This is a genomic window from Pontimicrobium sp. MEBiC01747 (assembly GCF_053601635.1).
This window is the reverse complement of record NZ_JBSHNS010000215.1, coordinates 1-56,959: the sequence shown is the minus strand read 5'-3', so window position 1 is coordinate 56,959 and position 56,959 is coordinate 1. Positions and strand designations below refer to the sequence as shown.

Here is a 56,959-nt window from a genome sequence, read left to right as displayed (position 1 = left end):
CTATAAAAGCGGAATTTTCCCTTGGTTCGATGAAGATGAGGTAATATTATGGTGGGCTCCAGACCCACGATTTGTATTATTTCCTTCAGAATTAAAAGTATCAAAAAGTATGAAACAGTTTATGCGAAACTGCGATTACGAGGTAACAGTAAATAAAGATTTCTCTTCTGTTATTAAAGAATGTGCTTTGGCTAAACGAGAAGGACAATCTGGAACTTGGATTACTAAAAATATGATTTTGGCTTATACTAAGCTACACGAATTAGGTTATGCAAAATCTGTTGAGGTTTGGAAAGAAGAACAACTAGTTGGAGGACTCTATGGAATCGATTTAGGAAACGGTATATTCTGCGGCGAAAGTATGTTTGCTAAAGAAAGTAATGCCAGTAAAACCGCATTTATAACCTTTATACAGCACACTAATTATAAGCTAATAGATTGTCAGGTCTATACAAATCATTTAGAAAGCTTGGGCGCAAAGGATATTTCTAGAGCGGATTTTATGGGGTTTTTATAGTGGTAATTTAAACGATTTATTTTAACGGTTTGTGTAAAATGCGTTTTAATACATTTTTACATATAGTTGTAGTGTCGTTTTAGTATTTTAAGCTATCAAGCTCATGTTTAAAAAATGTTTCAAATTCCCCTTTAATAGTTAATCTATTTTGCTTGATTAAATCAAAAATTAAGTCTTTAATTGTTAATACCCTAGTATCGATTTTTGGTTCTTCATTTAAATGAAACAAAGAATGTAAACTCAATTTCTTTCTCTTACTAACTGGCATAGGAAGCTGATTTTTTATCGCTTTATAAATTTTAAGTCTGTCCGTTTGGTTAAATTTTTTGTCCAAAAACGACTCACTGGATAATTCGTTTTCAAATAGATTTTGCCTTTTCAGTGAATTTAAGATTCTGTATTTGAAAAATACGTATGCAATATCATTACGTAAAATAACATTATTATGAATAAGCTCTAATTTTTTGTTATCTAAAGGGAAACTAAAACTGTGTTTTTTTCTAGTTCTTCAGTATTTTCTGGATAAGTTCTCATCTATTATAATCTTCTTAGCATCTTATTTTAAATGCAATACAACTAACCACTAACTAGACCTCATTATATCTAAAACACCCCACTTCATGATCATTAACCATACCAGTAGCTTGCATGTGTGCATAAACTACTGTACTACCAACAAACTTAAAACCGCGTTTTTTTAAGTCTTTACTTAAGGCATCGCTTAAAGGTGTATTAGCAGGAGTGTCTTTATAGTTTTTTAATTTGTTTTTAATAGGTTTACCATCTACAAAATCCCAAATGTATTTACTAAAACTACCAAACTCTTCTTGTACTTTAATAAAAGCCTGTGCATTGGTTATGGTCGCTTTTACTTTTAGTTTATTTCTTATAATACCTGCATTTTGTAGTAACTCATCAATTTTATCTTGATTGTATTGTGCTATTTTTTTGTACTCGAAATTATCGAAAGCATCCCTGAAGTTTTCACGTTTTCGCAATACAGTTATCCAACTCAAGCCAGCCTGAAACGTTTCAAGAATTAAAAATTCGAATAATTGGTGGTCGTCGTAAACAGGAACACCCCATTCTAAGTCGTGGTAGGCTTCGTATAAATCGTCACCAACACACCAGCCACATCTATGTTTTGCCATATAACTGTTGTTTTAAAGATTCTATTTCTTTGTCTTTTGCTTTAATAATGAGTTTGTTTTCTATAATTGAAGTCACGATAAAAACAATTAGAAACCCAATTTTAAAGTACTTAAATATAGTACTTTCTTCTGTAGGAAGCCCTTCGGAATAATGAAACCTTTCTGTAATAAACATAATAATAAAACTAATTTTAGAAATCCATCGTATTCTATTAAAATGTTTGATACTATTCATAGCTGTAAGGAATTTTATAATGTAACTACTAATGTAAGAACTGTACTTTAAAATAAGAAAAGTTATAGTATTTTTATAATATGGAAACAATACAACAAGCAGATTTAAGTAAAATAATAAACGATAGTTTAACAAAAAGTACAAGCTATCAGGAGTATAGAGAATTAGTAAAAGAATTAGTTGCTAAAAATGGGACTACAGGAGAAACACAAAGCGAAGCTTTAGCAAACTATACCATGCTAAACGATCGCAGAATGAAACGTTGGGATAAAACGATAAAAGTGTCTGATGAGGTTAAGACAGAAGTGGTGACTATAGATAGAGATATGACTTGGATTGTACTAACTGAAAGTTGGTGCGGAGACGCAGCACATTTAATGCCAGTAATGAATAAAGTTGCGGACTTAAATGATGGTATTGATTTTAGAGTCGTGCTTAGAGACGAAAATGAAGCTTTAATGAATCAGTTTTTAACTAACGGAGGGAAATCTATTCCTAAATTAATAATGTTAGACAATACTACTGGAGATATTGTAAATACTTTTGGACCAAGACCAAGCGAAGCTACCAAGTTAGTAAACGATTATAAAGCCGAGCATGGTAAATTAACACCAGAGTTTAAAGAAGATTTACAACAATGGTATAATAAAGATAAAGGCCAAAATGCAATTAAAGATTTAGTTGCACTGTTAAGATAATAGAATTAGTTAGCAAAAATTAAATTGCACTCAAGCGTGGTTAAAATACTAGAAATAGTTTTTGGCTACGCTTTTTACTTTTATGGCAGTTAGAAAGAAGGGAACGATATTATTTTCCTTTAAAATTAAAAGTTATCGAGCCAATTTGTGAAGCTTTGGAAGCAGCATCAAATCTAGCTTTCTTTGCATATTCTATTGCACGTTCTCTTAAACAGGCATTAGTAGAGGTAGAAGCATTATTTACATAAGCTTCAATAACTTTTCCGTTATTGTTTACAGTAATGTTTACTATAATTTTTCCATTAGCTTGGCATAAATATACAGGAGGAGGTAAATACTCGTCTGTTCTTCCTTTTAGAGAATAGGTAACAGTACTGTTTAAATTAGCTGAAGCTTTTGCTGTTACAGAAGTCTTTGTATTAGATTGTTTATTTAAAAGACTATTAACGCTATTAAACGCAGTTAACTCTTCGCGTTTTATATTAGAATTAGCTGTGTTTTTTTCTGCAGTTTTGGTTTCTGTAGGTTTATCGTTTCTAGCATTAAATTTAGAATAATCGTAATCTTTTGGTGGAGCAATAGGTTTATAAGCTTGAGCAAAGTGCTTATATTTTTTAGTCTCGTTAAACCCTTTATTTGTTTGTTTAGAATTATCGTTTAAAGTAGGTTTATTTTCTTCTTTTAGTTCTTCTTCAATAATTTCAATAGGAATAGTTAATTCTGCAACTTCAGAATTTAATTCGTAAACGCTTAAATTAAAGATACTTAATAGTAACGTTCCTGTAAGTAGAAGCGTTATAACAAAGGCTTTATGTGAATTGTTAAATTTCAAATACGATATAAAGATAATAATTAGATAGTGCGTTAGTACTATTATATACGATGAAAGCAAGTAAAAAGATTAGAAAAACTGAAACTCTAAAAAAACTGAAACGCTAGAAATAGCATCTAACTGCCTAAAACCAAAGCGTTTTCTTGTGAAATCTATACCAATTAAAAAAGAATTTCTGTAATCCCCATCAAAAATTTGATAACCAGCACCTAATTTATATAAGTTACCCGATTCGAAAGACCGATCTATATTTAATAACTTACCGTAGCCACCCCTTAAAAAAACATTATCATCATTTTTAATAATATTATACCTAAAACTTAAGTAGGCAGGGAAAAATAAAAGCCCTTCTCTTCTATGATTTGCATATTCAAAATTTAACCCAATTGAGGTTCTGGAATCAAATTGATAACCAATGCCAGTATTAAAAAAGAGTGCATTAAATTCAAAAATATTATCATTATACTCATCAGATAAATCAATGTCTTCGTTGGTAGTTAAAGTGCCTGCAATAGAAAGTTTGAAGAAAACACCTTCTGTTATTTCTGGTTTTAAATCTTGTGTAAATACCGATAATGAAATACTAAAAAGTAAAATAGAAAATAAATAGCGCATTGTATTTTAGTTTAGTTAATGCACTATTATCAATAATTATTCCGTTAATAATAAATACCGAATTTTAGTTGTTGTTTTCAATGATTTCTTTAATCTGTTTTTTATAACTAAATGCAAAAGGTTTAAATATTCTTGCATTACAATTTACATAAATAAGTTTAGTTTTATTCTGTAAAATATAATCATAGTCTTTTTCATTAAAACTATCATTGCTATTGATGATTTTAGAAATTTGTTTTTGATAATTTGAAGCACTTAATTCATCTTTACAGCAAATCTCTGTTATTGAAAAACTAGGATACCAATTACCCTTCATTCCTTTTAACTTACTTTTTCTACTAAATAATATTGTTTTAAGTTGAGTTTTTGGAAAAGAAATGATTTTGTCAACTATTTCAAGATCTGTTTTGTAACTTTTAAAAAATAGAGTATCTAGTTTCTCTTTGAATTCTTCAGTTTTATAGTTGTCTAGTTTTATAGTATCGATTATGCTAATCATTGTTTGCGAAAACTCATCACAAGTTTTTTCCTTTATATCATTACTTATGGTTTTAATAGGTTTCTTTTTTTTAATATCAGACTTAATAATTTCATTTCTAACAGGAAGAAGTGTTTCTTTAGAATTTTTTGTACAGGAGATTAAAGAGAAGAGTGTTACTATATAAATGAAGTTTTTCATAAGTTCATGCGGAATTTTAAGCGATTTTATAATTCTTATAACATTCTGAACATACAGGGGTTAATGTATTAAACATTTTCTCGTATTTTTCAAATTCAGTTTGAAAATTAATTTTAAAATCCCTTATTCCAATTTCTTTCATTAAAATAGAGTCAATAATATAATTACCGTTAAAAATACCTTGTTTGTCAACCACATAAATATTTACAATTTCTGAAGGAATGCATTTTTTGTTATTAAATACATTGTCTGCATGATATTTAGATATAAATGCGATAGAGTTTTCACCGTGTTTTTCGCATATAACTTTTCCCATAGGAAGTTTGTTTAAAGCTTAGTCATAAAGCTAAATTTTTTAAATGGAGTTATATCCTTAAACGTTTAGTTTTTTTATAAACCCTTCAATAGAAAGCGCATTATCCACATTGAAATCTCCAATTTTTGTACGGCGTAAAGCAGACAAGTGCCCTCCAGATTGTAGCGCTTTACCAAAGTCGTTAGCTAAAGAGCGTATATAAGTCCCTTTACTGCAAACCACTCTAAAATCAATACCATTACCGTTAATATTGGTGATTTCGAAAGCTTCAATAGTAATTTTTCTAGATTTAACTTCTACAGCTTCACCAGCTCTTGCATATTCATAAAGACGTTTACCATCTTTCTTTAATGCAGAAAATACAGGTGGAAATTGGTTGATTTCTCCAATAAACTGTTTAGTTGTTTTGTGTATTAAGTCTTCGGTAATATGATTGGTAGGGAAGGTTTCATTTATTTCAGACTCTAAATCGTAAGATGGTGTCGTGCTTCCTAAAGTAATAGTCCCAGTATACTCTTTTATTTGCCCCTGAAACGATTCTATTTGTTTGGTCATTTTACCCGTGCAAATTACTAATAAGCCTGTAGCTAAAGGATCTAAAGTTCCAGCATGGCCTACTTTTATTTTTTTTATATTAAAAGCTTGGCGTATTTCCCATCGCAATTTATTTACAGCTTGAAAAGAAGTCCAATTAAGAGGTTTGTCTATTAATAATACCTGGCCTGCTTTATAATCTTCTCCTGTTTTTGGTGTCATATTACATTAGTTTAATAAAGAAAATACAATAGCAATAAGCCCAACTATAGCACAGTAAATAGCAAAATAAGATAATTTACTTTTTTTAACTAAAGCAATCATCCAAGTACAAGCAAAAAGCCCAGCAACAAATGCAGCAATAAAACCAACAGATAATGCTGTAATGTTTTGACTCTCGAAAGATAACTCGCCTCCTAAAATATCTTTAGCCATTTTACCAAATATTAATGGAACAACCATTAAAAATGAAAAACGAGCAGCTTTTGTTTTATCGTTTCCAAGTAATACAGAAGTAGATATTGTAGCACCAGAGCGTGAAATTCCTGGTAACATAGCAATAGCTTGCGAGATACCAATTATAAAAGCATTTTTAAAAGAAACATCTTTATTCGTGTTTTTTGCTTTATCGGCCAAAAATAAAAGGATTGCTGTTATTATAAGCATGGCGCCTACCAGTAAAATATTACCACCAAATAATTGCTCTAATTGCTCTTCAAGAAACAAACCTACTAAAACAGCAGGAATCATAGAAACTATAATTTTTAATACAAATTTGGTGTCCTCATTCCATGTGCCAGAAAAAAGTCCTTTTATAATAGTTATAATATCTTTTCTAAAAATAACAATGGTACTTAATGCTGTTGCAAAATGTAAAACAACAGTAAATAATAAGCTTTCTTGTGGTACAGAATTATCACCAAGTATGGCTTTACCTAATTCTAAATGGCCACTAGAAGAAACAGGTAAAAACTCGGTAAGTCCCTGTATAATACCTAAAATAATTGCGTCAATAATATCCATGGCGCAAAAGTATTAAAATAGAAGTATCTAGTAAGGTGTTGTAGGGTTTATTTTTTAGATTCAGATTTCCCTTTACCAGTTAATATGGCATAAATTTGAAATCCAAAACCTATTAAAACTAAAGTAGGTGCTAGACGAATACGTCTAAAACTAAAAATGTCTTCATTAAAAACATTGGGGTCATCGCTACCGCCACCAGACATTAAAATAAAACCTAAAGCTATACAAGCTAAACCTATAAACATAAATTTATAGTTTCTTTTTCCAAAGATAAACTCACTGTTGTTTTGCTGCTGTTCTTTAAGTTTTTTTTGTCCCATGGGTATGTACGCTAATCAAATTCTGTAAAAATAACATCGTTATTAATTACTACTGTGCAATAATTTTTTAGATGTTTCTATTATAAATTTTGGTAAGTGCAAAGTAAGGGTTTTATTTAAAACTGTAGCGTTAAGATTGTCTAAATTTATTTTCACCTATCTATAAATACCTTTTAATTTATATTTATTAGTGTCTACTTTAACAAAGTTAGTAGTATTATCATCTAAGTTTTTTTGAGATAATATAAAAGCTGTTATCATTATTATACCTGCTAATACAAAAGTTATTCGCTTCATAATCATAGTTTTTTAAGATTTACAAATAATTTAAAGTATTGGTATGGCCAGATTAAAATGTGGTTATTGGTTAAGTAAAGATAACTCGTATTCTTCCTAATTATTGTTAAGTAAAACGTTAAATGCTGTTAAATACTAAGCTTTAACAGTTGTTTAAGAATTTAAAAAAAGAGTTTAATAATACAGTTTATCTGTATTTAAGTTTAAAAAACGCTGTGTAGCGAAAAAGGTAGAAATCCAAGTAATAAAAATGCCTAAAACAAACACAAACGCAAATAATGCAACAATAAGCACAGGTTTATTAAGAAGCTCTAATTCTGGAAATGTTTTATTTATAAAATGCAATACAACACCCATGCCAATTAAAGCTAAAATAGCTCCAATAATACCTAAACGCACACTTCGCCATATAAATGGACGACGAATAAAGCGTTTAGTAGCACCTACCATTTGCATGGTTTTAATAGTAAAACGTTTAGAGTACACAGCCAAACGTATAGAACTGTTTATAAGCAATACAGCAATTAATGTAAAGAGTCCGCTAATAACAAGAATCCAGAAACTAATTTTCTTTACATTATTATTCATTAAATTAACGAGGTCATTATCGTAGTTAACCTCTTCTACAAAGTTTTTAGATAAGGCTTCTTTAGAAATCGTTTCTAGTTTTTCAGACGTAACAAAGTCGGCTTTTAAGTTAACATCAATAGAATTCTTTAAGGGGTTAAAACCTAAAAAGTCCATGAAATCTTCACCACTTTCAGTTTTCATAGCCTCAGCAGCCTGTGCTTTAGATACAAAATCGGTAGACTTTACATAATCGGCCATGGCTAAGCTTTTTTCTAGTTGTTTAATCTCAATATCCTTAGCAGAGTCCTTTAAGTAAATAGTTACAGTAACTTGTTCTTTAAAGTGGTCTGCCACCTTTTTAGCATTTAATACCAAAAGACCTAGTAATCCTAATAAGAAAAGTACCAATGCGATACTTAAAACAACAGAAAAATAGGAAGAAATTAAACGGCGTTTTTGGTATTTGTCAAAAGATGAACTCATAAAGAACTATAATTTAAGCTGTAAAAATAATAAAGAAATTAAATACAAGCCTTTTACAAGCCTTAAACTTTTAATAATGTTATAATAAGTTTAAATTTGCCGCTTTAAAACAAGTTAGCAGCAATTTAGAAAATGAAATATAACTTTAACGACATAGAAGCCAAATGGCAAAACTATTGGGCAACAAATCAAACCTTTAAAGCTTCCAATAATAGCGATAAACCAAAATATTACGTATTAGATATGTTTCCTTACCCAAGTGGAGCAGGACTACACGTAGGGCATCCGTTAGGTTATATAGCTAGTGATATCTATGCACGTTACAAACGCCATAAAGGCTTTAATGTATTGCACCCACAGGGTTACGATAGCTTTGGGTTGCCAGCAGAACAGTATGCTATACAAACGGGGCAACACCCAGCAGTAACTACAGAAACTAATGTTGCTACTTACAGAAGACAATTAGATAAAATAGGGTTTTCTTTCGATTGGAGCAGAGAAGTACGTACCTCTAATCCAGAATATTATAAGTGGACACAATGGATATTTATTCAGTTATTCGAATCGTATTACTGTAAAGATTCCGATAAGGCTAGACCAATTACAGAATTAATTACGGTATTTGTAGCCGAAGGAAACACTAGAATCAACGCGGTTTGCGATGATAATGTGGCAACATTTACAGCCGAAGATTGGAATGCCATGTCGTCTGTAGACCAACAAAAAATACTACTACAATACAGATTAACCTATTTAGCAGAAACCGAAGTTAACTGGTGCCCAGCATTAGGAACCGTTTTAGCAAACGACGAAATAGTAAATGGCGTATCAGAAAGAGGAGGACACCCTGTAATACGTAAAAAAATGACACAATGGAGTATGCGTATATCTGCGTATGCCGAACGTTTATTACAAGGTCTAGAGACTATAGATTGGACCGATTCTTTAAAAGAAAGCCAACGAAATTGGATAGGGAAATCTGTAGGAGCATCGGTTACATTTAATGTAAAAGACCATAACGAAACCATAGAAGTCTTTACCACAAGACCCGATACTATTTTTGGTGTGAGTTTCATGACCTTAGCACCAGAACACGATTTAGTGTCTAAAATAACAACAGCAGCACAAAAAGCCGATGTTGACGCTTATATAGAAAAAACAGCAAAACGAAGCGAGCGTGACCGTATGGCCGATGTAAAAACCATTTCTGGAGTATTTACTGGTGCTTATGCAGAGCACCCATTTACAAAAGAACCCATACAAATATGGATTGGAGATTACGTACTAGCAAGTTACGGAACAGGAGCAGTAATGGCTGTACCATGTGGAGACCAGCGCGATTACGATTTTGCAAAACATTTTAATATAGACATCCCTAATATTTTTGAAGGCGTAGATATTTCTGAAGAAGCCTATGCCTCTAAAGACAATGTAAAGATTGCTAATAGCGATTTCCTTAACGGAATGAACTACAAAAAAGCAACCAAACGAGCTATTTACGAGTTAGAGCAACTAGGACAAGGCGAAGGAAAAACCAATTACAGATTACGTGATGCTGTATTTTCTAGACAACGCTATTGGGGAGAACCATTTCCTGTGTACTATGTAAATGGTATGCCGCAAATGATAGACGCAAAACATTTGCCAATACAATTACCAGAAGTAGAAAAATATTTACCAACCGAAACAGGAGAGCCACCATTAGGACGTGCCGATGTTTGGGCGTGGAATAGTATTGAGAATAAAGTAGTGAGTAATGAGTTAGTAGACGACGAAACTATTTTTCCTCTGGAACTAAACACTATGCCAGGTTGGGCAGGAAGTTCTTGGTATTTTTTCCGTTATATGGAAGACACTATGCGAAACGAAACCTTTGCAAGTGAAGACGCACTTAACTATTGGGAAAACGTAGATTTATATATTGGTGGAAGCGAGCACGCTACAGGACACCTGTTATATTCGCGTTTTTGGGTAAAACTATTAAAAGATAGAGGCTTTGTTTCTGTTGAAGAGCCTTTTAAAAAACTAATTAACCAAGGGATGATTTTGGGGACTAGTGCAATAGTTTACAGAATATCTGGAACTAATAAATATGTTTCTAAAGGCTTAATTAAAGATTATGATGTTGAAGAGATAAGAGTAGATGTAAACATAGTTAATGCATCAGACGAAATAGATCTTGAAGCATTAAAACAATGGCAACCTCAATTTAAAGATGCAGAATTTGTATTAGAAGGAGAACAATATATCGTTGGAAGAGAAGTTGAAAAAATGTCTAAGAGATGGTTTAATGTTGTAAACCCAGATAACATTTGCGAGCAATACGGAGCAGACAGTTTAAGGCTTTACGAAATGTTTTTAGGCCCATTAGAGCAGGCAAAACCATGGAATACAGCAGGAATAACAGGAGTACATGGGTTCCTTAAAAAATTATGGAAATTATATGTTGGCGAAAACGGATTAAAAGTAAACGATGCAGAACCAACAAAAGACAACCTAAAAACATTACACAAAACCATAAAGAAAGTAGAAGAAGATATCGAGAATTTCTCGTTTAATACATCGGTTTCTACCTTTATGATTGCAGTAAATGAGCTTACTAAACAAAACTGTACAAGTAAAGACGTTTTAGAGCCGTTATTAGTATTAATATCACCTTATGCACCACATATAGCAGAAGAATTATACAATATGCTAGGCAATAGCAATTCTATCTCTACAGCAGCATTCCCTATATTTGATGCTAGTTATTTAGTAGAAAGTAGCAAAAATTACCCAATATCATTTAACGGTAAAATGCGTTTTACGCTAGAATTACCAATGGATATGAGTAAAGAAGATATAGAAAAAACGGTAATGGCTCACGAAAAAACCATAGCGCAATTAAACGGGCGTACACCTAAAAAAGTAATAGTAGTGCCAGGAAAAATTGTAAACATAGTAGGGTAACGAATTCCTGCGCAGGCAGGAATCTCACAGCCAATAGAAACTATAGAAAGGCAGAAACAAGCATAATATATAAGTGGATACAACTAATACACGTTTTAGATAGGTATATCTTAAATACAGAATATATTTTACATTATACTATAGCAGCATCCGAAAACAATGATTTAATACATTGTTTTCGGATGTTTTTTATAAAAATAAGTATGAAGTAATGAAAACGTCAGTTCAAGTGAAATTTCTTTTTCAGAAATTTTGTATCGAGAACACTTCAATAAAAAATGTTTTACTAGAGGTATTTTAAGTGCCAGAGATAAGTTAAGACTACTTTCAATAACTATCAGAATTGTATCAAAACCTATTGGTTTTGACTACAAATGTTTATTTTCGATACAAATTTCATTTATTTTCAATCGTAAAGTCCACATGAATTAATGAACTTTATAAAAACTTAAACTATGAAATACCTATCCATATTACTGTTATTATGTCTTAGTTTTTCTTCAGAAGCACAAAACGACAGTATACAATTTCCACAAGACTATTTTGGTATATATAAAGGAAACTTAAACATTATAAATAGTAGAGGAACACAAACCATAGGAATGGAATTTCATTTACAGCCAACCGATTCTGTAGGTAAATACAAATACACTATTGTATATATCATGGAAGGTAACAGGCAAGAACGAAAATACAACCTAATAACAAAAAATGCAGCTAAAGGCGACTATATTGTAGACGAAAATAATGGCATACTTCTAGACGCAAAACAAATAGGGAATACATTATATTCTATGTTCGAAGTACAAAATAATTTAATAACCACTACCGAACGTTTTTATAAAAATGCTATGGATTTTGAAATAACCTTTACAGATACCAAGCAAAAAACAGAATCTACAGCAGAGGGAGAAGACCCTATAAATGTGACATCGTACCCTATAGGTGGCATACAAAAAGCCCATTTAGTAAAACAATAAAGCTATTGTAACCTTTTACTTATAATTTGGTAAAACTACATTACCAAAAAAACAGTGTATAAGCACATTTACGCACTATATTTTAATGAATTTGAATAATTTATTCAAATTTAAAAGTCTTGCATATCCCGTATTTATTAGCTTGAGCTAAACTTACGCCTCTTTTATTGTTTTTTTAATTTTTTTTTGGGTAATGAATTAAAGCATTACATACTTAATTATATAGACAATTAAAAGGTGTAACCCGAAAAACCAATTTAATAGAGTAGGGACAATTATAATTAATTAATAAAAATGAAAAAAACTATCTTAAAAACCCTCTTTGCAGTGTTGTTTTTTGTTTCGTACCAAAATGCAGGTGCACAAAAAGTTAAAAGTAATATTGTTATGAGTACAACTTTAGACTTAGATTTAAACTCATCTAATACAAGTATTACAACCTACCCAAACAGTACAACCTATCCTGGGTATTACGAATTAGAAATGAGAGTAACTGCGTTTGTTCATACATTTCAACCTGGAACCTATACATTAGCAACAGAAAGGCGTCAATTAAATCATGATACTAATGTTCCAATATCTTCATGGTCAAGTATGGTACCTAACTTAAATCAATTTCCTAATACAGGATGGGGGACAACACCATCAGCAACATATTCAGGTACAGCTAGAACTACACAATTAGAAGGAACAACGTTTCAATACAGAGTAAAAGTAACTCTTAATCCTACAGCTGCAGGACTTCCAAATAAAACAGTATATACACCTATTAGAACAGCTAAAGTGTTAGGAGATCCAACACCATGTTTTACTATGTATAATGTTAACTCTACGCAAAATGAAAATTCTAAATATGGGCCTCAGCCAGTAAATACAATTTGTCAATATTCGGTAGCTATAAATGGAAGCTGTAGTAAGTTTGAAGAAGGATACCATGTTAGAGTTGCAGAATTCGATTTAGCATCATGGTCTTTTGTTCAAGATTATTACAGTGGTTGGGTAGGCTCTGGAGAAGCACCAACTTACACTAGTTTAAATGGATTAGTAGCTTCAAACGGATACTCTTTTATACCAGGTAAATTATATGTTGTAGGATTTTCTATAGGACCAGTATGGGAGTCTGCACCAGTACAATTTTTTAGAGTAGTAGCTTGTAAAGAATCTGGAGAAGATACTATAGAAGAAGTGAAAGATGTAACTCCAGTGGAGATAGAAGTAATAGATGAAGAAGTTGCAAACCCTGTTAGATTAAAACTGTATCCTAACCCTACAGAAAATTACTTTAAAATTTCTGTAAACGATTCAGAATTAGAAAAAGGATCTTCAGTTTCTGTAATGAATAGTAAAGGAGTAGAAGTGTATAAAGGAACTGTTGATACTAATAATTTTGAAGTAAATACTAGTGAGTGGAAAACAGGTGTTTATTTCTGTAAAATTCAAATAGGAGACAGAATAGAAACTAAAAAAATAATTAAAAAATAAGGTAATTTTAGCCATAATTAAGGCAGGGTTATTACCTAGTTAAGGTCGAAAGTATATACTTTCGGCCTTTTTTATGCGGTTCTAAATAGAAAAACTGACAGAGTTACATAATTATTTAAATGGCTTACTTTTTGTTATCTTTAAAATAAGAATTAAAAAAATAAATATTATGAACGGAATGATGGGATATTATCTACTTATTGGAGCAATAGCTCTAGTAAGCAGTTTAGTAAGCGGACAACTAAAACGAAAATTTGCAAAATATTCTAGAGTACATCTACGTAACGGAATGAGTGGTGCAGAAATAGCAAAGAAAATGTTAGCAGATCATGGTATAAGAGATGTAGAGGTTATTTCTACTTCTGGGCAATTAACAGATCATTACAACCCAGTAAATAAAACAGTAAATCTAAGCGAAGCCGTTTATAACCAGCGTAATGCGGCAGCGGCAGCAGTTGCTGCACACGAGTGCGGACATGCAGTACAACATGCACAAGCATATCAATGGCTAACTATGCGATCTAAGCTTGTACCAATGGTAAGTTTAACCTCAGGAATGTCTCAATGGTTAGTTATTGGAGGAATAGCGCTTATGACTACAAATATGATAGGAGGTATAGGCTATTGGGTAGCGTTAGCCGGTTTAATATTAATGGGTTTTGCAACCTTATTTAGTGTTATAACCTTGCCTGTAGAATACGATGCTAGTAATAGAGCTTTAGCATGGTTAAAAAATAAACATATAGTAACACAAGAAGAGTATGCAGGTTCAAAAGATGCTCTTAAATGGGCTGCAAGAACTTACCTAGTTGCTGCAATAGGAGCTATAGCATCTTTAATTTACTGGGCATTACAAGTATTTGCTAGAAGAGATTAAAAAAATAAGTTAATATTAAAAAGAATGAATTATTAATAATTTATTAATAGTTTGGTTTCTTTTTCTTAAATTGTGGGCTGAATTATATATTAATATAACAATGGACCAGCCATTTGAAGCTCCTACACAAGATCAATTACTAGTTTCTGCTTTATCGCAAGAAGATAAAGTAGCTTTTTATAAAAAAACGTATGCACATGTTGCTTTAGGAGTTTTAGTCTTTATCGCATTTGAATATTTGCTTTTACAAAGTGATGCTATTGTAGAATTTGCATTATCCTTAACACAAGGGTATAAATGGTTAATAATGTTAGGCGGATTTATGTTTGTAACAAACTATGCCGAAAAAATGACATTAAAAACCCCAGATAAAACAAAGCAATATTTAGCTTATGGGTTATACATTTTTGCACAAGCATTTATTTTTGTGCCTATGATTTATAAAGCCATGTTTTATATGGAAACTGGCTCAGAATTATTGCAACAAGCAGCAATAGTTACTTTGGCATTATTTACAGGGTTATCTGCGGTAGTATTTATAACTAAAAAGGACTTTTCATTTATAAAAGCAGGATTAACAATAGGTTTCTTTATTGCTTTAGGCTTAATAGTAGCTGGAATTATTTTTGGCTTCGATTTAGGCTTGTGGTTTTCTGTAGCAATGTGTTTACTTGCAGGAGGTGCTATTCTATATCAAACTTCTAATTTAGTTAATACCTATACAGAAGACGATTATATACCTGCAGCGTTAGGCTTATTTGCATCTTTAATGCTATTGTTTTGGTATGTATTACAGATTTTTATGTCTAGAGATTAAGTGCTTTTAATATTAAATGAATTAGTCAATTACAAATTGAATATATAAATTATGAAAAAAATTACTTTTTTGATTTTGTTAGTAGCTCTAGTGCTTTCTTGCTCTACTGATGAAACCAATGATAGCTCTCAAGAAGTAACACAACAAGTTCTACCTGGGCAAAATCCTATAAAACAAGCGCTTCATAGTTTAGATTTTTGGCAAACGGCAGACTTACCTGTAGTATTTACAGATTTTATACAAGAGGCACAGTCATTTACGTTTAGTAAATCGTTTTTTGTAAATAGTTTAGAAGTAAGAAATTTAGAAGCTTACAGATTTGCATTAGGTGTAAGTAATAATAAATTACAAGTTATTTGCTTAGGCGTAACAGAAGAGAATGAGGTAATAAGTTCTGTATTTAAAATAGGAACCCCAAATATGGGAGCAATAAATGCAGAAGAAGTAGATACACAACAAAATACACCATATGATGTTTCTACAATAGCAAGAGAAGATGTAAGAGGTCATGTTTTACAAATAAAAGATGCGCTTAGATATTTAAATGATTGGAGAGATACTTTAAATGACATAAGTACTCTAGATGATAAAGTTTCTTACGATGGTAATAGAATAAAATATTATACTCTAGATAAAGATGCTATGGATTTTTTAGTAAATAGAGATGATGTTACTGCTGTAGAATTAGTGTTTGGATTAAATGATGAAGGTAAAATGACAACAGTATTTTTTGGAAAGAATGGTAAAAATGTAATTTTCGATACTAATGCGGTTAATTTCGCATTAGATTTCACTAGCCCTTGTCCGAGTAACTGTGATGATATTAGAATAAATTAATAATATTAAATACATTATAAAAAAGCCTTCATTTAATGAAGGCTTTTTTTATTGATTGCTTTTGTTTTAAAGTTTAGTACTATCTAAAGACACCATTTTGTTTTTTAAAGCATATATAACTAATCCTGCAACATTTTTAGATTCTGTTTTTAATAATAGATTGTTACGGTGGCCTTCTACTGTTCTTGGACTTATATATAAACTGTCTGCAATATCGTTAGTTGTATATTGTTTACAAATAAGGTCTAGAACTTCAATTTCTCGTTTAGTAAAATAATTCGTGTCAAAATTAGACTTAACTTTTTTCTCGCTAGGATTTACTATACTTTCATGAATGTATTGCATCACTTGCTCATCATAATAAAAGCCTTTATTAGCAACTTCTTTTATAGTTTTAATCATAAGTGCAGGAGTGCTATTTTTAGCTAAATATGCTACAGCACCAATAGATATCATGTTTAGAATAAAAGGTTTGCTAAAATAGCTTGTTAAGGCTATAACTTTAACATCTGGAAATTCTTTTCTAATTAATTTAGTGACTTCAACTCCATTTAAGCTAGGCATTTTAAGATCTGTAATTACTATATCTGGTAATACTTGGGTGTTTCTTAATTGATTAATTAAATGTTCCCCATCTTCTGCATCGAAAAGGATTTCTATTGTGTCTTCACTACCTAATATTGCTTTTACACCTTGTCTAAACAATAATTCGTCGTCTGCTAATGCTAATTTTATATTATTCATCATTATAATGTATTATAAGGGTTATATAATATATCCAAATAATAATTGTTTAGGGATTTAATTTTTAATTATGGATGTTTCGGGGTATTTACAATGTATTATAAACTTACTCCCGCTATTTTTTGTGCTTTCTAGAGTTAATTTTCCATTTAAAATTTTAACTCTACTTTTTATGTTTTGTATACCTATGCCTGGTTTTTTCTTTATGTCTTTAACATTGAAACCGATACCATTATCTTGATAATGCACCATAAAACCTGTAGGCGCTTGCTCCATATAAATAACAAGTTCATTAGCTTGTCCATGCCTAATAGAATTATTAATAAGTTCTTGAATAATTCTAAATAAGTGCAATTGGTTGGTTTTGTTTAGTTTGGAGAGTTCTTCTATATTGTGTTCTATATCTATACTAGTATTAGCAGTAAACTCTTCAAACAATTCTTCTAAAGCAGCCTTAAGGCCAAATTTATCTAATATAGGAGGCATTAAATCATGCGCTATTTTACGAGCACTTTCTAATGTATTGGTTGTAATATCTAAAATTTGCTCTAAAGCTGTTTTTTGTTTCTCGTTAATTGTTTTATCTATTAAAAGAACATGAGTAGTTAAACTAACTACATTAAGTTTCGCGCTAATGGCATCATGTAAATCTTGGGCAATACGATTGCGTTCTTGCTCTTGTATGGCTATAGATGTTTGTAATATTTTTCGTTGATGATCTATTTTTAATGTGGCTTTTTCCTGTTCCTTTTCTACAATTTTTTTCTTGGTATGGTGGAAAAAAGCAATAAGCGTAACTGCCATTATAATTAATAAGCTAACACTTATGCCTACTATGCTAATTATCGTTATGAATGAGTTTTCTTCCAAAAAAGAGGGCTTTTATGTTGTTAAGGAGAGTATAAAGATAATACTAAAAAATTATTAATTTTTTCTATAGGTTTTATACCATTCTATAAAAATTAGTATTTGGTATACAGCATAGAGGATAGAATTAAATAACCATAATAGCTTATTTAAACTATCGTATGACACGTTGAGAAAATTACCAGAGCAAAATATTAAAGTACTACTAATTAAATAAATGAAAATACCAGAATTAACATATACAAACTCCATTTTTTCTGTTAAAGAGTTGTAGAAATGAACAACGCTGAAAGAAACAATACTTAAAGAGGTAAGTACAATCTCTAGTAAATTAAATTTATAATATAAAGAAGGGTTTAAGGAATATTGTATTGTTAAAATAAGTAAAACAAGTATACTGACAATTTTAACGGCATTTTTATGTTTTTTATTATTAAATAAAGTAATGTAGAATAAACTTAAAAGTATAAATTGTAAAATAAAGTAATAATGAGAGAGATAAAGATTATCTATTTTGTCTTGCCATAATAAATAGCTTTTAACTTGTATTACTAAGGAAATAAATAAATACAAATTAAATATTTTAAAAGTTTTATTTTCTTTTAAAAAACTTTTAAAAAATAAAATGGTATTAACAACTAAAATTAGTTTACTAAGATTAGAAAAAAATAATTGATAATCTTTTATCTCCATCATTTATAAATAATAATTACGGCCTTGGTTTAGGGTCGTATAAAGGGCTATTTGGGTCGCATGTATTAGGACATGGATCTGTAAAATCATAAACACCACTTCCAGTTGGTTCAGGAGCTAACATTTTACAACCACTTGGTTTTTCGTCTTCAATTATGTCTCTATGAATATTGTTACAATCTACATAGGTCCCCACTATTAATAGTTTTTCGCCATAACCATTTGCTTTAGAAGTGTCTTTGTCATTAATGGCCATATATGCTCTTACGCCAGCACTGTCTACTTTACTTGTAACTACTTTTCCAGATTTGTCTATAACTCCCATTTCTGTTAAAGCACCAATAAGATCTCCTGCAGGCATTAAAAATCCTTTGCATTTATTGGGATTCGCAGACTGCCAGTTGTATGCCCAATTTACAGCATCTTCAATAGGTCTAGTTTTTGTACTCATAATTTTGTTGTTAGTTGTTAATTAATAAAAAGGTTAATAATTGCCTAAAGCTAATTTATATTTCCTTACATAAAAAATTTAAATAATAAAACAGGGGTTTTTACCTGATTTTAATAAACCGTGGTATTGCGTTACTTTTTTTTTTGAGTTCTATTTAGCTTAGCCAAATAGTTTACAATCAATGATTATTTGTCTTAAATTATTTAATTAATTAAAATTTAATATATAAATCGTTGGTGTTTTCTAATAATAATAGTTAATTTAACTATTATTAATCTTATTAATTCTAACTTAAAAACAATTACTTATGGATCCATTTTTAGGAGAAATCATTATGTTTGGTGGTAATTTTGCACCGAGAGGCTGGGCATTATGCGACGGACAATTATTGCCAATCTCGCAATACTCTGCATTATTTTCAATACTAGGAACAACTTATGGAGGAGATGGTAGAACAACTTTTGCATTACCAGATTTAAGAGGTAGAAGTCCAATACATGCAGGACATGGTCCAGGTCTTAGTACTATGAAACTAGGGCAAAGAGGAGGAACAGAAACGAAAACATTAAACATCACTGAACTACCAAGTCACAACCATTTAGCGGCAATGAGCGTATCGAAAGCAGCAGCAGATGATGATACACCAAGTACTGGTGTTTCTATTGGAGCTTCAGAGATTTTTGTTGCGGGAGGTGCAAATCAGCCTTTAGCTAATGGGTCTGTAGCAGTAGGTAATGCAGGTGGTCAACAACCCTTTAATATAAGAAACCCTTTTGAAGTTGTTAATTATATTATAGCATTACAAGGAGTTTTCCCTTCTAGGAACTAACTATTATTAATCTTTTTAATTTTAACTTAAAAACAATTACTTATGGATCCATTTATAGGAGAAATCATTATGTTCGGTGGTAATTTTGCACCAAGAGGTTGGGCATTATGCAACGGACAATTGTTAGCTATTAGCAGCAATTCAGCTTTATTTTCAATATTAGGAACTACTTATGGAGGAGATGGTAGAACAACTTTCGCATTACCAGATTTAAGAGGTAGAAGTCCAATACATGCAGGAACTGGACCTGGACTTAGTCCTATGAAGCTAGGACAAAGAGGAGGTGCAGAATACCATACATTAAATATATTAGAGATGCCGTCTCATAATCACGTAGCAGCGATGAGCGTATCGAAAGCTGCGGCAGATGATGATACACCAAGTGCAGGTGTTTCTATTGGAGCTTCAGAGATTTTTGTTGAAGGAGCTGCAGATCAGCCTTTAGCTAGTGGCTCTGTAGCTGTTGGAAATAATGGAGGTAATCAATCTTTTTATATAAGAAACCCTTTTGAGGTGGTTAACTACATTATAGCATTGCAAGGAACATACCCTTCTAGAAACTAAAAAAATAGAAAATAACAAGACTTAAAAAGGTGCTAATTAATTTAATTAGTACCTTTGTAGTTAAATTTAAATAGGCTATTATGAAAAAAAATTACTTTTTAAAAATTACAACACTTTTTACTTTTATGCTATGTAGTGTTTTAGCATACTCTCAAGTAAACCTTTATACGCAAGATTTTGAAGGGACAGATTTTGATACTTATCAATTATATAATGCTGGAGGTACGGCAGTAGCTTTTGCTACTACTGGAACAGATTATATAGTAAGAGCTAATCCTTCTTCATTACCTTTAGGGAATACAGTAAGTGGTATTTCGGGAAATGCTATTGCTTTAGAAGATATAGATGGAGCTGGTTTTTTTGGACAACATCGTATAGATACAAGCCCAATTAATATTGCAGGAGCTGTTGATATGTCTGTGCAAGTTAGAATTGCAGCACCAAGAGGTGCAGATGGGAACAGATATGAAGCTGCTGATTTCTTACGAGTACAAGTATCTATAGATGGAGGAGCGTTTAGCACCATTATTAGCACAGGTGGAGCAACGAACGGATCAGGTATTTTTTATTATGATACTAACAATGATGGGACTCTTGGTAATGCAGGAGATCAAGTAATAGATCAATCTGCAGGAGATCAATTAATAAATGTATCATTTCCAGGAGCTGGAACTTCTTTAGTAGTACGATTTTTATTTAGCTCTGAAGGATCTCAAGAAGAAATGATATTTGATGATATTTCTGTTGATGCAGTATCTTCTACATTATCTACAGAAAACTTTACATTGGATAATGCCTTTACAGTAACACCAAACCCTTCAAACGGTTTAATTACCATTGGAAACTCTGGAATTGCTTTAGATAAAGTACAAGTGTCAGATTTAAATGGACGCGTTGTTGCTACATATAACTTAAATGGAATGACAGAAAGTAAAACACTTAATTTAAGTTCTGTTTTATCTTCTGGAATGTATTTAATGACGTTAACATCTAATGAAGCTTCAACAGTTAAGAAACTAATTATTAAATAGTATATTATATAAGCTATTACCAAAATAATATATAACAAAAAAACTCCTAATTAATTAGGAGTTTTTTGTTTTTAGGTATAAAATATATTCTACATTTTAATCTCTAATTATATTTTAATCTGTCGTTCGATTTGTTGATCTAGCGAAATAAAAGTTTCTGTTCTAGAAACACCAGTTATAGACTGAATATCGTTATTTAATAAATACATTAAATGTGCATTATCCTTACATAAAATTTTTATTAAAATACTCCAATTTCCTGTAGTGTAGTGGCATTCTAAAACTTCAGGTATTTTTTTTAGCTGTTTTACGGCTTGTGGATTGCTAATAGCCTTATCTAAATAAATACCAACAAAAGCCATAGTGGTGTAACCCAAAACTTTAGGATTTATTATAAACTTAGAGCCAGATATTAATCCAGATTTTTCTAATTTACGTAAACGTTGGTGTATGGCAGCTCCCGAAATACCCACTTGCCTAGCTATTTCTAAAACTGGCGTTCGAGCATCACTCATTAATGCACGAAGTATCTTTTTATCAATACCATCTATATGGATGTTTCTGTTTATTACTTTCAAAACCTATAACGTTTACATATTAATATATAAAAGTACTAAAAGCATTTAAGACTGTAACTCTAATACATTAGAAAAAACAACTGTATTAGGTGCTCTTCAAACGTTTAAAGGATTATAACCTAAATAAGGAACCTCCTTTTCATTAAAAACAATGCCATAATCCTCTAGCTCTTGCAAAATAGGTTCGTATACCTCTTTAGTAATTGGTACTAAAACACCTGGTGTTTTAATTTTTCCATTAAGTATAGCCATAGTTGCCATAGCTACAGGTAAGCCTACTGTTTTTGCCATTGCAGTATAAGTTTGATCTTCCCCTATAGTAACCATAGTAGCATCAATTTGATGTTTTTTACCATCTAGCTCGTAACCAAATTTATGGTACATAACAATCATGTCTTTATCATCTTCATCTAAAGTCCAACTATCCATCAAAATTTTCTGAAGAATTTGAGCAGGTGTAGCCTTTTTTAATCCTACCATTTTTGTTGAACTAAAGATATCTAACTCAATAAACTTGTCCCAAATTGTATCATCTTGGTCAATTTTAATAGCATGCCTAAACTTTAATTCAACAGAATCTGTAGGACTGTAAGGTAAAAAGGAGTTTACAAAATCTCTATAGCTCATGTTTTCGCTATCGTCTATAGTATAACTATCATCTGTCATGCCTAAAGCTGCTAGTACTTGCCAGCCACGAGAAAACCCTACACGGCGAATAGTACCTCTGTATAAAGTTTTAATGTCCTCTAAACCATACACACTTTGGTATTTTAAAGAGTCTCTATTGGCATAAGCTTCAAAACGGCCATAACCATCTATTTCTAAAAATTCGGTACGTCTAAATAAACGATTATAAGGAATGTACTTATAAGTACCCTCTTGTAAAAATTTAGCAGCGCTTCCTTGCCCAGCAACAACAACATTTCTTGGATTCCAAGTAAACTTGTAGTTCCATAAATTATTATCGCTTTCAGGCGCTACTAAACCACCAGTAAACGATTCAAACAAAATCATTTTACCACCTTTATCTGTAATACGGTCTATAACTTGCATAGCACTCATATGGTCTATACCTGGATCTACTCCAATTTCATTCATAAAAATTAGACCTTTAGCTTTTGCATCTTCATCTAAAGCTTGCATTTCCTCACTTACATAAGAAGCTGTAACCATATTTTTACCGTAAGTAATACAATCTTTAGCAACTTCAATATGAAAACGTGCTGGTAGCATTGAAACAACAATGTCTGCATTTTTAATAGCACTAACACGAGAGTCTTCATTAAAAACATCTAATGTAATTGCTGTTGCATTTTTATGATCTCCTGTTAATTTTTTAGCATTATCAATACTTAAGTCTCCTACAGTAATGTGGAGGTTTTCACTTTCAGATTTATCTAAAAAATATTTTATTAAATAAGAAGCCGATTTTCCTGAACCAATAATTAAAATCTTTCGCATAATCGATATATGTTAAGTAATTTTGTGTTTAAATTTAAGAAAACGAATGTAGTAAAATGTAACTGTTATAAAAACTCAAAATATAAATATTTATTATAAACCACTACATAATACTATTACAAAATAGTCTAGCTATATACTAGAGATTTAACATTATTAAATAAATAAAAAATGAATAAAAAAATTTTAATTACCGCTTCTATATTAGGTGTTTTAAGCGTTGTTTTAGGAGCATTTGCAGCTCATGGTTTAAAAGAATTAATAACAGAAGAAGCATTACTGTCTTTTGAAACCGGGGTGCGTTATCAAATGTACCATGCGTTTATGTTATTGTTTGTAGGAACTGTAGACAAGCTAACAATACAAACAAAAAAGCGAGTGTTTTTTCTTGTTATTGCTGGCGTTTTATTATTCTCAGGTTCTATTTACGGATTAGCCACAAACACTCTTTCAGGATTCAACTTTAAACAAATTGCATTAATAACTCCTATAGGAGGACTACTTTTAATAATCGCTTGGATAGTTATGGGGCTTGGCTTTGTAAGGAATGTAGATAATTAATTTATTTTTTAACATCTAGTTTTATAATAATCATTAATTTTGCATCTTAAACAAGATAACTAAATTATGGTAAACCATACACAATCTACGAAAACGATTTCGCTTGAAAAGTACGGAATCAAGAATGCTAACGTACAATATCAACTAACCCCAGACCAACTTCATAACACTACAATTGCCAAGGGGCAAGGTGTTGAAGCCTCTTCTGGAGCCTTAGCTGTTAATACAGGAGAATTTACTGGGCGTTCGCCAATGGATAGATTTATTGTAAAAGACAATATTACAAAAGACCGTATTTGGTGGGGAGATATTAATATCCCTTTTGATGCGGATAAGTTCCAAAAATTATATGACAAGGTTACTAACTATTTATCTAACAAAGAGGTTTTTGTAAGAGATAGTTATGCCTGCGCAGACGAAGATTATAAATTAAATATTCGTGTTATTAACGAGTATCCATGGAGTAACATGTTTGCCTCAAATATGTTTTTACGCCCTACTGAGGAAGAATTGAAAGATTTTACTCCAGAATGGACTATTGTAAATGCGCCTGGTTTTATGGCAAATGCTGAAGAAGACGGAACACGCCAGCATAATTTTGCTATTCTAGATTTTACTAGAAAAATAGCTTTAATAGGAGGAACTGGTTATACAGGAGAGATTAAAAAAGGTATTTTCTCTGCGTTAAACTTTATATTACCAGTATTTAAAAATACATTGCCAATGCACTGTAGTGCAAATGTTGGTAAAGAAGGAGATACTGCTATTTTCTTTGGGTTGTCTGGAACAGGAAAAACAACGTTATCTACAGATCCAGATAGAAGCTTAATTGGTGACGATGAGCATGGTTGGACTAGTGAGAATACAGTATTTAATTTTGAAGGAGGTTGTTATGCTAAAGTAATTAACTTATCGGCAGAACAAGAGCCAGAAATATATGGAGCAATTAAAAGAGGTGCCATTCTTGAAAATGTAATCATGAATGATGCTAAAGAGGTGGATTTTGAAGATACCTCTATAACTCAAAATACAAGAGTAAGTTACCCAATTAACCATATAGAAAATATTAAAGTACCATCAATAGGAAAAAACCCAAAAAACATCTTCTTTTTAACAGCAGATGCTTTTGGTGTACTGCCTCCAATTTCTAAATTAACACCAGGTCAAGCGGCTTATCACTTTATCTCTGGATATACAGCTAAAGTAGCTGGAACCGAAGCTGGAATTACTGAGCCAGTACCAAGTTTCTCTGCATGTTTTGGAGCACCATTTATGCCATTACATCCTACTAAATATGCAGAAATGTTAAGCCAAAAAATGCAAGAAGCAGGCGTAACAGTTTGGTTAGTAAATACAGGATGGACAGGAGGTCCTTATGGCGTTGGTAGTAGAATGAAATTAAAGTACACACGTGCTATGATTACTGCGGCTATGGATGGCTCTTTAGAAGAAGCAAATAAAGGAAACTACCACATACACTCTGTATTTAAAGTAGAGCAACCTAGAACTTGCCCTAACGTACCAACAGAAGTATTAAGCCCAAGACAAACATGGAATGATGATGAAGGGTATTATAATACTGCAGATAAATTAGCAGTATCATTTAAAAATAACTTTAAACAATTTGAAGACAATGCTAATGCCGATATTTTAGCAGGAGCTCCAAATGTGAGGTCGTAATAAAGATTTCTTTATATATAAATAACAAACCCTTAAAGTATAGTAGCTCTAAGGGTTTGTTATTTAAATAAGTAAACAAAACGTTGTAAATGAGACTTTACTTTATATTAATAAGCTAAAGAATGCTTTATAGGTTATAACTGTTTGTATATTAAATAAAAAAGCTTCCCAATCGAGAAGCTTTTTTTAAGTATTAATATGTATCTAAGTTTATTTCTTATTTACAGATTCTATATATTTTTTTAAAGCCATAGACATCGATGGTGTTTCTGGTGTTGGTGCAGCAATATCTACACGTAATCCCTTAGCTTCAACAGCTTTTATTGTGGTGTTACCAAAAACAGCTATGCGTGTATCATTCTGTTGAAAATTAGGAAAATTATGAAATAAAGATTCTATACCAGATGGGCTAAAGAATACAAGAATATCATAAGTTACATTTTCTAAATCAGATAAATCGCTAATTACAGTTTTGTAAAAAACAGCTTCTCTCCAGTTAACCCCTAAATCGTTTAATATTTTAGGTACAGCTGGCTTTAATTTATCTGTAGCTGGTAGTAAAAACGATTCGTCTTTATATTTTTTAATAAGAGGCGATAACTCTGCAAAAGTACGTTTACCTACATAAATTTTACGCTTTCTGTAGACAACATATTTTTGTAAATAGTAAGCGACTGCTTCAGATTGACAGAAATATTTCATAGAATCTGGAACTTTAAAGCGCATTTCTTCTGCAACTCTAAAGAAATGATCTACAGCATTTCTACTAGTTAATATAATAGCAGTAAATTTAGATAAATCTATTTTTTGTTGTCTAATTTCTTTAGAAGGCACACCTTCTACATGAATGAAAGGGCGGAAGTCTATTTTTACTTTCTGTCTTTCTGAAAGATCAAAATAAGGAGAATTTTCTATTTTAGGTTCTGGCTGCGAGACTAAAATTGTTTTCACTTTCATACTTAATAGCTTTAATTTTTATACTCTTAAATGTTTGTAATTAACTTATACAAAATCACGTAAGGCGAAATTTCGAGTGCGCAAAGATACAAAATAAAATAAAAGAAATTATTATTAATTAGACTTTGATTGCGTTTAAAAAAAGAAAGCGCTCCAATACAATTAATAATTGCTAAAAAACCAAAGACAATTGTAAATGTAAGAGCATCAGGTTTTAAAGAGTAAATGAGGAATCCATTAATAGGAATTAGTAATAGACCTATATAATTCTTATAACTTATTTTTTGAAATAAATAATCGTTAATAATAGACTCCATGCTTAAAACACTACTAATTAAGCGTTCTAATAACACTTTTATTAAAATAAATAAAGCAATTGCAGCCCCTATTTTATATAATAATATATGGGAAGCATCAATAATGGTTTTACTTTTTGTGTAAAATTGATAGCTAAAAATAGATAAGCCTATAACAAGATTGCTAAATAATAATGCTTCAAAACCATCTAAAAACTTTTGATCTCTAGAATAGACTTTTAAGTATTTAAAATTAATAACAATAGATGCAAAATCATTAAACCGTTTTGGGTGTAGTAATTTTGCAGCGGCAACAAATAGTAAGCCAATTAGTATTAATATCGTGAAAATTTCGGTAGAAATGATATCTCTTAACATGTTTCAAAATTATTATATTTATTTAGAATTTGTTATAACTTTCTTTAGTTTTACTCTAAAATTATTATTCTAATAAGGTGGTATTGTTAATTTTTTTCTTTTAAAAGACTTATTAATATTAAGAAATATTTAAAAAACGTGTGTGTTAAAAAATGTACATTTGCTACAAAATAAAAATTATCAATGCCAGACGCAGTTGTAATTATTCCTACTTACAATGAAATTGAGAATATAGAAGCCATTATACAAGCGGTTTTTGCTCAAGAGAAAGCATTCGATGTGTTAATAGTAGACGACAATTCTCCAGATTTAACAGGAGAAAAAGTGAAAACACTTCAAAAAGAACATCCTAATCGTTTGTTTTTAGAATCTAGAAAAGAAAAGTCAGGACTAGGTACGGCGTATATTCATGGTTTTAAATGGTGTTTAAAAAGAGATTATAATTACATTTTTGAAATGGATGCCGATTTCTCTCATAATCCTAAAGATTTAGAACGGTTATATAAGGCTTGTGCAAACGAAGGAGCAGATGTTAGCATCGGTTCTAGGTATGTAAAAGGTGTAAATGTTGTAAATTGGCCCCTAGGTAGAGTTATTTTATCTTATGGTGCTTCAATTTATGTTCGGTTAATTACTGGTATGCGTATTCAAGACACTACAGCAGGGTTTGTATGTTATAAGAAAAGTGTTTTAGAAGCATTAAACCTTGATGAGATAAAGTTTGTAGGGTATGCTTTTCAGATAGAAATGAAATTTAAAGCGTATTTAAAACAATTTAAAATAGTAGAAGTTCCTGTGATTTTTACAGATAGAACTAAAGGACAATCTAAATTGAGCTCAGGAATTATTTCTGAAGCAATATTTGGAGTTATAACAATGAAATTTAAAAGTTTATTTAAAAAATAATCGAAAAATGAACCAAAGAATTACACTTATTAAAAATGCTAAAATAGTAAATGAAGGAACTATTTTTAATGGCGATATTTTAATAGAAGGAGATTATATAAAAGAAATTAGTGAGTCCATTAGTGCAAAATCTGCAGATGTTCATGTTTTTGATGCAGAAGGTAAATACGTAATTCCAGGTGCTATAGACGATCAAGTTCATTTTAGAGAACCTGGCTTAACGCATAAGGCAAATATAGAAACAGAATCTAGAGCAGCAGTTGCAGGTGGCATAACTTCCTTTATAGAAATGCCAAATACAAACCCACAAACAACAACAATAGAAAAGTTAAATGATAAGTTTGAGATTGCTAAAAACACAGCATATGCAAACTATTCATTTATGTTTGGAGGAACCAATGATAATTTAGAAGAGATTTTAAAAGTAGATGTGAAACAAGTTGCTGGGTTAAAATTATTTTTAGGCTCGTCTACAGGAAATATGCTTGTAGATAACCCAGAAGTGCTAGAAAAAATATTTTCTAGTACAGATTTGTTAATCTCTGTACATTGTGAAGATGAAGCGACCATTAGGGCTAATATGGAGATTTATAAAGAACGTTATGGAGATGATATTCCTGTAAATATGCACCCTATTATACGTAGTGAAGAAGCATGTTATATATCATCCTCTAAAGCTATAGAATTAGCAAAGAAAACAGGAGCTAGATTACACGTCTTTCATTTATCTACAGGAAAAGAAACAGCATTGTTTTCTAATAAAATACCTTTAAAAGATAAAAAAATTACGGCAGAAGTTTGTATACACCATTTATGGTTTAGTGATAAAGATTATGAAGAAAAAGGGACACATATAAAATGGAATCCCGCTGTAAAAACAGAAAAAGATAGAGAACAGCTTTTAAAAGCGTTATTAAATGATAGAATAGATGTTATTGCAACAGATCATGCACCGCACACATTAGAAGAAAAAAACAATGTATATACTAAAGCCCCTTCAGGAGGGCCTTTGGTACAACACGCCTTACCTGCGTTGTTAGAAATGCATCATAAAGGATTAATTTCTATAGAGAAAATAGTAGAAAAAATGTGCCATAATCCTGCTATATTATTTCAAATAGAAAAACGTGGTTATATAAAAGAGGGGTACTATGCAGATTTGGTTATTGTAGATTTAAATAATCCATGGACAGTAACTAAAGAAAATATTTTATATAAATGTGGTTGGTCTCCTTTTGAAGGAACAACCTTTAAATCTAGAATTTCTCATACGTTTGTAAATGGAGGTTTAGCATATAAAAACTTTAAGTTTTACGATACTAAATATGCAAAACAACTAACTTTTAATAGAGAATAGAGCTAAATTATAATCGAGTAGTTTATTTGTAGAGACATGAAAACAAAAGGAATTTTATACTTACTAGCATTGCTATTATTAAATGCTTGCTACAAAGTGCAGCCGCCAGAGAAACCAGAACGATTATTATCTGAGGATGAAATGGTCGCTGTTTTGGTAGATATGGCTATTGTTTCCTCTGCAAAAGGAGTAAATAAAAAACGATTTGAAAATAATGGTATTATACCCGATGAATATATCTACAAGAAAAATAATATAGATAGTTTACTATTTGTACAAAATAATGAATACTATTCTTTTAATATTAAAAAGTACGAAAGTATATACATAAGAGTAAAAGATAGTTTAACTAAATTAAGAGATAAATATAAACTTATAGAAGAAGCTGAAAAAAAAGCTAAAGACGACTCGGTTAAAGCAGCAAGAAAAAAAGCCTCTGTAAAATTACAGAATAACACTGTAAATAAAGGTGTTATTAAAAATAAAAAATCTAGAGTTAAGCCAGTGCCAAAAGAGCCTAAATAAAAAGCCTAGTTAATATCCTTTAAATAGAAATCACAAACTTTTTTTATTGTGTAGTTTAAAGGCTTAGACTTAATATCTATATACGATTTAAGTTTAGAGTTGTCATAAACGGTAGTTGTGGATAAAGATTTTACAAGTTGCTTAGTTAACTTCCTTCGCTTGCCTGTTAGTTTATGTTTTAACCAATCTAATCTCCAGCCTATTTGTAGTAAGCTATTTGTAGCTTCTTTTTTAGGTGGTTCTACTTGTAGATTATTTGCACAGGTTGTTAAAAACTGCTTGTAGCTCCATGTGTTAGAAACTAATATAAAACGTTCGTTTTTTATATTACTATTCATTAACTCTACCATACTATCTATAACATTATAAATACCAACAAAACCAGAGCTTCCAGAAGTGTAATACTTTAAGCCTTTGTGTACCGTTGTAATTAAAGAACCGCTTCCGTATTTCCATATACCAGGGCCAATAATTACACCTGGGTTAACAATAACAGCATTAACACCTTCTTGGGTTCCTCTCCATACTTCTAGTTCCGCACCATATTTACTAATGGCATACACATCATGTTCAGCCTCGTTATTCCATTCAGAGGTCTCAGATATAGGAGTGTTATTTATGGATTGCCCTAAAGCAGCAATAGAACTTACATAACATAGTTTCTTTATATTATTACTAATACACAGGTTAACAATTGTTGCAGTGCCTTCAATATTAGTTTTTTGTAAAAGATCAAATTTGTTTGGCTCAAAAGAGACTAAAGCAGCACAATGGTAAACATGAGTAATGTCTTTAAATGCATCTGTAAGTGCGGGGATGTCATTTAAATTTGCTTTAACCCATTCTATACTATTAAAAAGAGAAGTCACATCTTTAGAATAATAAGAAAAAATACGCTTTACAGTTTTAAATGTTTTCTCATTTCGGTATATAGCCCTAACCTGTTGTTTTTCGCTAGCTAGGCGATATAATAAATGAGCACCAACTAATCCTGTTCCTCCAGTTACTAAAATCATAGTACTAAAGTAAAGAATTATTCAATATTGCTTACTAGTTATGCATTGATTTTTATCTTTGCTATTGTTAAAATAAAATTAAGCAAGATGGCTAATAAATTTGTAGAAGAATTACGTTGGAGAGGAATGGTACACGATATCATGCCAGGAACAGAAGAACAATTAAATAAAGAGATGACAACAGCCTATATTGGCTTTGATCCTACATCCGATTCTTTACATATTGGAAGCCTAGTGCCAATAATTTTATTAGTTCACTTAGAAAAAGCTGGGCATAAACCAATTGCTTTGGTTGGTGGAGCTACTGGAATGATTGGAGACCCTTCTGGAAAGAGTGATGAACGTAATTTATTAGATGAAGCGACTTTGGCTCATAATGTAGCGGGAATAAAAAATGTTTTATCTCGTTTTTTAGACTTTAATTCTTCTAATGAAAATGCGCCTGTATTAGTTAATAATTACGATTGGATGAAAGGTTTTTCTTTTATCGATTTTGCGCGTGATGTAGGTAAGCGTATTACAGTAAATTACATGATGGCAAAAGATTCTGTAAAGAAGCGTTTATCTGGAGAAGAAGGCAATGTAGGAATGTCGTTTACAGAGTTTACATACCAATTAATACAAGGCTACGATTTTTACCATTTACACAAAGCCATGAGTTGTAAATTACAAATGGGAGGAAGCGACCAGTGGGGTAATATTACTACAGGAACTGAGTTGGTAAGGCGAATGAATGTAGGAGACGATACTGCAAAGGCGTACGCGATGACTTGCCCATTAATAACTAAAGCAGATGGCTCTAAGTTTGGTAAAAGTGAAGGCGGAAATGTTTGGTTAGATGCAGATAAAACATCAGTTTACAAATTCTACCAATTTTGGTTGAATACAACTGATACAGATGCAGAAAAATATATAAAAATCTTTACATTTTTAGATAAAGACACTATAGATGCTTTAATAGCAGAACATAATGAAACGCCTCATTTACGTATACTACAAAAACGTTTAGCAGAAGAAGTAACGACGTTTGTACATTCTAAAAACGATTTTGAGAACGCTAAGAAAGCATCAGGTATTTTATTTAGTAAAACTTTTAATGAAGACATTAGAACACTAGATGAAAACTTGTTTTTAGATGTTTTTGAAGGAGTGCCACAAGCAGAAATAACAACAGCAGATTTAGAAGAAGGTTTAGATATGATTGCTGCGCTTGCTGCAAAAACTAACTTTTTAGCAAGTAATGGAGAAGCACGTCGGGCATTAAAAGAAAATGCAGTATCTGTAAATAAGAATAAAGTAAAAGAAGACTATAAAATTACTTCTTCCGATTTAATACACGATAAATACGTGGTGCTAAATAAGGGGAAACGTAATACTTACATCTTAAGAGTTGTTTAAGTTCTTTAATGAATAAGAACATCATTATTATATTAATAACCATTTTTTCATTGCCAGTTTTAGGTCAAGAAAAATGTGAAAATTTTAAAGTAGGTACTTTTAAATTTTTAGATAAGGATTATGAGGATTTAGTTGTTGTTAGAAATGATTCTGTAGAGATTAGCACTTATAAGTCTTTTAAGTGTAGCTATACAAGCAAAGTTGAATGGTTAACAGATTGTAAATATAGAACAACTATTTATAAGGTTGATAATGCCGAACATAAAATTTTAATTGGACAAGTGTTTACTATAGAAATATCTGAGATTTCAAGTAATAAAATAGTCTGTAAACATATTAATGAAATTTCTAATGCTATTGTAGAAAAAGTTATGATAAAAATAGACTAAAAATCGAGAAGCCTGAATGCTGAGAGGCAATCAGGCTTCTAAAAAATTAGTCAACCAACTAAAACTAATTTTTCTTTCTCATAACACTATATAAACTTTAATCAATCAATTTTTTTTATAGTGTCCCAATTTTGGTCGGCTTTTTTTTGCAAACCTTTCAAAATATTTTTTTGCCATAGTTTTAAAGTGTTATTTCCCCAAGAATTATAGAATAAATAGAGTTTATTATCTCTAATCTCAAAGGTTTTTGGGTTTACAGAAACTTTTTTGTTTTTTTCTGCAATAGCATAAGCACAATATCCACCATATTGGGGTAAGTATTGTTTAGGATTCTTTAAAAATAAATCTAAATGTTTTTGAGAAGCAAACATAAAACGAGCACCATCATAAGATGTAGTGTATAATTTATCTCCTTTTTCGGCTTTATTTTCAAAATAAGAGACTAAATCATAGCCTTCTATAGCATATCCTTTTTTTGTGTAATAATCGTTTTGAGCTTGTGCAGCAATAGCTCCGAGGATTAAGAGTAGTATTAAACTTATTTTTTTAAACTGTAGCATGTGTTTTTCTATACGCGGTTACTAGCAGTAAGTCGTATATGTTATCGAAATATTACAAAATTAATTAAGTGCTATGCTTAGAATATAATCTTATACTGGATTATAATACCATCAAATTACAACCTCTAATATCGCTAGTGTCAAAACGTCCAATAATTTCAAAACTATTGTCTCTATGTATTCTTCCTAAATCTTGTGTTGCTATAAAGGAACAAGAGTTAACGTTAGCTAGATCTATAACATTAATACCGCCAGTTTTATTAGTAGTTTGAATATTCAAGGCATCTTCTGGATCTCTTGTTAGAACTTGCATCCAATTGGGGCAATTAAAAATACCATTACCTTTAGAGTAAGCTTGACTTAACAATTCTGTCATGCCATATTCGCTATGTATATGCGGTACACCAAAACCAGTTTTTAAAATAAGGTGTAACTCTTCTCTAATTAACTCTTTGCGTCTACCTTTCATGCCTCCCGTTTCCATAATTATTGTGTTATGGAGGTTAAATGTATAAGATTCTACTAGATCTAAAAGAGCAAAAGAAACACCAATTAACAGTACTTTTTTACCTTCGTTATCTAATCGCTTTAAGGTGTTGCTTAACGCTATTAAATTATCTAGATAAAACCCGCTTTCGGGATGTTGAGATTGCTTTATCATGGAATCTACCATATAGATTAAAGAGGACCCTTCTCGCTCTAAATAACTAGGTAATAATGCTAGTATAACATAATCTTCAATAGCTCCATAAGTATCTTCAAAGCCTTTAGTAAAGCTTTTTTCGTAAATAGATAAATCAGTAATATTATGCTTGCTTGTTATACTTCCTGTAGTTCCGCTACTTGAAAATATTTTTTTTATAGTATTTTTTGAGTCACTTAAAACTGTATGTGATTTAAAAAATTGAATAGGTAAAAACGGAATCTCTTCTACAGACTTAACATCGCTTGGATGCTTGTATAATAAATCGCAAAAAGAACGGTATACCAAATTGTTTTCGAATTGGTATCGAAAAACCTCGAGAGCTAAACTTGTAAACTCAGCTTCTGTTTTAATATTAAAAATACGATTAGGGTCTACCATTGAGAATTATTACCAAGCAAAAATAAATAAAAAAAAGAGCGTTACCACAAGATAACGCTCCTTTTAAAAGTGAAAAGCTAAAGCTTACTCAATAACTAATTTCTTAGTGATGGTAGCTTCGTTTTGATTTAGTTTTAAAATGTAAATTCCAGCTTTTAGGTTAGATACATTTAAAGTATTATTTTGTATTGTTTTAGAAATAACTTCTTTTCCTAAAATATCGAATACTACAACGTTAACAGGTGCATTAGTTGTTGTTGTAATGTTTACAAATCCTGTATTTGTTGGGTTAGGATACACAGAGAAGTTAACATTATTAAATTGTTCTACAGAAAGTGTAGTACCATCGTTTCTTTCTCCAGGAGAAAATAATACAGGGTTAGACATTATAGCTGTGTGCTGTACAAATGCTCCAGTAAAATCTGGTTCACGTGCTATAGATTGATTGTTTCCTGCTCCAGTATATACTTCTTGTGTTACAGTAAGCCCCATATCGTCTTTTAAAGTAATAGTATCTCCACCATTATTTAAACCTACACTATTAGTACTTGCTGTTTGTACAAGAGATGTAAATCCTGTTGGAGTACCACCACCAAATACTGTTATAAATCCATTTCCTGGAATAGTAGTTCCGGCAGGGAAAACGTGTCTGTCTGAAGCAGCGTCAGAAAGCACATAACCGTCCATTACAATTGGGCTAGAACTTGTATTGTATATTTCTACAAATTCATCATCTCCAGTATCTACAACACCGTCGCCATTAGCATCTCCATTAGTAGCATCTGGATCTGCATGAATTTCGTTTATTATTAAGAATGTAGGGTCACATTGAGCTCCAGCTATTGTTCCAGAAACAGTAGTGCCATCACAATCTCCACCATTTATTGTAAGGTTCCAAGCGTCACCTTCAGATAAACCAGAAAGTGTAATTGTTCCATCTGCAGTAGTTGCAGGGTCGTCTCCTCCAATCGTTCCCATAGTTGTAGTAGTGATAGAAGTAATTGTGTTCTCACTACCAGTGTAAGGAATCTCTACAGTTACTTGGTCGTTATTAGAACCAGCAGTATTTGTTGCACAAGTGTAATTTTCTGTTTGTAAAATTAAATCACAAACCGCACAGTTAGAGGTTGGCCTTATACCTAATGTTGGGCAAGTTCCAAATGCATCTAAAGAAACATTAGATAAGTTCCATCCAGAAAAACCTCCAGTACCATCGTCTAAATATTGAACACCAATAAATACGTCTGTACCTGTAGCAGCAGCAAAGTCTACATCATAAGATCCAGCATCTGTAATTGTTTGTGCAGTTGTCCAAGATGTTGTAGATGGACATCCGCTGTAAGAATTTGTGTAGGTGAAAACAAGGTCAGTTACACCGAAGCTCTCAGTTGCATCAAAAGATAATACTAGGTCTGTAACTCCTGTCATATCAAGAGGGCCAAAAATCATCCAAGTTTCAATAGGGTCAGTACAACCAGAACCACAAAAACCATTCATACTATATGTTCCAGAAGATAAAGTCCATTCATCTGTTTGAGAGTTTGGTGTTACGGTAACTAATTCAAAAGTCTCCATACCATTACTTAAATCGAAACATGTATTAGGAACAGGATCGCATTCTGCAGCAGGAACTGTTCCTGAAACATTAAAAGTATCGCAATCACCTCCATTTAACACAACATCCCAGCTATCACCTTCGTTAAGTCCTGTAATAGTAATGGTTCCATTTGCAACAGAAGCAGGATTGTCTCCTCCAATTACGCCACCCATACTAGTAGTCGTTACAGATGTAATACCCATATCTGAACCTGTGTAAGGTACATTTACAGTAACAGAGTCATTATTATCTCCTACAGTAGCAGAGTTACAAGTATATGTTGCCGTTTGAAGAGTAACACCACAAGAAGTAGCAAAATTAGTCCAAACAACATTATCAATAACAACTTGTCCATCACTATTGTTCACATTAATAAACTTAATTACAATGTTTCCAGGTTGGTTAACTGTAAATACAGGAGAATTTTTAACTACATTTTGCTCAGATGTAGTCGTTACGTTTCCTACAACAACATCATTCACTAAAACATTAAGGTTAACATTTGTTCCAAATGCTTGCATGTAATCAAATGAAATTGTCCCTAATCCACCAGCTATAGTTCCTGAATTAAATTCAGACTGTGGACTTCTATTTCTTCCAATCATAATAGACTGGTCAGTTATCTGTAAATCTCCTCTACATTGTGTATGGGACCATGTAGAACCATCTTGCCCAGTAAATGTACCATTAACATAAGATGTATTGGTAGATGGGAAATTGGCAAAAGTTTCATTACCTTGACTAAAAGCAAAGCAAGTAGTTAAAAAGGTAATTAAAAAGTAAAGTTTTTTCATAATGTTCTTATTAAATTGTCTACAAATATACAAAGAAATAAATGTTTACAATTTGTATCTTACCTGTAAAACACTACTTTTAACTATAATGTAACAGATGTTTAATATACAAAGAGGTAATAATAAGGTTGAATATAAGATCTGTTAAATTAATGGTTAAAGTATGTTACTTTATTGTTATTAATTTTTGAAATGTTATTTTTATACCTAATAGTTTTATCTTTACTGAACTAAAAATTAAACTAGTTTTTAATGAATAATAGTAATATTAAAATATTGTTGGTAGACGATGAACCAGATATTTTAGAAATAGTAGGATATAATTTATCTAACGAAGGGTATGAAGTTATTACTGCCGAAAATGGATTTGAAGGTGTTAAGAAAGCTAAAAAAGAGCAGCCTCAACTTATCATTTTAGATGTAATGATGCCAGAAATGGATGGCATAGAAGCCTGTGAAAATATTAGAAAAATACCTGAATTAAAAGATACTATAATTACCTTTCTAACAGCCAGAGGTGAAGATTATTCTCAAGTAGCTGGGTTTGATGCTGGAGCAGATGATTATATAACTAAACCTATTAAACCAAAAGTATTAGTAAGTAAAGTAAAAGCCCTTTTAAGACGTTTAAAAAAGGAAGAGGCTACTGGAACTCTAATAAAATTAGGTGATTTGGTTATTAATAGAGATGAATACAAAATATTATTAAAAGATAAAGAAATTCTTTTACCAAGAAAAGAATTCGAATTACTGTCATTATTAGCGTCAAAACCAGGAAAAGTATTTAAAAGAGAAGATATTTTAGATAAAGTATGGGGGAATGAAGTTGTTGTTGGCGGACGAACAATAGATGTACACATTAGAAAATTAAGAGAAAAAATTGGAGACAATTGTTTTAAAACAGTTAAAGGTGTCGGTTATAAATTTGTAGAATAATGCAAATAAAAAAGTCTTATAAATTTGCGTTTAAAACATCTTTAGTTATTACAATAGTATTAACACTCTTTATGGGTGTTTTTTTATACATTGGTGTAAACTTCAACTTACCTACATTATTATATTTAATCATATTTGCTGTATCGTGCTATATCATTTCATTTTTCGTAATACAGTATAGAGTGCAAAACTTTATTTATAAGCGTGTAAAAAAAATATATGACGATTTAAAACTTTTAGAAAGCGCTAGCTTTACTAGAGACCGTATAACAACCAATATGGAAACGCTTACCGAAGAAATTGATAAATATGCTAGAGATAGAAAAATTGAAATAGAAACATTAAAAGTTAGAGAAGAATATAGAAAAGAGTTTTTAGGAAACGTTTCTCACGAATTAAAAACACCATTATTTACAGTACAAGGCTATATAGAAACCTTATTAGATGGCGCAGCAGATAATGAAAAAATAAGAGATAAATATCTAGATAGAGCCAATAAAGGAGTAGAACGCCTTATTTACATTGTAAAAGATTTAGATATGATAACTAAACTTGAAGCTGGTGATTTAAGTTTAGAAATTGAAGTTTTTGACATTGTAGAACTTATAAAAAGTGTCTATGAAATGTTAGAGATGAAAGCCTCAAAAAAGAAAATGTCTTTAGTGTTTGATGTAGATTATGATACTCAAATATTAGTGAAGGCAGATAAAGAAAGAGTTAGGCAAGTACTTACTAATTTAATAGTGAATTCAATAAAATACGGAATAGAAAAAGGAACAACAGAGGTTAGTATAGAAAACTTAATTAAAAATAAAGTTATAGTTAGAGTTACAGATAATGGAGAAGGAATTACTTCAGAAAACATACCACGTTTGTTTGAGCGTTTTTACCGTGTAGATAAAAGCCGTTCTAGAGAAGTTGGAGGTTCTGGTTTAGGGCTATCTATAGTAAAGCATATAATAGAAGCTCACGATGAGAAAATATATGTAGAAAGCGAAATAGGAGTAGGTAGTGAGTTCTCTTTTACTCTAGAAAAGCCTGAATAACGCCTCGAAATTAGGAGATTCATGAGTTATATTTAAACCTTTATAATCTTCAATTTGGTTTAATAACTCAGTTTTAAACTCATCTTGAGAGCAAGTGGGAACAAGTTTTAATTCGTTTAGCATTTTAGCAAGATATTCTTGTTCGAATTGGCCAGGTGTAGGAATAAAAAAAGCGCTCTTACCAATTTTTGCTAAATCCATAACTGTAGTGTAACCAGAGCGAGATAATATAACTTCACTAGTATTTATAGCAAAACATAAATCATCACTTTTCATAAAGTTGTATATGGTAAAATTATCAACTTGAGAGACAGATACTTTATTTTCAATAACCCCCCTAACAAATAAAATATTTCCATTGTATGTTTTAAGCTCATTCAGGAGCTTTTCTTCTAACAAAGTACGTTGAGGCTCTGGACCAGATAATAAAACCATCAATTTATAATTGTACGGCTGTTTATCTTTTTTAAAACGGCTTAACGGGCCAAGGTATTTTATAGGTAAGCTGCTATTAGTCGTATGACCTAGTTTTCCACTTAAATTAGGAGAGAATTCATTGTCAGGAACCCAACATTCATTAAATTTTTTAATAATATTTTGGTGTATTTTAGTACTCAGCCAAGTAGTGCTACCACTTAAAACATTTAATTGGTGTGTAATAAATACACTAGGTACAGTTTTTGAGCAAACCCCTAATCTGTTATCAGAAATAATACCATCAATAGTATACTTTTTTAATAAGACTTCGGTTGCTTTTTTTTCTTCATTAATAGCATTAAGTAATTTAGGGGAATCCATTAAAAGCTTCCATTTAAATAATCTAGCTTTTTTAGAATAAGTAACATTATATGGGGGTAATTCATCAAAAATTAAATTAGGAAATTCTTTTTTAAGCAAATTCAAAGCAACTCCATCACTAGCAATAATAGGAGTGTAATTATGCTGTAAAAGGGCATTTATAATAGGTATGCACCTTGTGGCATGACCTAACCCCCAATTTAAAGGAGCAACTAAAATTCTTTTTTTCATTATATTTTAACAATACCTTTATACAATAGCACAATTTAAAACTTATATAAAATCAAAGATAAAGATAATAGCGAACAATTATATTTCCTTAATTTTGCCAAAACATTAAGTTATTGTGGGAAGTAAAAATAAACTCAAAAGATTTAACGAAAACGAAACGTTCGAAAACGTTTTTCAGCCAAGTAGAGAGGAGTTAGTAGAAGGAAACTACAAACAAAAAGGAAACTGGGGTAAAACGTTCTTTAAAAACGATAACCCTATAGTTCTAGAATTAGGATGTGGAAAAGGGGAATATTCTGTAGAGTTAGCAAAGCGTAACCCTAATGTAAACTATATAGGAGTAGACATTAAAGGAGCCAGATTTTGGAGAGGAGCCAAAACAGCTATAGAAGAGAATATATCTAATGTTGCTTTTTTAAGAACACAAATAGAATTAATAGACCATGCTTTTGCAGAAAATGAAGTAGACGAAATTTGGATTACCTTTCCAGATCCACAAATAAAATACAAGAGAACAAAGCATAGAATGACTAATGCTACATTTTTAGCACGATATAAAACTATTTTAAAACCTAATGGATTAATGCACTTAAAAACAGATAGCGAGTTTATGCATGGGTATACATTAGGTTTATTGCATGGGGCTGGACATGAGGTGATTTATGCAAACCATAATGTATACAAACAAGAAGGAAGTCCGGAAGAAGTAACAAGTATACAAACATATTACGAAAGCCAATACTTAGAACAAAACAAACCAATTACGTATATTAGATTTAAAATTAAGTAAACTTGAGTATTTCATTTATCTTTCTTTTGGGGTTTGTTATAGCATTAGTAGGTGTTATACCTCCAGGCTTATTAAATATGACTGCTGCAAAAGTTAGTATAAAAGATGGGCATACAAGAGGTTTAGTCTTTTCTGCAGGAGTATGTATTGTTGTTATTGTTCAAACTATAATAGCCTTAGAATTTGCTAGATATTTAAGCCGTAATCCAGACGTAGTAGATATTTTGCAGCGAGTGGCCTTTGTTATATTTGTTCTAATAACTATCTATTTTTTAGTGCTAGCAAAAAAGAAGGACAGTAGACCAAATGTAGAGACTACGCTAAAAAGTAAAAAAAGCAGATTCTTTCAAGGAATATTTTTATCAAGTTTAAATATTTTACCAATACCATATCAAGCCTATATGAGTATTACATTAGCATCTTTTGGTTGGCTAGCTTTCGATACAACAAGTGTCTGTTCGTATGTAGCAGGAGCAGCAATGGGTACCTTTGTAATGCTCTATGTTTATGTGTTTTTCTTTGAAAAAATAAAGAGTAAAAAAATAAAATCTCAAAAAAATATGAACTATAGTATAGGCATAATTACTGCTATTATCTCTATTGTTACTTTAGTGAATATTATAAAAGAATGGTAGTGTCATGAAACCAGAGACTTTAAATTTTTTCGATAAAGTATATGAGGTTGCCCGTTTAATTCCTTATGGAAGAGTAACCAGTTATGGGGCTATTGGAAATTACTTAGGAGCGCCACGAAGTGCAAGAATGGTTGGCTATGCTATGAATGGTTCTTCTGGAAAAGATGTACCAGCACATCGAGTAGTAAACAGAAAAGGGTTGTTAACAGGTAAGCACCATTTTGAAGGCACAAACCTTATGCAACAACTTTTGGAAAGTGAAGGCGTTAAGGTTGTAGATAACCAAATACAAGATTTAGAAAGCATCTATTGGGACCCTGCAAAAGAGTTGTAAAGCTTTCGGATTTTATCCTTTTTGGTTTGTGTATTTAAATCTATAAATTTCAATTATTGTACTATAAAAAAACTTCAAACTATAGGCTTCATTCTTCGGGCTATATGTAGTATATTTGCACTTTAGAATAAGTCTAAATTAGTGAAAATTAGTTTTGTAGATGTATAATTGTACAAGATTAAGATATTAATAATTAAAAGTCCTTATTGCTTAAGGAAATAAGTATGAAGCTTAATAAAGAAGATATATTAAAGGCGTTAGAAACTATAACTGTTCCAGGCGAGGGGCAGAATATGGTAGAAAGCGGAGCTGTGAAAAATGTAGTAACGTTTGCAGATGAGGTTATTGTAGATGTAACTATAACAAACCCAGCCTTACAAGCACGTAAAAAAACAGAAGTAGAAATACTTAGAGTAATACACGAAAAAGTATACGCAAAAGCGCAAGTAAAAGTAAATTTAAAAGTTGAAGCACCAGCTAAACCAGCAACTACAGAAATAAAAGGGAAGGCAATTCCAGGAATTAAAAACATAGTAGCAGTAGCCTCAGGAAAAGGAGGTGTAGGTAAATCTACAGTAACAGCAAATTTAGCAGTTACATTAGCTAAAATGGGATTTAAAGTAGGAGTCTTAGATGCTGATATTTATGGGCCATCTATGCCAATAATGTTAGACGTAGAATTAGAACGCCCTTTATCTGTAACAGTAGATGGAAAGTCTAAAATGAAACCAGTAGAAAACTATGGAATAAAAATATTATCTATAGGCTTTTTTACTAAACCAGACCAAGCAGTAATTTGGAGAGGTCCAATGGCAGCCAAAGCATTAAACCAAATGATTTTTGATGCTGCATGGGGCGAATTAGATTTCTTATTATTAGATCTTCCTCCTGGAACAGGAGATATACATTTAAGCATCATGCAGTCATTGCCAATTACTGGAGCAGTTGTCGTAAGTACACCACAAAATGTAGCTTTAGCAGATGCAAAAAAGGGAGTTGCAATGTTTCAGCAAGACAGTATTAATGTACCAGTATTAGGTATTATAGAAAACATGGCGTATTTTACACCAGCTGAATTACCTAATAATAAATATTATATCTTTGGTAAGGAAGGCGCTAAAAACTTGTCTGAAGACTTGCAAGTACCACTTTTAGGCGAAATACCATTAGTGCAAAGTATTCGCGAAGCTGGAGATGTAGGTAGGCCAGCAGCATTACAAACAGCAACGCCTTTAGAGAAAGCATTTGAAAAGTTGACTCAAAATGTCGTTCAAGAGGTTGTAAATAGAAATACAGATTTGCCACCAACAGAAGCAATAAAAATTACAACAATGGCTGGATGTTCAGCAGTTAAAAAGTAACAGATGACAACAGAAGAATTAAAACTCAATGTAGAAAAAGCACTAGCAGAAATTCGTCCATTCTTACAAAGTGACGGAGGAGATATTTCATTGTTATCTATAGAAGACGGTAAGTTAGTTAAAGTACAATTACAAGGAGCATGTGTAGGCTGTAGTGTCAACCAAATGACATTAAAATCTGGAGTTGAAATGACTATAAAAAAGTATGCACCTCAAATTGAACAAGTCATAAATATTGAGTCTTAAATAGTGACTTTTGTCATATAATGTCATTCCTTTTCATATTATTTTTACTCTCCGATATCAAAACTCATGATTACAACAGATATACTTATAATTGGGGCTGGGCCTACTGGTCTATTTACCGTTTTTGAGGCTGGTTTACTTAAGTTAAAATGTCATTTAATTGATGCTCTGCCGCAACCTGGTGGACAGTGTTCCGAAATATATCCTAAAAAACCTATTTATGATATTCCTGCATATCCAGAAATTTTAGCGGGAGATCTTACAGATAAATTACTAGAACAATGCAAGCAATTCGATCCAGGGTTTACGTTAGGTGAGCGTGCAGATACTATAGAAAAACAAGATGATGGAACCTTTGTTGTTACAACAAATAAAGGCACTAAACATCAAGCGCCTGTAGTTGCAATTGCTGGAGGTTTGGGGAGTTTTGAACCTAGAAAACCATTAATTCATAATATTGCAAATTTCGAGGACCGTGGTGTTGAATATATTATTAAAGACCCTGAGGTTTATAGAAACAAAAAAGTAGTTATTGCTGGTGGAGGCGACTCTGCTTTAGACTGGAGTATTTTTTTAAGTGACGTTGCTTCAGAAGTAACGTTAATTCATAGAAGGAATGAGTTTAGAGGGCATTTAGATTCTGTTGAAAAAGTACAAGAATTAAAAAATGCAAGTAAAATAAATTTAATAACTCCCGCAGAAGTTATTGGTATTTTAGGAGATGATAAAGTTGCTGGTGTGGTAGTAAAACAATCACAACACATAGAAAAAGAATTTGAAATAGAATGCGATCATTTTATTCCTTTATTTGGACTATCTCCTAAACTAGGCCCTATTGCAAATTGGGGGTTAGAGATTGAAAAAAATGCAATTAAGGTAAATAATGCGTTAGATTACCAAACAAATGTACCTGGTATTTTTGCTATAGGAGATGTTAATACTTATCCTGGAAAGCTAAAATTAATTCTTTGTGGCTTTCATGAAGCTACAATAATGTGTCAAGCTGCATATAAAATAATAAACCCAGGGAAACGTTACGTAATGAAATATACAACTGTAGCTGGAGTAGATGGTTTTGATGGGACTAGAAAAGAAGCTCCAAAAGCGGTTGTTAAGAAGATAGAGTAAGAGATGGAACAAGATATAAACATAACAATAACTGACCGAGAAGGTACAATTCATAAAATAGAAGCCCCAACAGATATGGCTATGAATCTTATGGAGGTTATTCGTTCTTATGAGTTAGCACCAGAAGGAACAATTGGTGTTTGTGGTGGCATGGCTATGTGCGCCTCTTGCCAATGTTATGTGTTAAGTGAAACTGAATTACCAGAAATGCAAGATGATGAAGAGGCTATGCTCTCTGAAGCATTTTATGTAAAAGAAAACTCACGTTTAGGTTGCCAAATACAAATGACACCTGAAATGGAAGGTCTACAAGTAGAATTAGCTCCAGAATCTTAATAAATAGTTTTTGTATTAATAATTTACTGTTAAACAGTGTCTTATGGGTTATCTCATATAAAAGATAAATGCATAAACTAATTGTAATAAATAATAATTTTCTCTTTTTTAAAACCCCTAAACCTTTTTTTTCGTAGGTAGTTCTAAAAAAGAACTATATATGGCAATTTTCAAAATTTTTTCCTTTAAATCTAAATGGCACAAAGTTTTAATTGAATTAAATAAAAAAGTCGAATTTATAAGTCCTAACTATGAATCTAGAGTGGAGTGCTTAAAAGTAATTAATAGTATTAGGCGAAATTCTACAATAAAAAAAGCATACGAAATACAAGAGTTAGACTGCGGTAGTTGGTGTTTTATTTTAAAAGATATAACTAGAAATGTACCAATAGGGCGCAGTAGCGAAACTTATATTGATAGAGTTGTTGTAGAAGAAAAAACAAAACTAATGAGAAAATATGCAGCTAATGCTAAAATAGATAATACGGTTTATAAGCTGTAATGATTAGGACCTCTTGTAATGCAATAATTTGGTAGGCCCTTCTAGCAATACTCTAATAATGCGTAACGTACCATCTTCTTGAGTTGCTATAGTCCATTTAATTAGAGAAATAGCGTCATTTTCAATTTCTAGTCCCGTAATACTTCTAGGGTGTACGCAACTTCCATCGTTAAAAAAGGCGATGTCATTAGGCTCTGGAAAGCGTGGTCTATGAGTATGGCCAACAATAGTCATTAAGTTATTATTCTCAGAGATCCATTTTTTGGTTTTGCGTTCAACCTTAATTAATTCTTTATAGTTTTTTGCGGGACTTGTTGGATCTGCAATACCCATAACATTAAGTGGTTTCCAAAGTACGCGAACCATAAATCGGCTCCATTTCCAAAATAAATAATTCCACCAATCGGCTTGATGTCCGTGCGTTAAAAACAGTTCTTGATTATTTGTTGTGTGTTTTAAAATTATAGCTTCATGGTATTTAATATTGCAAAACAAATCAACATCCTCACCTGTTTTTGGATCGAAATATGTAGATAAGTGTTTGTCTACATATTTTGGATTACGGTATACCATATCATGGTTTCCCCAAATCATATGTAATTTGCCTGCTTCATGAAAACGTTTCATTAATAGATAGACATCTTTATGAGCATGTAAAATGGATTCAAAATTTATATTTTCCCACAACTCATCTCCATCACCTAATTCACAATACTCAAACCCTTCATTAAAATAATGCTTTAATGCATGGTAATAGATGTTACGATTATTGGCAAAATCGTCTGCAAAACTATTATCTCCACGATGGCAATCGCTAAATAGAATAAATTTAGAGTTCTCATTAAAAGGAACAATGTGAGCATTTTTATAAGCGTGATCTAATCTTTTTTTAGCTGAAAACATATAGTAAAAGTAAAGAAAAAGACTTGAAAAAGAGAATTATAAAGTTCAATTTAAATAGTAGTCAAATCCATTTGCATAATATGATCATTAATAGCATTCCAAAGTGATACTCGTTTTTGTAAAGCCTTTGTAGAAATGGTTTCAACTTCTTCCCATTTTTTAGAATCATTTTCGCATAACTCATTAATCATTTGCATTGCCATAGGGCCATGCTCATCTGCATCTAGTTCTATATGTCTTTCAAAATAATAGACCAGTTTACTTAAGTTTTTTTCGGGAAAGTTAGTTTGAAGTTCTTTAAGGAGCTTTGTAAACATTTTTGGTATTAAATCCTCTCTTCCAAAAGTAAAGGCAGCAGCAATTTCATGAGGTTTACCATAAAAAGCGATATTAAAAGTAAAGTTTAAAAATGTTACAATACCTTCAGGTAAATTACTGTTGGTAATAGCTGTAAACACATTTTTAGTACTATCAATAGTATTTAATAAATCATTAATAGGTGCTGTGTTTGCTCTTGTAGCTTCCATGGCCTCAAGATACATTTCAAAATGACTTTGCCTTTCTCCGTTTATACTTATATCTGTTTCTTCTGCAACAACAATTTCATTAATTAAATACCTAGTAGAAGGAGAACCAATAGGTGTCCAAGGAATACTTGTACAGGTTAACTTATTTTGAAGTGATTTTAGAAGAGACATAAAATCCCATACAGCAAACACATGATATTCTAAAAATAGATTTAACTGCTCTACTGTTTTTATATTTTTATAAAGTGGGTGATTTAATAATTGCGCCTTGTAAGGAGCAATACTTTTATTTATGTAATCGGGAGTCATTTCAATTTTTGTAAAATAAAAATGCATTCCAATTAAGAAATGCATTTATTGAGTTATAGTTATTTAACTTAGGTTTCAAGTTATTATTTAAATGCATTAAGACCAGTAATGTCTAATCCAGTAATTAATAAGTGGATGTCATGAGTTCCTTCATAAGTAATAACACTTTCTAAATTCATAGAATGACGCATTATACTATATTCACCAGTAATACCCATTCCTCCTAACATTTGTCTAGCTTCACGTGCAATATTAATAGCCATGTCTACATTATTACGTTTTGCCATAGATATTTGTGCAGAGGTTGCTGTACCGTTCTCACGCATAACACCTAAACGCCAAGCTAATAATTGAGCTTTTGTTATCTCGGTAATCATTTCAGCTAGTTTTTTTTGTTGTAATTGGAACTGCCCAATTGGTTTGCCAAACTGAATACGCTCTTTAGAGTACCTTAAAGCAGTATCATAACAATCCATTGCAGCACCAATTGCTCCCCATGCAATACCAAAACGAGCAGAATCTAAACAGCCAAGAGGAGCTCCTAATCCAGATTTATTTGGTAATAAGTTCTCTTTAGGAACTTTTACGTTATCAAAAATAAGCTCGCCAGTAGCACTAGCTCTTAAAGACCATTTGTTATGAGTTTCTGGAGTTGTAAACCCTTCCATACCTCGCTCTACAACTAAACCATGAATACGGCCTTCTTCGTTTTTAGCCCATACTACAGCAATTTGACAAAATGGAGCATTAGAGATCCACATTTTTGCACCATTTAAAAGATAATGATCTCCCATATCTTTAAAATTAGTAGTCATACCTCCAGGATTACTACCATGATCAGGCTCGGTTAAACCAAAACTACCAATCCATTCTCCTGAAGCTAATTTAGGTAAGTATTTTTTACGTTGTTCTTCGTTTCCATATTTCCAAATAGGATACATTACTAAAGACGATTGTACAGATGCTGTACTACGTACACCAGAATCTCCACGCTCTATTTCTTGCATAATTAAACCGTACGAAATTTGGTCTAATCCAGCACCTCCATATTCTTCTGGAATATATGGGCCAAAAGCACCAATTTCAGCTAACCCATTAACAATTTGAGTAGGGAATTCAGCTTTTTGTGCAGCTTCTTCTATAATAGGAGATACATCTCGCTTTACCCATTCGCGGGCAGCATCACGAACTAATTTATGTTCTTCAGTTAAAAGTTCATCAAGATTATAATAATCTGGCGCTTCAAATAAATCTGGTTTCATCTAGTTTATTTTATAGTTATCGAGTTTAAATGCAATTTAATTTGCAATAGAACTCAAATTATTTGGAAAACAAAAATAGCGAAAACGTTTACATTGCCCAATTTATAATCTACATTTTAAGGTAAAAATCTTTGGTAAGGTTAATGTAGTCTTCTGTGTATTCGTGTCTTGCAGTTTCTATTGTTAGCTCAGAAGATTTAATAGTACTTTTATTGAATGATAATTCTATTAAACTGCGCTTTAGTTCTGTTTGTGCATTACCTCTTACACGAAGAATAGTATTAACGTGTAAGTTTACTTTTGAAGCTAGTGTAATAAAATGTGCCTCCTCTTTAAATGGAATTATAGTGCAAAAACTACCTTGTTCTGCTAATAATTTAGAGGCACTGTCTACTAAATGTTCAAAAGGCATAGCATCTGTAAAACGAGCTAAATCACGCTGTGTATTATCCGTTTTAAAATCTTCAGAATAAAATGGAGGGTTAGAAATTATTAAGTCATACTTATCATCAATTTCTTCTGTAAATTCTGCTAAATCTGCATGATAACAAAACAAACGGTCTCCCCAAGGTGAGGCTTCAAAATTATCAACACACTGTTCGTATGCTAATTCATCTATTTCTAACGCATCTATAATTTCTGCATCACTACGTTGTGCTAACATTAAACCAATAATTCCAGTGCCTGCTCCTATATCTAAAACCGAAAAAGGTTTATTTTTAATAGTAGCCCAAGCTCCAAGTAATACGCCATCTGTTCCAATTTTCATGGCGCATTGGTCTTGGTTAACTTCAAACTGTTTAAACTTAAAAGGCATTTTAGACATAACTATTCTTCTAAATATAAATCGATTAAACCTTCTGGTGTGTTAACAAAAATAGTTTTATTAGTTTTATCTACTTTCGAGATAAATTCGTCATTCATAGGAATTAAAATTTCAATACCATCTCTATCAATTTCAAATAAAGATTGAGCTGTAGAATCATTAACACCAGTAATTGTTCCTACAGTTCCAAAATTCTTATCTTCTACTTTAAAGCCAATAATTTCATGAAAATAAAATTTATCGTCTTCAAGTTCTGGTAAAAAATCAAGAGGCAAATACAGTTCGCATTTCATTAAAGCATCTGCATCTTCTTCAGTATCTACATCTTCAAATTTTATACGTAGTAACTCAGACTTATGCAATTGAGCACTTTCAATAAAAAAAGGAATTAGAGCTCCTTTTAAGTACACAAAAACAGATTCTAAATCTTTGTATAGTTCAGGTTCATCAGTATCTAATTTGGCTAGTAATTCGCCTTTAAAACTATATTTTTTAACGATTTTGCCTAGAAAAAAACAATCTTGTTTATTCATTTTAATTATTAAAGTTGTGCTTTTTAAAAATATCTTTCAATAAAAAAACTCCGATAATTTATATCGGAGTTTTAAAAGTATAAAAAAATAAATTTCTATTCTTCTTCATTTGAAGCTTCTGTTGCTTCAGCAACTTCTTCTTCAACTACAGGAGCTGCAGCTGCAACCCTTGCTTCGTTTACTGCTTTTTCAGCTTCTAAAGCTTTTGCTTTAGCATCAGCTTCTGCTTTAGCTAAACCATCTTTTTTAGAATCAACTTTACCTGTCTTTTCTTCTAACCAAGCTGTAAATTTAGCTTCAGCTTGCTCTTCAGTTAAAGCACCTTTTCTAACACCACCAGCTAGGTGATTTTTTAGTAAAGCGCCTTTGTAAGATAAAAGATTTTTTGCTGTGTCAGTAGGTTGTGCACCGTTCTGTAACCATTTAACTGCTCCATCAACATCTAAATCGATAGTTGCAGGATTTGTGTTAGGATTGTAAACACCTAATTTCTCTAAGTATTTACCATCTCTTTTAGCTCTAGAATCAGCTGCAACAATCCAATAAAACGGTTTTCCTTTTTTACCGTGTCTTTGTAATCTAATTTTTACTGGCATAAAAAATTAATTTGTGAGGTTCTCGACCTCGGTTATTAATAATGAGGCGCAAAGATAGGTACATTTATTTAAATTTCAAGTTTTTGGCGTTATTATGTGGAATTTATAATTTTTATTCTATTTTTGATTCCTATTAAAAATAACTATTATGAAAAAGTTTATTGTTTTAGTTCTTACCATATTTACTTTTTTGGGTTGTGGTGAGGAGTTAGAATTCAATACCCCTTCTTTTCAGGCAAAAAAAGATGGTAATCTTTGGGAAGCGATTACCTACAGTGCAAACATAGATGCATCTGGAGTTCTTACTATTGTTGGATCAGATAATTTTGAAACAGTAACACTAGTCTCTAATTCTGCAGCTTTGGGACTGCACGATATGGTAAACACTTCGTCATCTGGAGCGCTTTTAGATGTTAACAGTGTGGTTTGGTCTACTAATAATATGCCAGATCCTAGTGTGCAAATTTATCCAGCAGATGGTGTTATAGACATTAAGGAAGTAGATACAGAAGGAGGTACAGTGTCTGGAGAGTTTTATTTTAATGCTTTCAATGCTTCTGGGTTATCCTCAATTAACTTTAATAGAGGATTTTTTCACAAAGTGCAGTTAGTAGGTACACCTATAACTGGAGGTGTTAGTACAGTAAGTTGTGCTCAAGCTACAGCTACCGTTGATGCTACATTTTTAAGTTTTGATGGAACAGCTACTACAGATGCAAATTACGAAACCGTTTGTAATGCATATAAAACAGCTTTGCAAACAAAAATAACTGCATGTGGTGATACCGATGGTAGCATACAAACTACAATAGATGGTTTAACCTGTATGTAGTAGTATAAGTAAAATTTACTTAAATAAAATATAGTAAGCGTAGTCTACAAATTTATAGACTACGCTTTTTTTGTTAAAATTTCTTAAATAAGGTTTTAAAACTCATAAAGTGTGTTAAAACGCTTGACAAAAAGCGTGATATCTATTATACTGTAGTAAGTCGATGTGAAACAATACGCATCAATAAAGAAGGTATTGGAATTTTAAAAATGATAAAAGATTTTATGAAGTACACTGAAGAAATTTCAAACAAGTTAAACCAATTATTAATTAAAAACTATGATGCTGAAAAAGGTTATTTAAATGCAATAGATAACGTAGAAGGCGATAGGTTAAAAATGTTTTTTAAAAGAAGAGCAACCGAAAGAAGTGAGTTTGCTAAAGAATTAAGAACAGAAATTTTAAGATATGGAGAAATACCAGAAGATTCAGGAAGTTTTAAAGGTATTGTGCATAGAAACTGGATGAGTTTGAAATCTACTTTCTCTACAAATAACGAAGAAGCTATTTTAGAAGAAGCTATTAGAGGCGAAGAGGCAAGTTTAGAAGAATATAATAATTTAATTACAGAAAAAAACTTACCACCTACAATAGATGCTTTGATTTTAAAACACAGAAACGCTATACAGTCTGCAATTAATACAGCAAAAGTTCACGAAGAACTAGTCTCATAAATTTAGAGATTAAATAATATATAAGCCAATGCGAAAGCATTGGCTTTTTATGTTTAAAACTGTTTATAACTTTCGCCTTTTATAGTAACAATTTTATGTATTTTTATAGGCTAGCTTTAAAATTCTTAAAAACCTCTAAAACAAATATATAAACACAGAGTATGTACTTAATTTTCGATACAGAAACTACTGGATTGCCTAAACGTTGGGATGCGCCAATAACAGATACCGATAATTGGCCACGCTGTATACAGATAGCATGGCAATTGCATGACGAAATGGGACAATGTATAGAAAGTCAAGATTATTTAGTTAAACCAGAAGGTTTTAATATTCCTTATGATGCAGAGAAAATTCATGGTATTTCTACAGAATTAGCAGAAGAACAAGGGGTTTCTCTTGCAGAAGTCTTAGAGAAATTTAATATAGCTTTAAGTAAAACTAAGTTTGTTGTTGGGCAAAATGTAAAGTTCGATTTAAATATTATGGGAGCTGAGTTTTGTAGAGAAAACTTAGCCAATAATTTACAAGAATTACCAGTTTTAGATACCTGTACCGAACATACTGCAAGTTTATGTCAAATTCCTGGAGGTAGAGGCGGAAAGTTTAAGCTACCTACACTTTCTGAATTGCATAAATTTTTATTTGGAGATGGTTTTGCAGAAGCACACAACGCAACGGCAGATGTTGAGGCAACAACACGTTGTTTTTTTGAATTAATAAGAAAAAGGCAATATACAGAAGAACAATTAGATGTCGCCCCAGATTATTTTGATCGTTTTTCAGAAGCAAACCCTCAACCAATTAAATTAATAGGCTTAAAGCACATTAATTTAAAGCGAGAAAGTGCTAAAATTAATGCACGATTACAGAAACAGGAAACGGGTGGTATTACAGACGAAGAAATAAAAGAAAATATAGAAGGTTTACAAAATGTAGATTTTGTGCATTTACATAACCATTCGCAATTTTCTGTACTACAATCTACAATGAGTGTGGGAGATATTATTGATGCTGCAGCAAAACAAAACATGCCAGCAGTAGCATTAACCGATCATGCTAACATGATGGGGGCTTTCCACTTTGTAAATGCAGCAAATAAACATAATAAAGTAGCGAAGGCCAAAATAGAAGAAGCCAAAGCCAAAGGAGAAACAACAACTGTAAAAGAAATAAAACCAATAATTGGTTGTGAGTTTTTTGTTTGCGAAGACCATTTAGACAAAACCAGAAAGGATAATGGTTACCAAATAGTATTACTTGCTAAAAATAAAAACGGCTACCATAACCTAGCCAAATTATCTTCTCATGCCTTTGTAAATGGATTTTATTATGTACCAAGAATTGATAAAAAGTTAATTCAAGAATATAAAGAAGACCTTATTGTACTTACTGGTAACCTCTATGGAGAAGTCCCTAGCAAAGTTTTAAATATTGGAGAAAACCAAGCAGAGGAAGCATTGCTTTGGTGGAAAGAAGTCTTTGGAGACGATTTGTATGTAGAATTAATGCGACACAATCAAGAAGATGAAAATAGAGTAAACCCAACCTTAATAAAACTAGCTAGAAAGCACAATGTAAAATTAATAGCCTCCAACAATACCTATTATGCAAATCAAGATGATGCTAATGCACATGATATTTTATTATGTGTAAAAGATGGGGAAAAACAAGCAACTCCAATAGGTAGAGGCCGTGGGTATCGTTATGGGCTACCAAATAAAGATTATTACTTTAAGTCTTCAGATCAAATGAAAGAAGCGTTTAAGGATGTTCCAGACGCTATTATAAACATTCAAGAAGTTGTAGACAAAGTAGAAGCTTATCAGTTAGCAAGAGATGTATTATTACCAGCTTTTGATATTCCGGAAGAATTTAGACATGAAGAAGATGAAGTAGATGGTGGGAAACGAGGTGAAAATGCCTTTTTAAGACATTTAACCTACGAAGGTGCAAAGAAGCGATATGGCGAACCATTAACAGAAGACGTTATAGAACGTTTGGATTTCGAGTTAGAAGTTATTGAAAAAACAGGATATCCAGGGTATTTCTTAATTGTTGAGGATTTTATTAGAGAAGCCAGAAACATGGATGTGTCAGTAGGACCAGGGCGTGGTTCTGCAGCAGGATCTGTAGTTGCCTATTGCTTATGGATAACCAATATAGACCCCATGAAGTATAATCTGCTTTTTGAGCGTTTCTTAAATCCAGATCGTGTAAGTATGCCCGATATTGATATCGATTTTGATGATGAAGGCCGAAGCCGTGTTATGGATTACGTAATAGAAAAGTACGGAAGTAATCAGGTGGCTCAAATTATTACCTATGGTACTATGGCTGCAAAATCTTCTATTAGAGATACAGCCAGAGTATTAGATTTGCCATTATTTGATGCCGATAGAATAGCTAAGCTAATCCCTAATATGTCTAAGCTTCGAAAGATTTTTGGAGCAGACGAGAAGGGGTTAAAGAATATGTTTAGAGCAGAAGAATTAGAAAAAGTTAATGAACTTTTAAATATTTCTGAAGGCTCAGATTTACAAGCAGAGACTTTAAACTTAGCAAGGTCTCTGGAAGGTTCTGTAAGGAATACAGGAATTCATGCTTGTGGTGTAATTATTACGCCAGATGATATTACTAAATTCGTACCAGTATCTACAGCAAAAGATTCCGATTTATATGTTACCCAATTTGATAACTCTGTAGTAGAGGATGCAGGACTATTAAAAATGGATTTTTTAGGGCTAAAAACATTAACCCTAATTAAGGATACGGTAAAAATTGTAAAAGCGAAGCATAATATTTTACTAGATCCAGATAGTTTTCCGCTAGATGATGTTAAAACATACGAGTTATTCCAACGAGGAGAAACAGTAGGAGTATTCCAATACGAATCTCCTGGAATGCAAAAACACCTTAAGGATTTAAAACCTACAGTTTTTGATGATTTAATTGCCATGAATGCCTTGTATCGTCCAGGGCCTATGGAATACATTCCTAGTTTTGTTCGTAGAAAGCACGGAGACGAAGATATAGAGTACGATCTCCCAGCAATGGAGGAGTACTTAAAAGAAACGTATGGTATTACCGTATACCAAGAGCAAGTAATGTTACTTTCTCAAAAATTAGCAGACTTTACAAAAGGTGAGGCAGATGTTTTGAGGAAAGCCATGGGTAAAAAGCAAATTGCTGTTCTAGATAAAATGAAACCAAAGTTTATTGAGCAGGCAAGCGCTAATGGGCATGATGCTAAAAAGCTTGAGAAAATTTGGAAAGATTGGGAAGCCTTTGCAAGTTATGCCTTTAACAAATCGCACTCTACATGTTATGCATGGATTGCGTACCAAACGGCCTATTTAAAGGCGCATTATCCAGCCGAATATATGGCAGCTGTACTCTCTAATAACATGAATGATATCAAGCAAGTAACGTTCTTTATGGAAGAATGTAAACGTATGAAATTAGACGTATTGGGGCCAGATGTAAATGAATCGTTTTATAAATTCTCTGTAAATCAAGACAACGCTGTACGTTTTGGTATGGGTGCTATTAAAGGAGTAGGTCATGGAGCGGTAATGACTATAGTAGATAATAGAAAAAAAGACGGACACTATAAGTCTATTTTCGATATAGCTAAACGAATAGATTTAAGAGCAGCAAATAAAAAAGCATTCGAGAATTTAGCATTAGCTGGAGGTTTTGATTGTTTTGAAACAACACATAGAGCACAATATTTTCATAAAGAAGGAGGGGATTTAACCTTTTTAGAAAAAGCAATTAAGTATGGCCATAAGCATCAAGAAAATGAAAATTCTGCTCAAGTAAGTTTATTTGGAGAAGCAAGTAATGTTCAAATAGAAGAGCCTCAAGTACCACCATGCGAAACATGGGGTACAATGGAAAAATTGGCTAAAGAACGCGAAGTTGTTGGGATTTATATTTCTGGACATCCACTAGACGATTTTAGAACAGAGATGAATACTTTTTGTAAGGGGACCATTGCTGACTTTTATAACTTAGAGCAAAACGTTAATAAAGATATTACTTTTGGAGGTGTGGTAACAGATGTGCAACATCGTGTTAGTAAGCAAGGAAAAGGGTGGGCTTTATTTACTATAGAAGATTTTACAGACTCTTATGAGTTTCGCATTTTTGGAGAAGATTACTTAAAATTCAGGCACTTTTTAATGCAAAACAACTTTGTGCATGTAAAAACCTTTATTAGAGAAGGTTGGATTAATAAAGATACAGGGAAACGAAGCGATCCTAGAATTCAATTTAATAACTTTCAATTATTACACGACGTTATGGAAAAAAGTGTAAGAAAGTTATCTATACAATTAAATATTAAAGAATTAGAATCGGATAAAATTAAAAGTTTAAAAGAGTTAATAGCGATGCATCCTGGAAGCCATTTACTAAATTTTGTGGTTTACGAAAACAGAGACAAAATAAAACTTGAAATGCCTAGCAGAAAACAAAAGGTTAAAGTATCTCAGGAGTTATTAGATGAATTAGAAGAACAGCAAGTACTTTACAAATTAAATTAATGGTTAAAATAACAGCATATTCCTTTTTGAGTCTATTAGCTATTGTATTTATAAGTTGTAATAGTGGCCCTAAGAAAGTAAATAAAGTAGATGATAAGTATGCTGTTTTTCAAAGTATTTTAGATTCTATTTATAGTAATCATGAAGATGCTGTAGGTATAATGGTGCATATAGAAGCGCCAAATAAAAATATATCTTGGAGTGGTGCTGTTGGTGTTTCTAATAAAAAAACGAAAACCAATTTAGAAAGTGATCAGCCAGTTTTAATAGCAAGTAATACTAAAACCTACGTAGCAGTAAGCGTTTTAAAACTAATTGAACAAGGAGAACTTAAGTTAAATGATCCTATTTTTAAGTACATCTCTAATGAATCAAAAATAATGTTAAGCAACGAGGGCTACGATGTTTATAGTATTACCATTAAAGATTTATTGTCTCACACAAGCGGTATTTTTGATTATGCAGAAACTGAAGCTTATTTTAATGAAATATTAGCTAACCCAAAAAGAGAATGGAGTAGAATAGAGCAAATAAAGTTTGCAATGGAACATGGTGAGCCATTAGGAGAATCGGGTGAAGTGTTTGCATATTCAGATACAAATTACTTATTACTAACTGAAGTTATTGAGTCTGTAACAAATAAAACGTTTTATAAAGCAATAAGAGAACTCATAGG

At 31.7% G+C, this 56,959-nt stretch carries 62 protein-coding genes (1 of these 62 cut by a window edge); 32 read left to right on the top strand and 30 right to left on the bottom strand.

Annotated elements, in window-relative coordinates; genetic code table 11:
- Nucleotides 1–517: the 3' portion of a leucyl/phenylalanyl-tRNA--protein transferase gene (gene aat / locus ACVC2P_RS07050; protein ID WP_452597772.1), read on the top strand. It extends 107 nt beyond the left edge of the window; the window shows 517 of its 624 coding nt (coding positions 108–624); the start codon falls outside the window, past its left edge; it ends in the stop codon at nt 515–517.
- Between the two features lie 79 nt (nt 518–596).
- On the opposite strand, the gene ACVC2P_RS07045 is transcribed toward aat, so the two are convergent.
- From ACVC2P_RS07045 to ACVC2P_RS07035, 3 genes are all read right to left on the bottom strand, one after another.
- On the bottom strand, nt 597–851 hold the full coding sequence (locus ACVC2P_RS07045; protein WP_452597771.1) for a hypothetical protein: 255 nt from the start codon (nt 849–851) through the stop codon (nt 597–599).
- A 253-nt stretch (nt 852–1,104) separates the two neighbouring features.
- Nucleotides 1,105–1,668 (bottom strand): DNA-3-methyladenine glycosylase I, encoded by a 564-nt coding sequence (locus ACVC2P_RS07040; RefSeq protein WP_452597770.1) that lies wholly within the window; start codon nt 1,666–1,668, stop codon nt 1,105–1,107.
- Nucleotides 1,655–1,903 (bottom strand): hypothetical protein, encoded by a 249-nt coding sequence (locus ACVC2P_RS07035; protein WP_452597769.1) that lies wholly within the window; start codon nt 1,901–1,903, stop codon nt 1,655–1,657. The genes ACVC2P_RS07040 and ACVC2P_RS07035 overlap by 14 nt, the downstream gene beginning before the upstream one ends.
- Nucleotides 1,904–1,983: 80 nt before the next feature.
- Between ACVC2P_RS07035 and ACVC2P_RS07030 the strand changes: the two genes are divergently transcribed.
- Entirely contained in the window at nt 1,984–2,601 is a 618-nt protein-coding gene (locus tag ACVC2P_RS07030) for a thioredoxin family protein (RefSeq protein WP_452597768.1), read from the top strand.
- 109 nt (nt 2,602–2,710) lie between these two features.
- Here ACVC2P_RS07030 and ACVC2P_RS07025 read toward each other — a convergent pair whose 3' ends face one another.
- From ACVC2P_RS07025 to ACVC2P_RS06985, 9 genes are all read right to left on the bottom strand, one after another.
- On the bottom strand, nt 2,711–3,433 hold the full coding sequence (locus ACVC2P_RS07025) for an energy transducer TonB family protein (RefSeq protein WP_452597767.1): 723 nt from the start codon (nt 3,431–3,433) through the stop codon (nt 2,711–2,713).
- A gap of 69 nt (nt 3,434–3,502) precedes the next feature.
- Nucleotides 3,503–4,048 (bottom strand): hypothetical protein, encoded by a 546-nt coding sequence (locus ACVC2P_RS07020; protein ID WP_452597766.1) that lies wholly within the window; start codon nt 4,046–4,048, stop codon nt 3,503–3,505.
- 64 nt (nt 4,049–4,112) lie between these two features.
- A complete protein-coding gene (locus ACVC2P_RS07015; RefSeq protein WP_452597765.1) occupies nt 4,113–4,727 on the bottom strand; it encodes a hypothetical protein in 615 nt (204 codons plus the stop codon).
- A gap of 16 nt (nt 4,728–4,743) precedes the next feature.
- Nucleotides 4,744–5,043 (bottom strand): hypothetical protein, encoded by a 300-nt coding sequence (locus tag ACVC2P_RS07010; RefSeq protein ID WP_452597764.1) that lies wholly within the window; start codon nt 5,041–5,043, stop codon nt 4,744–4,746.
- 57 nt (nt 5,044–5,100) lie between these two features.
- Complete coding sequence (truB, locus tag ACVC2P_RS07005; protein WP_452597763.1) at nt 5,101–5,799, bottom strand: tRNA pseudouridine(55) synthase TruB; 699 nt, start codon at nt 5,797–5,799, stop codon at nt 5,101–5,103.
- A 6-nt stretch (nt 5,800–5,805) separates the two neighbouring features.
- Nucleotides 5,806–6,600 carry an undecaprenyl-diphosphate phosphatase gene (locus ACVC2P_RS07000; RefSeq protein ID WP_452597762.1) on the bottom strand — a complete coding sequence of 265 codons (795 nt, stop codon included), beginning with the start codon at nt 6,598–6,600 and terminating at the stop codon, nt 5,806–5,808.
- 47 nt (nt 6,601–6,647) lie between these two features.
- Complete coding sequence (locus ACVC2P_RS06995) at nt 6,648–6,920, bottom strand: DUF3098 domain-containing protein (protein WP_452597761.1); 273 nt, start codon at nt 6,918–6,920, stop codon at nt 6,648–6,650.
- A 156-nt stretch (nt 6,921–7,076) separates the two neighbouring features.
- Complete coding sequence (locus ACVC2P_RS06990; RefSeq protein WP_452597760.1) at nt 7,077–7,217, bottom strand: hypothetical protein; 141 nt, start codon at nt 7,215–7,217, stop codon at nt 7,077–7,079.
- A gap of 174 nt (nt 7,218–7,391) precedes the next feature.
- Nucleotides 7,392–8,270, bottom strand: a complete 879-nt coding sequence (locus tag ACVC2P_RS06985) for a cell division protein FtsX (protein WP_452597759.1) — start codon at nt 8,268–8,270, stop codon at nt 7,392–7,394.
- Nucleotides 8,271–8,402: 132 nt separating this feature from the next.
- On the opposite strand from ACVC2P_RS06985, the gene leuS reads away from it, so the two are divergent.
- The 6 genes from leuS to ACVC2P_RS06955 all read left to right on the top strand — a co-directional run bounded on the left by leuS (nt 8,403) and on the right by ACVC2P_RS06955 (nt 16,212).
- Nucleotides 8,403–11,219, top strand: coding sequence for a leucine--tRNA ligase (gene leuS / locus ACVC2P_RS06980; protein WP_452597758.1), 2,817 nt, complete (start codon nt 8,403–8,405; stop codon nt 11,217–11,219).
- 455 nt (nt 11,220–11,674) lie between these two features.
- Entirely contained in the window at nt 11,675–12,199 is a 525-nt protein-coding gene (locus ACVC2P_RS06975; protein WP_452597757.1) for a hypothetical protein, read from the top strand.
- Nucleotides 12,200–12,493: 294 nt separating this feature from the next.
- Nucleotides 12,494–13,681, top strand: a complete 1,188-nt coding sequence (locus tag ACVC2P_RS06970) for a T9SS type A sorting domain-containing protein (RefSeq protein WP_452597756.1) — start codon at nt 12,494–12,496, stop codon at nt 13,679–13,681.
- A gap of 178 nt (nt 13,682–13,859) precedes the next feature.
- Complete coding sequence (locus ACVC2P_RS06965; protein ID WP_452597797.1) at nt 13,860–14,558, top strand: zinc metallopeptidase; 699 nt, start codon at nt 13,860–13,862, stop codon at nt 14,556–14,558.
- A gap of 100 nt (nt 14,559–14,658) precedes the next feature.
- Complete coding sequence (locus tag ACVC2P_RS06960; protein WP_452597755.1) at nt 14,659–15,375, top strand: Bax inhibitor-1/YccA family protein; 717 nt, start codon at nt 14,659–14,661, stop codon at nt 15,373–15,375.
- A 51-nt stretch (nt 15,376–15,426) separates the two neighbouring features.
- Nucleotides 15,427–16,212, top strand: a complete 786-nt coding sequence (locus ACVC2P_RS06955) for a hypothetical protein (protein ID WP_452597754.1) — start codon at nt 15,427–15,429, stop codon at nt 16,210–16,212.
- Between the two features lie 66 nt (nt 16,213–16,278).
- Here ACVC2P_RS06955 and ACVC2P_RS06950 read toward each other — a convergent pair whose 3' ends face one another.
- The 3 genes from ACVC2P_RS06950 to ACVC2P_RS06940 all read right to left on the bottom strand — a co-directional run bounded on the left by ACVC2P_RS06950 (nt 16,279) and on the right by ACVC2P_RS06940 (nt 18,967).
- Nucleotides 16,279–16,959, bottom strand: coding sequence for a response regulator (locus ACVC2P_RS06950; protein ID WP_452597753.1), 681 nt, complete (start codon nt 16,957–16,959; stop codon nt 16,279–16,281).
- Nucleotides 16,960–17,013: 54 nt separating this feature from the next.
- Entirely contained in the window at nt 17,014–17,760 is a 747-nt protein-coding gene (locus ACVC2P_RS06945; protein WP_452597752.1) for a sensor histidine kinase, read from the bottom strand.
- Nucleotides 17,761–18,532: 772 nt separating this feature from the next.
- Nucleotides 18,533–18,967: a hypothetical protein gene (locus ACVC2P_RS06940; RefSeq protein WP_452597751.1), complete on the bottom strand. Its 435-nt coding sequence runs from the start codon at nt 18,965–18,967 to the stop codon at nt 18,533–18,535.
- 307 nt (nt 18,968–19,274) lie between these two features.
- On the opposite strand from ACVC2P_RS06940, the gene ACVC2P_RS06935 reads away from it, so the two are divergent.
- The 3 genes from ACVC2P_RS06935 to ACVC2P_RS06925 all read left to right on the top strand — a co-directional run bounded on the left by ACVC2P_RS06935 (nt 19,275) and on the right by ACVC2P_RS06925 (nt 21,391).
- Nucleotides 19,275–19,796 (top strand): phage tail protein, encoded by a 522-nt coding sequence (locus tag ACVC2P_RS06935; RefSeq protein WP_452597750.1) that lies wholly within the window; start codon nt 19,275–19,277, stop codon nt 19,794–19,796.
- A 42-nt stretch (nt 19,797–19,838) separates the two neighbouring features.
- Entirely contained in the window at nt 19,839–20,360 is a 522-nt protein-coding gene (locus ACVC2P_RS06930) for a phage tail protein (protein ID WP_452597749.1), read from the top strand.
- An 80-nt stretch (nt 20,361–20,440) separates the two neighbouring features.
- On the top strand, nt 20,441–21,391 hold the full coding sequence (locus tag ACVC2P_RS06925; RefSeq protein WP_452597748.1) for a T9SS type A sorting domain-containing protein: 951 nt from the start codon (nt 20,441–20,443) through the stop codon (nt 21,389–21,391).
- 107 nt (nt 21,392–21,498) lie between these two features.
- Here ACVC2P_RS06925 and ACVC2P_RS06920 read toward each other — a convergent pair whose 3' ends face one another.
- Together ACVC2P_RS06920 and ACVC2P_RS06915 are read right to left on the bottom strand one after the other, a co-directional pair.
- On the bottom strand, nt 21,499–21,969 hold the full coding sequence (locus ACVC2P_RS06920; protein WP_452597747.1) for an Lrp/AsnC family transcriptional regulator: 471 nt from the start codon (nt 21,967–21,969) through the stop codon (nt 21,499–21,501).
- A gap of 96 nt (nt 21,970–22,065) precedes the next feature.
- A complete protein-coding gene (locus ACVC2P_RS06915) occupies nt 22,066–23,430 on the bottom strand; it encodes a saccharopine dehydrogenase family protein (protein WP_452597746.1) in 1,365 nt (454 codons plus the stop codon).
- A gap of 171 nt (nt 23,431–23,601) precedes the next feature.
- On the opposite strand from ACVC2P_RS06915, the gene ACVC2P_RS06910 reads away from it, so the two are divergent.
- Together ACVC2P_RS06910 and pckA are read left to right on the top strand one after the other, a co-directional pair.
- A complete protein-coding gene (locus ACVC2P_RS06910; RefSeq protein WP_452597745.1) occupies nt 23,602–23,991 on the top strand; it encodes a DUF423 domain-containing protein in 390 nt (129 codons plus the stop codon).
- 66 nt (nt 23,992–24,057) lie between these two features.
- On the top strand, nt 24,058–25,671 hold the full coding sequence (pckA, locus tag ACVC2P_RS06905) for a phosphoenolpyruvate carboxykinase (ATP) (RefSeq protein WP_452597744.1): 1,614 nt from the start codon (nt 24,058–24,060) through the stop codon (nt 25,669–25,671).
- Between the two features lie 210 nt (nt 25,672–25,881).
- Here pckA and ACVC2P_RS06900 read toward each other — a convergent pair whose 3' ends face one another.
- Together ACVC2P_RS06900 and ACVC2P_RS06895 are read right to left on the bottom strand one after the other, a co-directional pair.
- On the bottom strand, nt 25,882–26,628 hold the full coding sequence (locus ACVC2P_RS06900) for a uroporphyrinogen-III synthase (protein ID WP_452597743.1): 747 nt from the start codon (nt 26,626–26,628) through the stop codon (nt 25,882–25,884).
- A 26-nt stretch (nt 26,629–26,654) separates the two neighbouring features.
- A complete protein-coding gene (locus ACVC2P_RS06895) occupies nt 26,655–27,302 on the bottom strand; it encodes a DUF4271 domain-containing protein (protein WP_452597742.1) in 648 nt (215 codons plus the stop codon).
- A 183-nt stretch (nt 27,303–27,485) separates the two neighbouring features.
- Between ACVC2P_RS06895 and ACVC2P_RS06890 the strand changes: the two genes are divergently transcribed.
- From ACVC2P_RS06890 to ACVC2P_RS06880, 3 genes are read left to right on the top strand one after another with little or no spacing between them, the layout of a single operon-like run.
- On the top strand, nt 27,486–28,208 hold the full coding sequence (locus ACVC2P_RS06890; protein WP_452597741.1) for a polyprenol monophosphomannose synthase: 723 nt from the start codon (nt 27,486–27,488) through the stop codon (nt 28,206–28,208).
- A gap of 7 nt (nt 28,209–28,215) precedes the next feature.
- The gene (locus ACVC2P_RS06885; protein WP_452597740.1) at nt 28,216–29,565 is read left to right on the top strand and encodes a dihydroorotase; all 1,350 of its coding nucleotides are present in this window, start codon (nt 28,216–28,218) and stop codon (nt 29,563–29,565) included.
- Between the two features lie 36 nt (nt 29,566–29,601).
- A complete protein-coding gene (locus tag ACVC2P_RS06880; protein WP_452597739.1) occupies nt 29,602–30,090 on the top strand; it encodes a DUF4296 domain-containing protein in 489 nt (162 codons plus the stop codon).
- 5 nt (nt 30,091–30,095) lie between these two features.
- Here the strand turns inward: ACVC2P_RS06880 and ACVC2P_RS06875 are convergent, their stop codons facing one another.
- Entirely contained in the window at nt 30,096–31,106 is a 1,011-nt protein-coding gene (locus ACVC2P_RS06875) for an NAD-dependent epimerase/dehydratase family protein (RefSeq protein ID WP_452597738.1), read from the bottom strand.
- Between the two features lie 87 nt (nt 31,107–31,193).
- Between ACVC2P_RS06875 and tyrS the strand changes: the two genes are divergently transcribed.
- Nucleotides 31,194–32,504 carry a tyrosine--tRNA ligase gene (gene tyrS / locus ACVC2P_RS06870; RefSeq protein ID WP_452597737.1) on the top strand — a complete coding sequence of 437 codons (1,311 nt, stop codon included), beginning with the start codon at nt 31,194–31,196 and terminating at the stop codon, nt 32,502–32,504.
- Between the two features lie 8 nt (nt 32,505–32,512).
- Nucleotides 32,513–32,893, top strand: a complete 381-nt coding sequence (locus ACVC2P_RS06865) for a hypothetical protein (protein WP_452597736.1) — start codon at nt 32,513–32,515, stop codon at nt 32,891–32,893.
- 101 nt (nt 32,894–32,994) lie between these two features.
- On the opposite strand, the gene ACVC2P_RS06860 is transcribed toward ACVC2P_RS06865, so the two are convergent.
- The 3 genes from ACVC2P_RS06860 to ACVC2P_RS06850 form a co-directional block, all read right to left on the bottom strand.
- Nucleotides 32,995–33,453, bottom strand: coding sequence for a YHS domain-containing (seleno)protein (locus tag ACVC2P_RS06860; protein WP_452597735.1), 459 nt, complete (start codon nt 33,451–33,453; stop codon nt 32,995–32,997).
- Between the two features lie 100 nt (nt 33,454–33,553).
- Nucleotides 33,554–34,537: a LuxE/PaaK family acyltransferase gene (locus tag ACVC2P_RS06855; RefSeq protein WP_452597734.1), complete on the bottom strand. Its 984-nt coding sequence runs from the start codon at nt 34,535–34,537 to the stop codon at nt 33,554–33,556.
- 84 nt (nt 34,538–34,621) lie between these two features.
- Nucleotides 34,622–36,928 carry a lamin tail domain-containing protein gene (locus ACVC2P_RS06850; protein WP_452597732.1) on the bottom strand — a complete coding sequence of 769 codons (2,307 nt, stop codon included), beginning with the start codon at nt 36,926–36,928 and terminating at the stop codon, nt 34,622–34,624.
- A 252-nt stretch (nt 36,929–37,180) separates the two neighbouring features.
- On the opposite strand from ACVC2P_RS06850, the gene ACVC2P_RS06845 reads away from it, so the two are divergent.
- Nucleotides 37,181–37,864 (top strand): response regulator transcription factor, encoded by a 684-nt coding sequence (locus tag ACVC2P_RS06845; protein ID WP_452597731.1) that lies wholly within the window; start codon nt 37,181–37,183, stop codon nt 37,862–37,864.
- The gene (locus ACVC2P_RS06840; protein WP_452597730.1) at nt 37,864–38,910 is read left to right on the top strand and encodes a sensor histidine kinase; all 1,047 of its coding nucleotides are present in this window, start codon (nt 37,864–37,866) and stop codon (nt 38,908–38,910) included. The genes ACVC2P_RS06845 and ACVC2P_RS06840 overlap by 1 nt, the downstream gene beginning before the upstream one ends.
- On the opposite strand, the gene ACVC2P_RS06835 is transcribed toward ACVC2P_RS06840, so the two are convergent.
- Nucleotides 38,893–39,939: a glycosyltransferase gene (locus tag ACVC2P_RS06835; protein WP_452597729.1), complete on the bottom strand. Its 1,047-nt coding sequence runs from the start codon at nt 39,937–39,939 to the stop codon at nt 38,893–38,895. The genes ACVC2P_RS06840 and ACVC2P_RS06835 overlap by 18 nt on opposite strands.
- A gap of 115 nt (nt 39,940–40,054) precedes the next feature.
- On the opposite strand from ACVC2P_RS06835, the gene trmB reads away from it, so the two are divergent.
- The 8 genes from trmB to ACVC2P_RS06795 all read left to right on the top strand — a co-directional run bounded on the left by trmB (nt 40,055) and on the right by ACVC2P_RS06795 (nt 45,271).
- Nucleotides 40,055–40,729 carry a tRNA (guanosine(46)-N7)-methyltransferase TrmB gene (gene trmB / locus ACVC2P_RS06830; RefSeq protein ID WP_452597728.1) on the top strand — a complete coding sequence of 225 codons (675 nt, stop codon included), beginning with the start codon at nt 40,055–40,057 and terminating at the stop codon, nt 40,727–40,729.
- 2 nt (nt 40,730–40,731) lie between these two features.
- Nucleotides 40,732–41,364, top strand: a complete 633-nt coding sequence (locus tag ACVC2P_RS06825) for a LysE family transporter (protein WP_452597727.1) — start codon at nt 40,732–40,734, stop codon at nt 41,362–41,364.
- A 4-nt stretch (nt 41,365–41,368) separates the two neighbouring features.
- Entirely contained in the window at nt 41,369–41,698 is a 330-nt protein-coding gene (locus ACVC2P_RS06820) for an MGMT family protein (RefSeq protein ID WP_452597726.1), read from the top strand.
- A gap of 224 nt (nt 41,699–41,922) precedes the next feature.
- On the top strand, nt 41,923–43,059 hold the full coding sequence (locus tag ACVC2P_RS06815) for an Mrp/NBP35 family ATP-binding protein (protein ID WP_452597725.1): 1,137 nt from the start codon (nt 41,923–41,925) through the stop codon (nt 43,057–43,059).
- Nucleotides 43,060–43,062: 3 nt separating this feature from the next.
- Complete coding sequence (locus ACVC2P_RS06810; RefSeq protein WP_452597724.1) at nt 43,063–43,305, top strand: NifU family protein; 243 nt, start codon at nt 43,063–43,065, stop codon at nt 43,303–43,305.
- Nucleotides 43,306–43,371: 66 nt separating this feature from the next.
- On the top strand, nt 43,372–44,433 hold the full coding sequence (locus ACVC2P_RS06805) for an NAD(P)/FAD-dependent oxidoreductase (protein WP_452597723.1): 1,062 nt from the start codon (nt 43,372–43,374) through the stop codon (nt 44,431–44,433).
- Between the two features lie 3 nt (nt 44,434–44,436).
- Nucleotides 44,437–44,769, top strand: a complete 333-nt coding sequence (locus ACVC2P_RS06800) for a 2Fe-2S iron-sulfur cluster-binding protein (RefSeq protein WP_452597722.1) — start codon at nt 44,437–44,439, stop codon at nt 44,767–44,769.
- A 160-nt stretch (nt 44,770–44,929) separates the two neighbouring features.
- The gene (locus ACVC2P_RS06795) at nt 44,930–45,271 is read left to right on the top strand and encodes a hypothetical protein (protein WP_452597721.1); all 342 of its coding nucleotides are present in this window, start codon (nt 44,930–44,932) and stop codon (nt 45,269–45,271) included.
- A 3-nt stretch (nt 45,272–45,274) separates the two neighbouring features.
- Here the strand turns inward: ACVC2P_RS06795 and ACVC2P_RS06790 are convergent, their stop codons facing one another.
- The 6 genes from ACVC2P_RS06790 to ACVC2P_RS06765 form a co-directional block, all read right to left on the bottom strand.
- Entirely contained in the window at nt 45,275–46,174 is a 900-nt protein-coding gene (locus ACVC2P_RS06790; RefSeq protein ID WP_452597720.1) for a serine/threonine protein phosphatase, read from the bottom strand.
- Between the two features lie 50 nt (nt 46,175–46,224).
- On the bottom strand, nt 46,225–47,010 hold the full coding sequence (locus tag ACVC2P_RS06785; protein ID WP_452597796.1) for a DUF3050 domain-containing protein: 786 nt from the start codon (nt 47,008–47,010) through the stop codon (nt 46,225–46,227).
- Nucleotides 47,011–47,093: 83 nt separating this feature from the next.
- Nucleotides 47,094–48,272, bottom strand: coding sequence for an acyl-CoA dehydrogenase family protein (locus tag ACVC2P_RS06780; RefSeq protein WP_452597719.1), 1,179 nt, complete (start codon nt 48,270–48,272; stop codon nt 47,094–47,096).
- 109 nt (nt 48,273–48,381) lie between these two features.
- Entirely contained in the window at nt 48,382–49,098 is a 717-nt protein-coding gene (locus ACVC2P_RS06775) for a tRNA1(Val) (adenine(37)-N6)-methyltransferase (protein ID WP_452597718.1), read from the bottom strand.
- 2 nt (nt 49,099–49,100) lie between these two features.
- The gene (rimM, locus tag ACVC2P_RS06770) at nt 49,101–49,631 is read right to left on the bottom strand and encodes a ribosome maturation factor RimM (protein WP_452597717.1); all 531 of its coding nucleotides are present in this window, start codon (nt 49,629–49,631) and stop codon (nt 49,101–49,103) included.
- A gap of 95 nt (nt 49,632–49,726) precedes the next feature.
- Nucleotides 49,727–50,227, bottom strand: coding sequence for a 30S ribosomal protein S16 (locus ACVC2P_RS06765; RefSeq protein ID WP_452597716.1), 501 nt, complete (start codon nt 50,225–50,227; stop codon nt 49,727–49,729).
- Nucleotides 50,228–50,375: 148 nt separating this feature from the next.
- Between ACVC2P_RS06765 and ACVC2P_RS06760 the strand changes: the two genes are divergently transcribed.
- From ACVC2P_RS06760 to ACVC2P_RS06745, 4 genes are all read left to right on the top strand, one after another.
- A complete protein-coding gene (locus ACVC2P_RS06760) occupies nt 50,376–51,059 on the top strand; it encodes a DUF6252 family protein (RefSeq protein ID WP_452597715.1) in 684 nt (227 codons plus the stop codon).
- 224 nt (nt 51,060–51,283) lie between these two features.
- Nucleotides 51,284–51,733, top strand: coding sequence for a ferritin-like domain-containing protein (locus ACVC2P_RS06755; RefSeq protein ID WP_452597714.1), 450 nt, complete (start codon nt 51,284–51,286; stop codon nt 51,731–51,733).
- A gap of 161 nt (nt 51,734–51,894) precedes the next feature.
- Entirely contained in the window at nt 51,895–56,283 is a 4,389-nt protein-coding gene (dnaE, locus tag ACVC2P_RS06750; protein ID WP_452597713.1) for a DNA polymerase III subunit alpha, read from the top strand.
- Nucleotides 56,283–56,959 (top strand): serine hydrolase domain-containing protein (locus ACVC2P_RS06745; protein WP_452597712.1); only part of this gene is annotated, 677 nt, incomplete at its 3' end. The genes dnaE and ACVC2P_RS06745, both read left to right, overlap by 1 nt.

Excerpts from the sequence above, each read along its gene's own strand:
- ACVC2P_RS06955 (WP_452597754.1), top strand. The coding sequence starts at position 15,427 with ATGAAAAAAATTACTTTTTTGATTTTGTTAGTAGCTCTAGTGCTTTCT.
- ACVC2P_RS06990 (WP_452597760.1), bottom strand. The coding sequence starts at position 7,217 with ATGAAGCGAATAACTTTTGTATTAGCAGGTATAATAATGATAACAGCT.
- ACVC2P_RS06915 (WP_452597746.1), bottom strand. The coding sequence starts at position 23,430 with ATGCGAAAGATTTTAATTATTGGTTCAGGAAAATCGGCTTCTTATTTA.
- ACVC2P_RS06935 (WP_452597750.1), top strand. The coding sequence starts at position 19,275 with ATGGATCCATTTTTAGGAGAAATCATTATGTTTGGTGGTAATTTTGCA.
- ACVC2P_RS06845 (WP_452597731.1), top strand. The coding sequence starts at position 37,181 with ATGAATAATAGTAATATTAAAATATTGTTGGTAGACGATGAACCAGAT.
- ACVC2P_RS07035 (WP_452597769.1), bottom strand. The coding sequence starts at position 1,903 with ATGAATAGTATCAAACATTTTAATAGAATACGATGGATTTCTAAAATT.
- ACVC2P_RS06960 (WP_452597755.1), top strand. The coding sequence starts at position 14,659 with ATGGACCAGCCATTTGAAGCTCCTACACAAGATCAATTACTAGTTTCT.
- ACVC2P_RS06775 (WP_452597718.1), bottom strand. The coding sequence starts at position 49,098 with ATGTCTAAAATGCCTTTTAAGTTTAAACAGTTTGAAGTTAACCAAGAC.
- ACVC2P_RS06880 (WP_452597739.1), top strand. The coding sequence starts at position 29,602 with ATGAAAACAAAAGGAATTTTATACTTACTAGCATTGCTATTATTAAAT.
- ACVC2P_RS06815 (WP_452597725.1), top strand. The coding sequence starts at position 41,923 with ATGAAGCTTAATAAAGAAGATATATTAAAGGCGTTAGAAACTATAACT.
- leuS (WP_452597758.1), top strand. The coding sequence starts at position 8,403 with ATGAAATATAACTTTAACGACATAGAAGCCAAATGGCAAAACTATTGG.
- ACVC2P_RS06855 (WP_452597734.1), bottom strand. The coding sequence starts at position 34,537 with ATGGTAGACCCTAATCGTATTTTTAATATTAAAACAGAAGCTGAGTTT.
- ACVC2P_RS06860 (WP_452597735.1), bottom strand. The coding sequence starts at position 33,453 with ATGCTACAGTTTAAAAAAATAAGTTTAATACTACTCTTAATCCTCGGA.
- ACVC2P_RS06975 (WP_452597757.1), top strand. The coding sequence starts at position 11,675 with ATGAAATACCTATCCATATTACTGTTATTATGTCTTAGTTTTTCTTCA.
- ACVC2P_RS06820 (WP_452597726.1), top strand. The coding sequence starts at position 41,369 with ATGAAACCAGAGACTTTAAATTTTTTCGATAAAGTATATGAGGTTGCC.
- ACVC2P_RS06890 (WP_452597741.1), top strand. The coding sequence starts at position 27,486 with ATGCCAGACGCAGTTGTAATTATTCCTACTTACAATGAAATTGAGAAT.
- ACVC2P_RS06910 (WP_452597745.1), top strand. The coding sequence starts at position 23,602 with ATGAATAAAAAAATTTTAATTACCGCTTCTATATTAGGTGTTTTAAGC.
- ACVC2P_RS06895 (WP_452597742.1), bottom strand. The coding sequence starts at position 27,302 with ATGTTAAGAGATATCATTTCTACCGAAATTTTCACGATATTAATACTA.
- ACVC2P_RS06810 (WP_452597724.1), top strand. The coding sequence starts at position 43,063 with ATGACAACAGAAGAATTAAAACTCAATGTAGAAAAAGCACTAGCAGAA.
- ACVC2P_RS06970 (WP_452597756.1), top strand. The coding sequence starts at position 12,494 with ATGAAAAAAACTATCTTAAAAACCCTCTTTGCAGTGTTGTTTTTTGTT.
- ACVC2P_RS06780 (WP_452597719.1), bottom strand. The coding sequence starts at position 48,272 with ATGAAACCAGATTTATTTGAAGCGCCAGATTATTATAATCTTGATGAA.
- tyrS (WP_452597737.1), top strand. The coding sequence starts at position 31,194 with ATGGCTAATAAATTTGTAGAAGAATTACGTTGGAGAGGAATGGTACAC.
- ACVC2P_RS06840 (WP_452597730.1), top strand. The coding sequence starts at position 37,864 with ATGCAAATAAAAAAGTCTTATAAATTTGCGTTTAAAACATCTTTAGTT.
- ACVC2P_RS06765 (WP_452597716.1), bottom strand. The coding sequence starts at position 50,227 with ATGCCAGTAAAAATTAGATTACAAAGACACGGTAAAAAAGGAAAACCG.
- ACVC2P_RS06850 (WP_452597732.1), bottom strand. The coding sequence starts at position 36,928 with ATGAAAAAACTTTACTTTTTAATTACCTTTTTAACTACTTGCTTTGCT.
- ACVC2P_RS06945 (WP_452597752.1), bottom strand. The coding sequence starts at position 17,760 with ATGGCAGTTACGCTTATTGCTTTTTTCCACCATACCAAGAAAAAAATT.
- ACVC2P_RS06865 (WP_452597736.1), top strand. The coding sequence starts at position 32,513 with ATGAATAAGAACATCATTATTATATTAATAACCATTTTTTCATTGCCA.
- ACVC2P_RS07020 (WP_452597766.1), bottom strand. The coding sequence starts at position 4,048 with ATGCGCTATTTATTTTCTATTTTACTTTTTAGTATTTCATTATCGGTA.
- ACVC2P_RS06835 (WP_452597729.1), bottom strand. The coding sequence starts at position 39,939 with ATGAAAAAAAGAATTTTAGTTGCTCCTTTAAATTGGGGGTTAGGTCAT.
- ACVC2P_RS06755 (WP_452597714.1), top strand. The coding sequence starts at position 51,284 with ATGAAGTACACTGAAGAAATTTCAAACAAGTTAAACCAATTATTAATT.
- ACVC2P_RS06950 (WP_452597753.1), bottom strand. The coding sequence starts at position 16,959 with ATGATGAATAATATAAAATTAGCATTAGCAGACGACGAATTATTGTTT.
- ACVC2P_RS06785 (WP_452597796.1), bottom strand. The coding sequence starts at position 47,010 with ATGACTCCCGATTACATAAATAAAAGTATTGCTCCTTACAAGGCGCAA.
- ACVC2P_RS07030 (WP_452597768.1), top strand. The coding sequence starts at position 1,984 with ATGGAAACAATACAACAAGCAGATTTAAGTAAAATAATAAACGATAGT.
- pckA (WP_452597744.1), top strand. The coding sequence starts at position 24,058 with ATGGTAAACCATACACAATCTACGAAAACGATTTCGCTTGAAAAGTAC.
- ACVC2P_RS06930 (WP_452597749.1), top strand. The coding sequence starts at position 19,839 with ATGGATCCATTTATAGGAGAAATCATTATGTTCGGTGGTAATTTTGCA.
- ACVC2P_RS06760 (WP_452597715.1), top strand. The coding sequence starts at position 50,376 with ATGAAAAAGTTTATTGTTTTAGTTCTTACCATATTTACTTTTTTGGGT.
- ACVC2P_RS06875 (WP_452597738.1), bottom strand. The coding sequence starts at position 31,106 with ATGATTTTAGTAACTGGAGGAACAGGATTAGTTGGTGCTCATTTATTA.
- ACVC2P_RS06900 (WP_452597743.1), bottom strand. The coding sequence starts at position 26,628 with ATGAAAGTGAAAACAATTTTAGTCTCGCAGCCAGAACCTAAAATAGAA.
- ACVC2P_RS06940 (WP_452597751.1), bottom strand. The coding sequence starts at position 18,967 with ATGAGTACAAAAACTAGACCTATTGAAGATGCTGTAAATTGGGCATAC.
- truB (WP_452597763.1), bottom strand. The coding sequence starts at position 5,799 with ATGACACCAAAAACAGGAGAAGATTATAAAGCAGGCCAGGTATTATTA.
- ACVC2P_RS06800 (WP_452597722.1), top strand. The coding sequence starts at position 44,437 with ATGGAACAAGATATAAACATAACAATAACTGACCGAGAAGGTACAATT.
- ACVC2P_RS06985 (WP_452597759.1), bottom strand. The coding sequence starts at position 8,270 with ATGAGTTCATCTTTTGACAAATACCAAAAACGCCGTTTAATTTCTTCC.
- ACVC2P_RS06885 (WP_452597740.1), top strand. The coding sequence starts at position 28,216 with ATGAACCAAAGAATTACACTTATTAAAAATGCTAAAATAGTAAATGAA.
- rimM (WP_452597717.1), bottom strand. The coding sequence starts at position 49,631 with ATGAATAAACAAGATTGTTTTTTTCTAGGCAAAATCGTTAAAAAATAT.
- ACVC2P_RS06995 (WP_452597761.1), bottom strand. The coding sequence starts at position 6,920 with ATGGGACAAAAAAAACTTAAAGAACAGCAGCAAAACAACAGTGAGTTT.
- dnaE (WP_452597713.1), top strand. The coding sequence starts at position 51,895 with ATGTACTTAATTTTCGATACAGAAACTACTGGATTGCCTAAACGTTGG.
- ACVC2P_RS06965 (WP_452597797.1), top strand. The coding sequence starts at position 13,860 with ATGATGGGATATTATCTACTTATTGGAGCAATAGCTCTAGTAAGCAGT.
- ACVC2P_RS07040 (WP_452597770.1), bottom strand. The coding sequence starts at position 1,668 with ATGGCAAAACATAGATGTGGCTGGTGTGTTGGTGACGATTTATACGAA.
- ACVC2P_RS06790 (WP_452597720.1), bottom strand. The coding sequence starts at position 46,174 with ATGTTTTCAGCTAAAAAAAGATTAGATCACGCTTATAAAAATGCTCAC.
- ACVC2P_RS06805 (WP_452597723.1), top strand. The coding sequence starts at position 43,372 with ATGATTACAACAGATATACTTATAATTGGGGCTGGGCCTACTGGTCTA.
- ACVC2P_RS07010 (WP_452597764.1), bottom strand. The coding sequence starts at position 5,043 with ATGGGAAAAGTTATATGCGAAAAACACGGTGAAAACTCTATCGCATTT.
- ACVC2P_RS07000 (WP_452597762.1), bottom strand. The coding sequence starts at position 6,600 with ATGGATATTATTGACGCAATTATTTTAGGTATTATACAGGGACTTACC.
- ACVC2P_RS06795 (WP_452597721.1), top strand. The coding sequence starts at position 44,930 with ATGGCAATTTTCAAAATTTTTTCCTTTAAATCTAAATGGCACAAAGTT.
- ACVC2P_RS06925 (WP_452597748.1), top strand. The coding sequence starts at position 20,441 with ATGAAAAAAAATTACTTTTTAAAAATTACAACACTTTTTACTTTTATG.
- ACVC2P_RS07015 (WP_452597765.1), bottom strand. The coding sequence starts at position 4,727 with ATGAAAAACTTCATTTATATAGTAACACTCTTCTCTTTAATCTCCTGT.